This is a genomic window from Arthrobacter sp. 10T425 (genome assembly GCF_056393985.1).
Genome location: NZ_JBFTGZ010000003.1, coordinates 56477 through 110819, shown reverse-complemented (window position 1 = coordinate 110819; position 54343 = coordinate 56477). Strand labels below are relative to the sequence as shown.

Below are 54343 nucleotides of genomic sequence, written 5' to 3'. Positions count from 1 at the left end.
AATCAGGGTGCGGGCGAACAGGGTGCGGGCGAACAGGGTGCGGGCGGTCCGTGCATGGGCGGCCGGGCGCACACCAGTTATCTCGAACTGACCGCCAGCGAGCCCCGACCGCTGAGGATCGGCATAAGTCTCGACAGCCCGTGGCAAGCGAAGTTTCCCTTCATCCCGGACAGTGAGGCGCTCGACGCACTCGCGGACGGCATCTCGCGGCTGGAGGCGGCGGGGCACGAGACGATGGAAGCCGCGATTCGCTACGACAACCGCTACCCGGATGCTTTCACCACAGCCTGGACGGCCGGCATTGGCAGCGCGCGCATCTCGCCGCAGCGCGAGGCGCTCCTGACACCGCTCACCAGGACTTTCCGCCGGCGGGCACAGCAGCGCAGTGCAGCCAAACTTAACGAATCCCTCGGGTTCCTCCGGCAGTTCCAGCAGGACACGATTGTCCAGTACGCCCAATGGGACCTCATAGTGACGCCGGCCCTGGCGCAGACACCCCGTCCGGTGGGCTGGTTCACGGGCGCGACCCACGGCGGAGGCTACTGGCCGGCCGCGGAATGGGCGGGCGACGCCGACGGCGACTACCGCAAACAGTGCGAGTACGCTCCATGGTCATCCATGGTCAACGTTTGCGGGCTGCCGGCCATCAGCATCCCGGTGCACTGGACCGGCGGCGCCCCTGGTTCCGGCCTGCCGATGGGCATCCAGGTGATCGGGCCGATGGGCTCCGAGGGGCTCCTGCTGCAGGTGGCCGCCGAATTGGGCTTCTAGCCGTGGACCCGGCACTCACCCGTGGGCATGCCCACACCTGACGCCGCGCAGGGGACATGTCCGGAACTCACATCGGGCACCGGACATGTCCGTCCTCCACCAGTCGGGACATGCCCATTCCGCACGCCGCGCAATGGACCCGCCCGCCCCTGACGCCGCGCTATGGACATGTCCAGTGCTCATCACGGACATGTCCGCCCGTAGCCGAGGCGGGTGGACATAATGCCATCATGTCCACGCCCGGGCGCCAAGAATGAGCATGTCCCCCGGTGAGGCCCAGGAACTCAACCAACTCGCCCTAGACGGACCGCAGCCCTACCCGCGGAAGTAGCCCGCAACGTCGGCGATGATCTGCACCGAGCCGCTCGAGGTATTCGTGATCTTGACTTTGCCGTCCGGCCCCACCGGGACCACTGCGAGGTTAGCAACCGCCTGACCACGCTGGTAGGAGAGGTTCGAGGCGTTCGGAGTGGTCGAGCCCGAGGCGAACGCAGTGAGGTATCCGATGGACTTTGACTCGGTGACGGTCAGGTTGACTACTACGGCGGCCACGGTGGTGGGTATCCCCTTGACGCCGCGCACGTGGATAGTGACTGAGCCGCCCGCCGCGACGGGGCCGGAGGTGACCCGCGTGTCCAGGAACCGCATGGGGCTCCAGGCTCGCAGGGCGCCTACCTGTGTAGGTTTTCCGGGTAGGAAGTACCCGGTGACGTCTGCGATCATCTGTGCCGATCCGGACGACGTATTTGCCACCGTCACTTTCCCGTCGGTCCCGACGGGAACCACAACAACGTTGGACACGGTCTGTCCCGCGGAGTAATTCAAATTGGAAGTGCTCGGCATCGGGGACCCCGTGGCGTAGGCGGTCAGGTAGCCGAGCGACTTCGTCCCGAATGCCGTGATTCTCAGGACCACCGCCGAGGCATTGGCCGGGATACCCGTCGTGCCGCCGGCTTTGAAGGACACCGTCCGTCCGCCGGCGACGGCCCCGGAGGAGGAACCCGTGTCCAGCAGCCGGGTGGGCTTGACTGCACTGAAAACGCCCGGCGCTGTCGGTGTGCCGTCATGGAAGTACGCAGACACATCGGCGATCAGATGCACGGTCCCGGACGAGGTGTTGGTCAGGGTCAGCCGGCCGTCGGTGCCAAGCGGGACCATGGCGAGGTTGGAAACAGTCTGCCCCGCAACATAGTTCAAGTTCGAGGTGCCCGGTTTGGATGTCCCGGAGGCATAGGCGGTGATGACGCCGGACGACGTCGCCGAGGTCACCGTCAGGTTCACGGCGACCGCGGACGCATTCGCCGGTACGCCGCGGACGCCGGCGACGCGGAAAGTTACCGACTTGCCCGCTGCCAACCGGCCCGGCCAAATCCTGGTGTCCAGGAATCGTGTTGGGTCGATGGCGATGGCCCGGCCCGCACAGTTGGGCACGCTGAGGGCCGGTGTGGCGATGGGCGACGCCTGGGTGTTCGCGATCGCCTGCCAATACGCGGCAAGAAATGCCCGCCCCAGGTATTCGACCCCCGTCCGCGAGAAGTGGGTGGAGTCCCCCGGGTTCAGGGCGCAGGCCATCGATGGCGCGAATCCTGTATAGGCCACGCGGTCTGGGGTTTGGTAGTGGCTCTTGTCCACGTTGGCCCGGCCAGGCACACTCGCTATGCTTTCCGGCGACATGCGTCCCACGACAAAGGGCAGCTTCGGCGCGGACAGCCGACTGCGGAAGAAGGCAATGAGTCGGTCCAGGCTCGCACTGTATATGGCGGTGGTTGTGGCGGAGTTACTCTCGCCCTGGTGCCACAGGATCCCTTTGAGGTCCACCGCGTACCCGGCCGCCTTCGCCGCCGCAATACCGCTCAACGTCTGCTTGACCGCCAGCGCGGGCAGGTCATAGCCCGGCGCGGAAGCCGCCCCGACTGACCAGGTCAATGTCCCCGGCGCTGCCGTGAATGCGGTGTCGCCGTGTGCCGCGGGGATGATGAGGACTCCGACGTCGGCGGGCTGGGTCTTCAAATACTCCCGGGCCATCGTCGTCGCCGGAGAAATGCCGCTGGGGGTGTCGAGCATGTCAAGCGGGACGGAGGCCGAACGGAACGTGCGGGTTTTCGCTCCGTACTGGAAGATACGCGGGTCTGCCGCCGTGTCTGCCAGGCCGAGGACGGGAACGCCCCGCCCCGACATGTTCGATTGACCGACCGCGAGAAAGACGTGAAGAGTGGTGATGGCCTTTGCGGCCTGCGCCGGCACCATGCCCGCGATCATCAGCACGCATACCGACAGGCCGATCAGCAACCGGTGAAACCGCCGGCCGTGGACCGACGTCGCAGACCTTCCCGGCGGTTCCGGGGCCCAGTGCCACCGGGGCAACAGCCGCAGGATAGAGGCCGTTGTTGAGGAGGGCACTGTCATCACTGCCGGCTCTGCCGCGTCCGGGGGACGGCAGAGCTTTCCCCAACCAGCCATGGTTCACACTTTGGCGCAGTCACCTTGAGGTTTTCTTGCCCGCGGCGGTGGCTGGCTGCCCTACGCGAAACCGCCCGCCCCCAGCCACCCCAAGCCCGCGGCCGCCGTCGGACCTCCCCAGCCCCCAAATGGACGCTGGCGGCGGCAGGCGGCTATCGTTCACTCAAACCCGACCAGGCCGCGAAAGAGGATCGATGAAGATCACCGGTGCAGTACTTGAGGAAATCGGCCGCCCCCGCCCCTTCGCGGAGTCCAGGCCGATCAGCATCTCCGAGCTGGAACTGGCGGCTCCCGGGCCCACCGAGATCCTTGTCCGGATGGAGGCCGCCGGAATCTGCCACTCGGACCTGAGCGTCGTCGACGGCAACCGGGTCCGGCCCGTTCCCATGCTACTGGGCCACGAGGCCGCGGGGCGCATCGTGACGGTCGGTTCCGGCGTCACGGACCTGCAGCCCGGCCAGCGGGTGGTCATGTCCTTCCTGCCCCGCTGCGAGAACTGCGCGAACTGCGCCGAGGACGGCCGGCTGCCCTGCACGGCAGGTTCCAAGAGCAACAACGACGGGACCCTGCTGCACGGATCCCGTCTCCTGAGCCGCGACGGCGAGCCCGTCCACCACCACCTTGGCGTCTCAGGCTTCGCCACCCACGCCGTCGTGGACCGCGCTTCCGCCGTGCCGGTCGACGACGACATCCCCGCGGACATTGCGGCAGTGCTGGGCTGCGCTGTGCTGACCGGCGGCGGCGCGGTGCTCAACGCGGCCCGGCCCCGCCCGCAGGACAGCATCATGGTCGTCGGCCTCGGAGGGGTGGGCATGGCGGCGCTCATCACCGCCGTCTCGCAAGGAATCTCGCGGATTGTCGCTGTGGACACGCTGGAGCAGAAACTCGATCACGCCCGCCGCCTCGGCGCCCACGAGACATACACCCCGCAGCAGGTCCTCGACGCCGGGGTCAAAGCCAGGTTCGTGATCGAGTGCGCGGGAAATCCCCGCGCGTTCGAGACCGCGTTCGCCGCCACCTCCCCCGGCGGCACCACCGTCACGGCGGGACTGCCCTCCCCCGAGGCCCGCGCCCAGCTGGCGCCGCTGACCGTCACCGCCGAAGCCCGGACGATCGTGGGCAGCTACCTGGGCTCCGCCGTCCCGTCGCGGGACATCCCGAGATACGCCCAGTTGTGGCGGGACGGGAAACTGCCCGTCGAGGAGCTGATCTCGGACCGCATCGCCCTGGCCGATATCAACCGGGCCATGGACCAGCTGGCGGACGGCCTCGCCATCCGGCAGATCATTATGTTCGACGCCGGCGAGCCCGCCCAGGAGCCCGCCGGCGAGCCCGTCTAGGACACAGCCGCCCAGCCCGGAACGCCCCGCGAAACCGGCGGAAAGAGAGGCAAAACACGGCCGCGGTTGCTTGCCTCGGGCCTGCTCGAATGTGACAATCGCGCGTCACAATGTCACCATTAAGTAAATGAGCACAACTCATTTATCCAATCCCCCCGCTATAACGCCGGGCGATCCCTCGTTACGTCCCCCCACCAAGACACCGGGCGACACCTCGTTTTTTGGCCACCCAAAGATGCTGGCCAGCCTTTTCTCCGTAGAGATGTGGGAGCGCTTCTCCTTCTACGGAATGCAGGGGATCCTCCTTTACTACATGTACTTCACGGCTGCCCAGGGTGGCCTTGAGATTCCACAAGCTTTGGCGGCCGGCCTCGTCGGCGCCTACGGCGGCGGCGTCTACCTCTCCACAATCCTCGGCGCCTGGCTCGCGGACCGGCTCTTCGGGTCCGAGCGGGTGCTGTTCGGCGCGGCCGTCCTGATCATGGCCGGCCACATCGGGCTGGCACTCGTGCCCGGCATTCCCGGCCTGATCGCCGGACTGGTGCTGGTGGGCGTCGGCTCCGGCGGCCTGAAGGCCAATGCCACCGCCCTCGTCGGCAGCCTGTATGGGGAGAAGGACGAACGCCGCGACGCCGGGTTCTCCATCTTCTACATGGGCATCAACGCCGGTGCGCTGATCGGCCCGCTGGTCACCGGCTGGCTGCAGGAAAGCCAGGGCTTCCACTGGGGCTTCGGCGCCGCCGCCGTCGGCATGGCCATTGGCCTTGTCATCTACTCGCTGGGCCGCAAGAAGCTGCCCGAAGAAGCACACCGGGTACCGAACCCGCTCCCGGCCGCCCAGCGCACCCGCTACGGCCTCGTCTTCGCCGGCATCGCCGTGATCATCGCAGTGCTGCTCGTGACCGGCACGGTGAACGCCGAAAACCTGGCCATGTCCATGGCCTACGCCGCAATCGGCGCGTCGGTGCTGTACTTCGCGCTGATCTTCAGCAGCAAGAAGGTCACCCCCACCGAGCGCGGACGGGTCGCAGCGTTTATCCCGCTGTACATCGCCTCCGCGGCGTTCTGGGCCCTGTTCCAGCAGCAGTTCACCTTCATCGCCGTGTACTCGGAGGAGAAGCTGGACCGGAACCTGTTCGGCTGGGAAATGCCTGCCGCCTGGGTCCAGTCCATCAACCCGGTGTTCATCATCATCTTCGCCGGCATCATGGCCGCCCTCTGGACCCGGCTCGGCCGCAAGCAGCCCGGTTCGGCCCTGAAGTTCTCGATCGGCCTGTTCGTGATGGGCCTTGCTTTCCTGGCGTTCATCCCGCTGGCCGGCGGTGGCAAGACCCCTCTGCTGGCTCTGGTTGGAATCCTGCTTCTGTTCACGCTTGCAGAGCTGTTCCTTTCCCCCATCGGCCTGTCTGTGACCACCAAGCTGGCGCCCAAGGCCTTCCACACCCAGATGGTGGCACTGTTCTTCCTCTCGGTGTCCCTGGGCACCACCCTGGCCGGCATCCTGTCCGGCCTGTACAACCCGCAGGACGAGCTGCCCTACTTCATCGGCATAGGCGGAACCGCAATGCTGCTGGCTGTGGGCCTGGCGGTCGCCTCACCGGCGATCAAGAAGCTCATGGGCGGCGTACGCTGACCCGATGAGCACCGCACATCGCGTTCCGGTTGCTTCGCGCGTCTACACCCCCGCCCCCGGCGAGGCGTCCGACGTCGAACTCATGCCGGCAGGCGATGTCACCGACGGCGTGGTGCGGGTTGGCGGAACCATCCGCCGCCCGCACCAGCCGCAATCCCTCGCCGTCGCCGAGTACCTCGACTGGCTGGACGACGCCGGTTTTGCGGGCTCCCCCCGCTTCCTCGGCCGCGACCCGCAGGGCCGGGACGTCCTGACCTTCGTGCCGGGAGACTGCGCCGGGACGCCGCCGGAATCCTGGGTGCAGTCCGAGGACCTGCTGGCCTCCGTGGCCCGCCTGGTGCGGCGTCTGCACACCGCGTCCGCCGGCTTCGTGCCGCGGGCCCACGCGTTTCCGCCCCGGCCGGTCCGGCCAAACCCCGCCGACGCCGCCGGACTCATCTGCCACCTGGACGTGACACCCCAGAATGTGGTGGTCCGGGGCGGCCTGGCCGCGGGACTGGTGGATTTCGACCTCGCCGGACCCGCCACGGCACTTCACGATTCGCTCAACACCGCCATGCACTGGGTGCCGCTCCGCGACCCGTCAGATAGGTGGCCGGGCTGGGAAGACCAGAATCCGTTCCGCCGGCTGCGCATCTTCGCCGATGCCTACGGCTGGAGCGAGGATGAACGACGCCGGCTGCCCGGCGCCGGGATCGACGCCGCGGCGCTCAGCTACGAGCGGATGCGGCACAACGCCGCCGCCCTGGGCGGCGGCTGGGCGCGGATGTGGCAGGAGGGCGTGGGCGGCCAGATCAACCGCCGGCGCGCTTGGCTTGAGGCCAACGCGAAGCCCCTGGTGGCTGCGCTGACAACCTGACCAGGCGCGGCTCCGGCGCCACAGGGCAGACCTAGGCTCCGTACCCGCTGTTGCGCGCGGTGCCGATGACCAGTCCAAAAATGACCAGGACCAGGATGGTGACGGCGATGCCCACGTAACCCATCACCAGGCCGGCGATCGCCATGCCCCGGCCGGCCGGTTCGCGCCGCAGGGCCATGTGCCCCAGAATCACGGCGGCCAGCTGTGGGAGCAGGAAGAATCCGAATCCCACCAGTACCGAGATGCCGCAGCACATGCTGGCGATGCTCAGACTCTTGGGCGACGGCGGCGCGCCGTAGTACGCGGGCTGGCCGTAGGCGTTGGGGCTGCCCGGCTGGGCATACGGCGACGGCTGGCCATACGGGGCGGCCGGCTGGCCGTAGATCGGGGGGTACGGGCTTGAGTACTGGCCGCGGTCAGGTGCCGCCTGTCCGGTATAGGGCTGCTGCCCGACGTGGGGCTGCTGTCCGACGTGGGGCTGCTCGCCCGTGTCGGGCTGCTGGCCAGTGTGAGGCTGCTGGCCTGTGTGAGGCTGCTGGCCCGGGTAGGGCTGCTGCGGGGATTCGGGTTGCGCGAACTGCTGCGTCGCCGACGGTCCCTGGTCCTGGCCGGCGGGTGGTGCCTGCCCCGGCGGAACGTCGGGTTGCTGGTCCGGGAGGCGCAGGGTCGGCTGGTAGCCCTCCGGGGTCTCGTCTTTGCCTTGTTTTGGCTGTTCAGTCATGGCTTGTCCCCTCAAGAAGTCTCTGGATCCAGAGTACCGCCGCACGGTTGGCTTGGGACCGGGCCTATTGGCTGGTTTTCTTTCGTCACAGGAGCGGGTTTGGCGCGAAACCGTGTTGCACCCCGCCCTCGTCTGGCATGCTGGTGCCATGGCTAGCCGCGCGGGCACAGTTGCCCAACCCCAAGACCTTGTTGACCTCACTGCGCTTTTGGATGCGTACTACGACGTTTCGCCGGACCTTTCGGACCCGGGCCAGCGGGTGGCCTTCGGCACCTCCGGGCATCGGGGATCGAGCCTGAAGGCGTCCTTCAACGAACCCCACATCCTCGCCATCACGCAGGCGATCGTGGAATACCGGGCAGGCCAGGGCATCACCGGCCCCCTCTACATGGCCAAGGACACCCATGGCCTGAGCGAGCCCGCACAAAACTCCGCCCTCGAGGTGCTGGCCGCCAACGGCGTGCACGTCCTCATCGACGCCCGCCACGGCTACACGCCCACCCCTGCCCTGAGCCACGCCATCCTGACGCACAACCGCAATGCCGCCCCTGGCGCGCCGCAGGCCGACGGCATCGTGGTGACCCCCAGCCACAACCCCCCGGGCGACGGCGGATTCAAGTACAACCCTCCGCACGGCGGCCCCGCGGACACCGACGCCACCGGCTGGATCGCCAACCGCGCCAACGAGCTGCTGGAAAACGGCCTGCGCGGCGTCAAGCGGATTCCGGTGGCCGAGGCCCTGGCCGCCGGGACCACCGGCAAGTTCGACTTCCTGAGCAGCTACGTCGACGACCTCCCGTCGGTACTGGATCTCAACGCGATCCGCGAGGCGGGCGTCCGGATCGGCGCCGACCCGATGGGCGGAGCGTCGGTGGACTACTGGGGCGAGATCGGTGAGCGCCACCACCTGAACCTCACCGTGGTCAACCCGACCGTCGACCCGCAGTGGGCTTTCATGACGCTGGACTGGGACGAGAAGATCCGGATGGATTGCTCCTCGCCGTCGGCGATGGCGTCCCTGATCAACCGCATGTCCGACGGCGCCAAGTTCGACGTCGCCACAGGCAACGACGCCGATGCCGACCGCCACGGGATCGTCACGCCGGACGGCGGGCTGATGAACCCGAACCACTACCTCGCCGTCGCCATCGATTATCTGTACCGGCACCGGACCGGCTGGAACCCGCAGTCCGTGATCGGCAAGACCCTGGTTTCCTCATCCATCATCGACCGCGTGGCCGAGAGCCTGGGCCGCAAACTTGTTGAAGTGCCCGTGGGCTTCAAGTGGTTCGTCCCCGGGCTGCTGTCCGGAGAGGGCGCCTTCGGCGGCGAGGAATCCGCCGGTGCCTCCTTTAACAAGATGGACGGGAGCGTCTGGACCACCGACAAGGATGGCATCCTGCTGGCTCTGCTGGCCTCGGAGATCACGGCGGTGACGGGCAAATCACCGTCGCAGCTGTACAAGGGCCTCACCGACCAGTTCGGCGACCCCGTCTACGCCCGGATCGACGCGGCCGCCACCCGGGAGCAGAAGGCAGCGCTGGGCAAGCTCTCGCCGTCGGACGTCACCGCGACCGAACTGGCCGGCGAAACGATCACGGCCAAACTGACCGAAGCACCGGGCAACGGCGCCGCGATTGGCGGCCTCAAGGTCGTTACCGAAAACGCCTGGTTCGCGGCCCGGCCCTCCGGCACGGAAGACGTCTACAAGATCTACGCCGAGTCCTTCAAGGGTGCCGAGCACCTCAAGCAGGTCCAGGCCGAGGCGAAGGCGCTGGTGGACGGGGTTATCTCGTAGTTCAGCCGCCGGTGGCCAACTCGGCGCGGTCCCTGCCAAGCGTCTTTGCCTGGTAGAGGGCCGCGTCGGCCGAGATCACTGCGGCGTCGAGGCCGCCCGGTCCGGCGCCGGTGGACGCGATGCCGTAGCTCACGGTGGGCAGCCGGGGAATGACTGCGGAGCCGGATTGATGGAGCCGGACGCTGATGTCGGCAGCGATTTCCCGTGCCCGGTCCGGCGTGACGCCAGGCAGCAGGAGGATGAATTCCTCGCCGCCGTAACGGCCCACGAGGTCGGTGGAGCGGACGGTACCGGAGCAGGCCCTGGCAAAGGCCTGCAGAGCGGAGTCCCCGGCCGAGTGGCCGAACTGATCGTTGATGGCCTTGAAGTGGTCCAGGTCCGCGAGGATGATCGATGCCGTGGTGCCGGTCCGGCGCAGACGGCGCAGTTCGTTTTCGGCGAGGTCCAGGAACGCGGAACGGTTGAGCAGGCCCGTGAGGCCGTCCACGGTGGCCCGTGCCCGGAGATCCTGGGTCTGCTGTTCGTAGCTCAGCTCGGCCATGGTGAAGGAAGCAACCACGAGTGTGATCGTCGAGAAGACGGTCATGGGGACGGAGCCGAACACCGACGTGAAGACGGCACCGTCCGGTCCGTTCGCCAGGAAAGCGACCAGGCGGCCAAGGTAGAACACGGCCAGGATGCCGGCGCCCACGGCGAGTGGACGGTGGACGCGCGAGTAGTCGCGCTCGAGCAGGAACAGCTCCCGGGATGCCAGGCCGATCAGCACGGCCATAAATCCCAGGTACACCGGGCCTCCCGCCCAGACGTTGGTGGCCGGGTGGTCGAGGAAGGAAGCGACGGCGGTGGCGGCAGGACCGGCCGCGAGCTGCCAAGGCCGGAGGGAGGGGGCGCGGAGGGATCGTCCGCCGGCCCAGATGCTGGCGGCACCGGCGACCAGCAGGACGTTGCCGGCAGGGATGGCCCACCCCTGCTGCGCCGTACCGTCCAGCAGGTACGCGGCGTTGCCGACCAGGAACAGCAGGAGCGCCATGCACCACCAGCCGCTGTAGTGCGACCGGGTGCGCCGGAACGTAATGAAGTAGAAAAGCATGAGCAGTGTGAGGTCGACAAGCGCCAAGGCAACCCGCAGTGTCGCGGCGTCAAGCATCATTTAGTGGTCCCCCCGGTCCGCTGTGATTTGCCCGAAATACTCACTTCGTCTTCGAATAACCCTCGAATAGCTGCCGAAGTTGACCCAAGTATGGCACCCGGTCCGCAGGAATCCAGCGCCGGCGTCGCGGATATGACGCCGGGCCCTCCCAAGACGCCGTTCTGGCGCCTCGCCTACGCCTGGCCGGCGGTCCACAACTTCAGGATCCGGCGCGTGGCGTGGCCGCCGTCGGGCGCCATGTCCACGAGCGCTATTCGGTCAAACGCGAACGTGTCGCCCTGCCGGAGCCGTTTGTCGCCGTGGTGCGAGACGTGCGGCCGGTACCCCTCCAGGGTGTAGGCAGGCGTGGAGATCCGGCCGGGCAGCTGATCCACGATCCGGACCAGCTCGTTGTGGAGGACCTGCAGCTCGTCGCTGGGTTCAATCAGGTTGACCGGGATTGACCCTGCGCGCCCGAACCCGGCTTCGCCGCCCACGCTGAGCCGGCAACCCAGGGCAGCGGCCACCGGGTCCGCCATGAGGGCGGCAATGTGGTCGGCGAGCGGATCTCCCGCGGCCGGCGGCGTGCCCGACGCGGGTTCCGCGCGGGTTTCCTGGCCGGGTTCGACGACGTCGGACTTCACGACGCCGGCCTTGACCACGTCGAACTTGACCAGGGTGAGATGCAGCGGCCAGTCATCCCGGGGAAACTCGAGCCCTTCGGCTACCGGTTCCACGAAGGCCACCGCGATCAGGTTCCGCATGGGAAAAGTGTGCCACGCCGCGGCGCCTCCGGGGTCGGGCGGGCGCCGCAAACTCACAGTGCCGGCGGCGACGGCGCGGACTAAAATGGGAAGTGGCCTTGGATGTGGGCCTTGCGCTGAACCGCAGAATCGCATCCCGCGTGCCTCCGGCCTGTCCCCCATGGTGCCGGAGGCACCTCCGCGGGAGGACAGTGCCGGAGGCACCTCCGCGGAAGGACAGCGCCGCAGGCACCTCCGCGGGAGGACAGTGCCGGAGGCACCTCCGCGGGAGGACAGTGCCGCAGGCACCTCCGCGGAAGGATAGCGCCGGAGAACGGCGCCGAGGGCTGTTAGACGGTGCGGACGACGTCCTCGTAGGCGAATTTCGGCTTGGCTTCGCCCCAGGCGTCTGCCCCGGGCTGGCCGATGTTGACCACCAGGAAGCTCTTCTGGCTCCCGTCGGGGAAGAACGCAGCGTCGATCTTGGCGAAGTCGGCACCGGTCATGGGACCTGCCGCGAGGCCCAGGGTGCGGACCGCGAGGATGAAGTAGCCGGCCTGCAGGTGGGCGTTGTTGTTGCCCGTGGCCGCGGCGAGTTCCGGCGCGGCGTCATACATGGCTTTGGGGGCGTTGTAGCCGGGAAGGAACGCGTCCCACTGGTCCTGCCACGCGGTGTCGTAGCTCAGGACCGCGACGAGCGGCGCTGATGCCGTCTTGGCGCGGTTTCCGGCGGCCAGCGCATCAACAAGCGTGGCGCGGGCTTCGTCGGAGCGCACGTACGTAACGCGCAGCGGCTGGGAGTTGAACGCCGTGGGGCCGAACTTCGTCAGTTCGTAAATTGCGCGGGCCTGCTCTTCGGTGACGTCGCCGGTGAAGGCGTTCGCCGTGCGGGCTTCGGCAAAGATGGCGTCGACGGCGGCTGCCTCGATTACTGCTTCATCGTGGGCGAGTGTCATGGGCATCCCTTTCGCTGGGCCGGCGCACTCTTGGGCGGCCGGCGTCTCCTGCTGTCAATAGTTGCAACTTCAACGGACGGCGCCTGCTTCCCGCTGCGCCCTGTGACCTCGGGCACACCGGCCCGGCCCGCAGCACGCCGGCCCGACGGGACGGCCGGTAAATGCTGCGCGGTAAAGTTGCTCGGGAAGATTCCTTCCCGCCCGCCCCACATTCTCTGAAAGGCTCCCGGCATGAGCATGCTCGGCACCAAATGGAAGCTCCACGGCAACGGCAAGTCCGTCCGCCCCGGTGAGGTCGTCAGGCCGGATGAGCGGCTCACCTGGCCCCTGACGGTAGGGATCGGGATGCAGCATGTTGTGGCCATGTTCGGTGCTACCTTCCTAGTCCCGATCATCACGGGCATGCCGCCAGCCACCACCCTGTTCTTCTCCGGCATTGGCACGCTCCTGTTCCTGGTCATCACGCAGGGACGGGTGCCCAGCTACCTCGGTTCCAGCTTCGCGTTCATCGCGCCGATCATGGCTTCCCAGCAGCAGTTCGGCGTCCCCGGGGCACTCGGCGGCGTGGTCCTGGCAGGCGCGACCCTCGCCGTCGTCGGCGCCGTAGTGCAGAAGTTCGGCGCCGGCTGGATCAACCGAGTCATGCCGCCGATCGTGACCGGCGCGATCGTGGCGCTGATCGGCCTGAACCTGGCACCCGCGGCGAAGGCCAACTTCGACCAGGCCCCCGTCACCGCCTTCATCACCCTGGCCGTCATCATCGTGGTCAGCGTGTTGTTCCGCGGCATGCTGGGCCGGCTGAGCATCCTGGTGGGTGTCCTGGTGGGCTACCTTGTTGCGATGATCCGGGGCGAGGTGGACTTCTCCAAGGTGGACAGTGCTGGGTGGGTGGGCCTGCCGCATTTCCAGACCCCCGAATTCCACCTGGGCGTCGTGGGCCTCTTCGTGCCGGTCGTACTGGTGCTGGTGGCAGAGAACATCGGCCACGTGAAATCCGTGTCCGCCATGACGGGGCAGAACCTCGACGGCGTCTCCGGCCGCGCGCTGCTGGCCGACGGCGCCGCCACCGTACTTGCCGGTCTTGGCGGTGGGTCCGGGACGACCACCTACGCCGAGAACATCGGCGTCATGGCCGCCACCAAGGTGTATTCGACGGCGGCGTACTGGGTGGCCGGCGCCTTCGCTGTGATCCTGAGCTTCTCGCCGAAGTTTGGCGAGCTTATCGCCACCGTCCCCGCCGGCGTCCTGGGCGGCGCGGCCACGATGCTGTACGGCATGATCGGCGTGCTGGGCGTGAAAATCTGGGTCCAGAACAAGGTGAACTTCTCCAACTCGATCAACCTGACCACGGCCGCCGTCGCCCTGATTGTCGGGATTGCCGACTACACCTGGACCATCGGCGACTTGAAGTTCACCGGGATTGCGCTCGGCTCGGCCGCGGCCCTGGTGATCTACCACGGCATGAAGGCGATCGCGAAGGTGCGCGGCACGGTGGCCGAACCGGAAACCGAAGATCCCACGCCGGCCGCGGCTTCGACGGCCGCGGTCAAGGCAGCCGTCAAGCGCTCCCCCAAGAAGCGCCGCTAAAGAACGCCGCCCGGAAGCGCGCGGCGAGCGGGCAATCCCGCCCGACGAGAAAGGCCGGACTCCGCCCAGGGGCAGGAGTCCGGCCTTTTCGCTGTCACGGCCGGCAGCGCCGGTGGCGGCGGGGCGCGACGGGCCCGGGACTAGCCGGCGTCGAAGGCGTCCTTGTCATCGTCGCGGTCCTTCGGCGACTTGTTCTCCGGCAGGTCCGTCCCGGAGCCGTCCGGCAGCCCCGCCGCGTCCTGTCCGGACTCAGAGGAGAAGGGCCGCCCGGCGTCGGGCTCTTCCGTGTTGGCGCCGTCCATCTCCGCTTCCGACGACGGCACTGCCGCCTCGGAATTCTCCGAGGCGTCCGGGTCGAAGCCGGGGGTTGCGCTGGCGTTTTCTGAACTCATTTGTTCCTCCGCTCCTCCGAAGCGTCCTGCTCCGGGTTCTCCTGCACTGTCTTGGTCTTCTGCACCGAACTGGCTCAGGTCCGGCGCGCCGGCCGGATACGTCTCGCCGTCGGGGCTGTCCTGGTTCAGCCCGGCGGCGTCGAAGGCCTCCTCCTCGCGGGGCTGGGCAAATTTCTTCCCATCGCCGCCCATCTCCTGCTCGGCGGTCGGCGTGCCGTAGCCGCCCGCTTCCTCGGTGACGGACTTGGGATCCTGCTGGTTTTCAGTCATGTCATTCCTCCTGGTACTGGAAACTGGTGCTGGAAATGGGACTAGCTGGCAGTGGACGGGTCCGGAGCGGGTTCAGAGCGGGTTCAGAGACCCTTGCCTCCGGTGACCGGAAGCACGGCTCCGGAAATATAGGAACCGTGGTCGGAGGCGAGAAGGACATAGGCGGCCGCGAGCTCCGCCGGCTGCCCCGCCCGCTGCAGGGGCGTGTCCTGGCCGAAGGACAGGAGCTTGTCGGGCCATTCGGTGGCCGGAATCAGCGGTGTCCAGATGGGACCCGGGGCCACGGCGTTGACCCTGATCCCCTTGGGTCCGAGCTCCTGGGCCAGGGCTTTGGTGAAAGCCACCTGGGCCGCCTTGGTCATGGCGTAGTCAATGAGTTCCGGGGACGGGTTGAAGGCCTGGATTGACGCAGTGGTGATGATCGACGCACCCGCTTCCAGATGCGGGACCGCGGCACGGGCCGTCCAGAGCAGGGAGTACAGATTGGTTTTGAAAACTCGATCAAACTCTTCGGTGGGCAGTGATTCGAAGCTCTCGCGGTTCTTCTGGTAGGCCGCGTTGAGCACCAGGACGTCGAGGCGCCCGAATTCGGCCAGCGTCGCCTTCACGATGTCCGCCGCGAAGTCCTCGCTGCGGCCGTCGCCGGGGAGCAGCAGGGCCTTGCGGCCGGCCTTTCGGATCCACTCGGCGGTGTCCTGCGCGTCGTCCTCTTCCTCCGGCAGGTAGGAGATGGCGACGTCGGCCCCCTCACGGGCGAAGGCGATCGCCACCGCCCTGCCGATCCCGGAGTCGCCGCCCGTGATCAGGGCAGCCTTGCCGCTCAGGGCACCGCTGCCGCGGTAGCTTTCCTCGCCGTGGTCCGGCTTGGGCTCCATGGGCGCGGTGAGGCCGGGCTGCTTCTGGACCTGTTCCGGGAACGGGCCGGAATGGTAGCCGGCGCGCGGATCGCGCGGCTGTTCGGGCTGCTTGGGCTGATCCTGCCGTTCGCTTGAGTCGCTCATAATCCGCCTAACTACGTGTCGGTTTCCAGGGATGTTCATCGGTCCCGTGTGGCCGGGGCCCGCTGAATCCATCCCGGCGAAGTAATCAGTTTCTACCTAACCACAATATCGTCAGCAAGCTTAGTACCAACTTGTTTTTGGCAACTCTCAAGCCTAGGTTGAGGGTGGGGCCGCGTGCTGCGTCGGGTTCCCTTGGTTTCAGGATTTGCGGAGGAGTACCGATGACTGGCCCAGTAGCGCCGAAGAACGACGGCAGGGACGAGTCCCTTGCCGAGCGGATGGACCGCAACTGGGTCGAACTGCTGCAGGAACTGCGCGTACTCCAGACCGGCGTCCAGATTCTCGCCGGCTTTCTCCTGACGCTGCCGTTCCAGTCGCGCTTCGAGACGCTCGATGACTACCAGACCCGCCTGTATCTCGCCAACGTCGTCCTGGCCGCCCTGACCACGGCCACGATCCTGCTGCCCGTGAGCGTGCACCGCCGGCTGTTCCGGCAAGGGCTGAAGCAGGCCCTCGTGAGCAGCGCGGACATCATCGTCAGGTTTTCGTTGACCGGGGTGGGGCTGCTGAGCGTGGGCACCACCTCACTCATCTTCGATGTCACCGTAGGCCGGACGGCGGGCGTGATCGCCGGCGTCGGGCTGCTCGCCGTGCTGGTGCTGCTGCTGGTACTTGTCCCTGCCTGGATCCGTCGACGGGCCCGCAAAGAGGAGTCGCTATGACAGACGTTTCACATGAGCGCCACACCGCGGGCGCGGGAACCATGGGCAAGTGGGTCAAGGAACATGGACTGCTTCTGGCCAATATCGGGCTGTTCGTCGTGTTTTTCGTCGGCATGGTCCTGAGCGGGGCAAGCACCTACAGCGACGAGCAGCAGGCCCACGGCGAACCTGCCGTGACCGTCCTGCAGTACCTTGGCACCGGGAACTTCCTGGAGGCGACTTTCGAGAACTGGGAGTCGGAATTCCTGCAGATGGGCATGTACGTCATCCTCACCGTCTTCCTGTTCCAGAAGGGGTCCTCCGAGTCCAAGCCGCTGGGCCGGACCGCCCCGCAGGACGAGGACCCCCGGCAGGCAAAGCTCAAGGAGTCCACGCCGTGGCCCGTGCGGCGCGGCGGCTGGGTCCTCAAGCTCTACGAACACTCACTTTCGCTCATGTTCCTCCTGCTGTTCCTGGCGTCGATCGCCCTGCACGCGGTTGGCGGCGCGGAGGACTACAACAGTGACCAGCAGGCGCACGGCCAGCCCACCGTGACGGTGCTGGGCTATCTGGCGACGAGCCGATTCTGGTTCGAGTCCTTCCAGAACTGGCAAAGCGAGTTCCTCGCCGTGGCGGTCCTGGTGGGCGCCTCGGTATACCTGCGCGAGAAGGGCTCCCCCGAGTCCAAACCCGTGGCCGAACCGCACTACGAGACCGGCGCCTAGACGGCAGGCCGGCCGGCACGGGCGTCAGGAAGGCGCGTCAGGCGCCTTCGAGGACCTGGCTGGTGACCCAGGTAAGGTACTTTGCGGCGTTTGCTACTGCGTCCTGGGGGCTGCCGGCGACGTCCAGCAGCTGCGCCGCGGCCACCACGCCGTGGCGGGCAAGATCCTCCGGGGTGACGAGGATCCGGCCGGCCACCACGACCACCGGAATGCCGAGGGCCTGGGCGGCATCGGCGAGGGCGATCGGCGCCTTGCCTGTCAGCGATTGGCTGTCCATGGAGCCTTCCCCGGTGATGACCAAATCAGCCACCGCGAGTTTCGCGTCCAGCCCGGTGAGGCCGGCCACCAGCTCGAAGCCGCCTTCCAGGGCGGCCGTGCTGAAGGCCAGGAACGACGCCGGGAACCCGCCGGCCGCCCCGGCGCCGGGCACGTTGACGTCCCGGCCGGTACTCTGGCGCAGGACCGAAGCCCAGTTGCGCAGGCCGGCGTCGAGCAGTTCCACCGCATCGGCGTCGGCGCCTTTTTGCGGTCCGAACACGTGTGCCGCGCCGTCACTGCCGAACAGCGGGTTTTGGACGTCGACGGCGATCCGGAACTTCACCCCGGCCAGCCGCGGGTCGAGGCCGCTGACGTCCACGGACGCGACGTCGGCAAGCGACCCTCCGCCGAGCGGCACCACGTTGCCGGCGGCGTCCAACGGCTTGAGTCCGAGGGCGCGGAGGGCCCCGCTGCCGCCGTCGCTCATGGCCGAACCGCCCACGCCCAGCACGATTTCCGTGGCACCGGCGTCCAGTGCGGCGGCGATCAGCTGGCCGCAGCCGTAGCTGTGGGCGCGCAGCGCGTTGGCCGGTGTGGGCTCCATGTGCGCCAGCCCTGAGGCCTGCGCCGTTTCAATCACCGCGGTGGCCCCGCCGAAAGCATCCGCCCGGATGGCCCACGCGGCACCGATCGGGGCCAGGATCGGGCCGACGACCGCGTTGAGCCGTTCCTCATAGCCGGCCGCGACGGCCGCCTCGAGGGTCCCTTCGCCGCCGTCGGCCACCGGAAACTGGATGGCGTCGGCCTCGGGGTAGACGCGCAGGGCGCCTTCGGCAATGGCCGCGGCGGCTTCGACGGCGGTGAGGGAGCCCTTGAACTTGTCCGGGGCGATGAGGATGCGCATGGCTCTATCCTGCCAGCCCGGCGGCCCCGGATGTTGCTCGCCTCGGTGCAGGGACAAATCCGCGCCACCGGGAGTAACCTTTCTGCCACACATATTCCAGCCCGGGCCCGCCCGGCAGAGGACGACGTTGGAAAGCAACGGATAGGGGGAACGGTGAGCCACTATGGACACGGCGTTCCGGGCGTGAGCGAGTTACTGCTCGTGCGGCACGGTGAAAGCCAGGGCAACGTTGCCGCCACGCTGGCTCAGCAGGCCGGCGCGCATGTCATTGACGTCCCGGCCCGGGACGCGGACGTCGGATTGTCGGACACGGGACGGGAGCAGGCGCTGGCCCTGGGCAGACTCCTCGCGGACTACCCGGACGGCCGGCGCACGCCAGTCTGGTCCTCGCCCTACCTGCGCGCACGCCAGACCGCGGAACTCGCCGTCCAGACCGGCGGCTGGCAAACATCTATCCTGATCGATGAGCGGTTGCGCGACCGTGAGCTCGGCATCCTGGACATGCTCACTTCGGCCGGGGTGGAAGCCCGCCTCCCGGAGGAGGCCGGCCGGCGGCGGTGGCTCGGCAAGTTCTACTACCGGCCCCCGGGCGGCGAGTCCTGGGCGGACGTCGTGCTGCGGCTTCGCTCGCTGCTCGCCGACCTCGACACCAGGCATCCGGGCGGGGGCGTCCTGTTGGTCTGCCACGATGCCGTGATCCTGCTCATCCGCTACATCCTGGAGGGGCTCTCGGAGGAGCAGCTGCTGGACATCGCGGCCGCGTCCACCATCCTCAACGCCTCCGTCAGCCGCTTCATCCGGCCCGGCGGCCGGGGGGAATGGCAGCTGGAGGGGTTCAATATGGCCGACCACCTCACGAGCGAAGGTGTCCCGGTAACCCAGCACTCGGGAGACGCCGATGTCCACCCCCGCTAACTCCCGGCAAGCGAAACGCCGCCCCCAGGCCGAGGCCGTCACCCCTGCTTTGCTGCGGGCCTGGCCGCTCCCCGACGGCGGCTCCGGAAAGGATGACCGCGGCTCCGTGCTGGTGATCGGCGGCGCGCGCAAGACGCCCGGAGCGGCGTTGCTCGCCGGCGTCGCCGCCCTCCGCGCGGGCGCTGGCCGGCTGACCCTGGCCGTGGCGGAGTCCGTGGCGGTGCCGCTCGCCATCGCCCTGCCCGAAGCCGGCGTCCTTGGCTTGCCGGAAACGACGGCCGGGACCGTGGTCGGTTCCGCCGCCGGGTCCCTGGCCGCCGAGCTGGAAACCGCCGACGCCGTCCTGGTGGGGCCGGGCCTGGACGACAAGGACCAGACCACGGCGCTGCTGCGCGAACTCCTTCAGGCCACCCCGGGCAGCCCGCCGTGCATTGTCCTGGATGCTTTTGCCCTGGCCAGCGTCCCGGAGCTCGAAGCCGAACTGGCGCCGTGGGCCGGCCGGCTGATCCTGACCCCGAACGTCACGGAGGCGGGCATCCTGCTCGGGCGGGAGGTCGAGGACCTGCACCGCCAGCTCCCTGAGGTTGCCGACAAATACGGGGCCGTGGTCACGTGTCAGGGGGCCATCGCAGAACCCCGCAGCACCGGCAGGGCTGCCACGTCCGGGGCCGGCCTCTGGGAGATCACCACAGGGCACAGCGGGCTGGGCACCTCGGGCAGCGGGGATGTCCTCTCCGGCGCCATCACCGGCCTCCGCGCCAGGGGAACGGGCAACGCGCAGGCCGCCTGCTGGGGAACGCATCTGCATGCTGCGGCCGGAGACCGCCTTGCCAGCCGGCTGGGCGGCCTGGGCTATCTCGCCCGGGAGCTCACCGACGAATTGCCGCCACTCATGATGGAACTCTCCGCCTGAGCGGAGCGACCCTTCAGGACCAGGTCCCGCGCTCCTGGAGGACCGATTTGAGCAGGTCCGCGCGGTCCGTGACAATCCCGTCGACGCCAAGGTCAAGCAACCGGTGCATTTCCGCGGGCTCGTTGATTGTCCAGACGTGGACCTGCAGCCCGTGCCGGTGTGCCCGCCGGATGAAGCCCGGCGTCACCACAGGCACGGCGCCGTAGCGGACGGGGACCTGCAGGGCGTGGACTCCGCGCAGTGCCCGGCGCACCACGGCGGACATCAGCGGCGTCGGCAGCACGGGGCCCAGCAGGACGAACACGGCGTTGGACACGATGCCGGCCGAGCTCGCGGCGGGACGGCTCAGCTGCTTCAGCACTGCCCGGCGCCGCCGGTCCGAGAAACTGGCCACCAGCACGCGGTCGTGCAGTCCGTGGCGTTCGATCGCCGAGGCCAGGGTGCCCACGGAGTTCCAGTCCTTGACGTCGATATTGAGCCGGACGTCCGGGAAGGCAGCGATCAACTCATCGAACCGCGGGATCGGTTCGGTCCCGCCGATCCTGGCCCGGGCCACGGTTGAGGCGGGAAGGTCAGCGATTTGGCCTCGGCCCTCCGTGATCCGGTCCAGGGTCTTGTCGTGGAAGAGCACCAACACGCCGTCGGCCGTGGTGTGCACGTCCGTCTCCAGATGCCGGAACCCGAGGTCGACGGCGGCGCGGAACGCGGCCATCGAGTTCTCCAGCCCGTCCAGTGAGAAGCCCCGGTGGGCCAGCGCCAGCGGCGCCCGGGAACCGCCCGGGGCCGGGGTGGCGGCGCCCTCCGGGCCGCCGTCGCGATCCCCGCGAGGGGCAAAGTAGGGGTGCAGGTCAGTCACTCCTGAAGCGTACCTTGGTCTGCCGGGACCGGGATTCGACCGGGGCTTGGGGGCCGGTACTGGCGGGCCGGGTCAGCGGGGGCCGGGTCAGCGGGCCTCAGTGGGCCTCAGTGGGACGGGCTGTCAGGAGCCTGCTGGCGGATTTCGACGCCGTCGCTGCAGTGCAGCAGCGTGCGGCCGCGGCCGCCGTCGAGGTCGACCCAGACCACGCTGTGGTCAGCCGTCACGGCGTCCACAAGCCCGCCGGTCTCAAGGCCCGGGGCGAGCCGGACGCTGACGCGGTCGCCCTGGCGCAGCTGCCTCCAGTGCCGGTCCGGTTCCACCGGGTGCAGGGGTTGTTCGTCCGTGTTGTTGAGTCGGTGCCTGGCCATGATGTCCCCATTCTCGGTCAAACGTTTCGTCGCGAGCTTCCAGCCTAGGAGGCCAAGGTGAACGCCAGTTGACCGCGAGCTGGGAATCCGGTGTCCGCCGGGAACCGGGCGACCGGTGGGGGGACCTGGTCCGGGGCGGGCGTGGGGACCTGGGCGGGGTTTTAGGGCAGCCGGACGCCGAGTTCGGCGAGCTTTGACTCGAGGATCTGGGCGACGCCGTCGTCGTCGAAGTGCGGGGCCTGCCGGCCGGCGGCCCGGATCGCTTCCGGGTGGCCGCTGGCCATCGCGTAGCCGTGCCCGGCCCAGCGAAGCATCTCGATGTCGTTGGGCATGTCCCCGAATGCCACCACGTCCGCGGCGCCGATGCCGAGGGACGACGCATATTCAGCCAGGGCCACGGCCTTGTTCACGCCTGGCAGGGACAGCTCGAGGAGGGCCATGTTCGGCGCCGAGTGCGTCGCGGCGGCCAGATGGGCGACGGCGGGCGTCACCTCGGCCAGGAACTCATCGGCGGTGCCTTCGCGGACAATGGCCAGGAACTTCGCCACGGCGTCCGCCTCCGTGAGGGTGGTGTGAAGCGGGGCCGGGGTGAATTCCGCGAGCAGTTCGCTCGAGCCGTTTTCGATAAAGCCCGGTTCCAGATGGAAGCCGGTCAGGGTTTCGGCGGCAAACAGCGCGGACGGACGCAGCCGCTTGATGATGCGGCGGGCCTCGAACATGGCGTCGAGGTCCAGTGTCCGCGCCGAGAGCAGGCGGTCGGCCTCGAGGTCCCACACGACGGCGCCGTTGGAGCAGATGACCGTTCCGGTATGCCCCAACTGGTCCTGCAGGGGGTGGAGCCAGCGCGGCGGCCGTCCGGTGACGAACACCAGTTCCAGCCCGGCGTCGCGGCAGGCGTGGAACGCGCGGACGGTCCGGTCGCTGATTTTGCCGTCATGGCCGAGGATCGTTCCGTCAATGTCACTTGCTACCAGCCGCATAGTGCCAGTCTACGTGCGCCGGGACGGCAGGCCCTCGCGGCCGCATTCGCCGAGTTCGCCGGACCGCGTCGGGTTCGCCGGACAATCACGGCGAACTGGGGAGGTTCCGGCGAACTCGGCGACAGGGGCGACAGGCGGCGGCGGGCTCAGTGACGTTCGAAGATGCCGGTCAGCGTGCCCCGGCCCAGGGTGTGCTGCGCCAGCTTCGCCTCCAGGCTGCCCGGAGCGGTGTGCTCGTTGAGTCCGGACGGTGCGATGTCGAGCGCGTGGACGGTGATGACGTACCGGTGCGGCCCGTGTCCGGGGGGCGGTGCGGCGCCCAGGTAGCCATGGAATCCGGCGTCGTTCTTCAACTGGATGGCGCCCGCGGGAAGGAGCCTGCCGCCCTCGGCGCCCGCTCCTGCCGGCAACGACGTGACGTCGGCGGGGATGTCCAGCACGGCCCAGTGCCAGAAGCCGCCGCGCCCCGGGGCGTCGGGGTCGAACATCGTCACCGCGTAGCCCTTGGTGCCGGCCGGGGCGCCGCTCCAGCTCAGCTGCGGGGATTCGTCCTGGCCGCCGGCGCGCATTTTGCCGCTGCGTTGGGCGGCCGGGAGCGTCTGGCCCTCCGCGTAGGATTCACTGCGGACGGGGAACACCGGAACATCGTGCCGTGTCATGGCTGCCTTTCACTCACTGCAGGGGCTGGGCCCCCATTTCCATCCGTGCCAGTTCCGCGCGCGTGGGCGGGTTCGCGCCGGCGCGGGACACGGTGACCGCCGCTGCCCGGGAGGCATGGGCGAGGACATCGCGGAGGCTTTCGGCGGAGAGTTCGCGCAGGCCCTTGCGGTTTTGTGCCCCGTCCAGGCCCAGATCCACCACGCCGGACAGGAGCGCGGCCATGAAGGAATCCCCGGCGCCGACTGTGTCCGCGACGTTGATCTCAGGGGCCGGGAACTGCGCCTCACCGGCGGCGTTGATGCCCCAGGGCCCCTTGCTGCCGCGGGTCACCACCACCATTGCCGGCCCTTCGGAACCGCCCAACGCCTGCCAGCGGCGGGCCGAGTCCAGCGGGTCCACGCCCGGGTAGAGCCATTCGAGGTCCTCGTCGGAGGCCTTCACAACGTCGGCGAGGCGCACAAACTTTTCGGCCTGCCCGCGGGCGTAGTCCACGTCCGGGATGATGCTGGGACGGCAATTGGGGTCGAAGCTGATGGTGGCGGACGGGTGGGCGCGCTCGACGGCGGCAAACACGTCGGCGGCGCCCGGCGCCAGCATGGTGGCGATCGAACCGGTGTGCAGCAGCGTGGTTCCCTGGAGCAGGAACGGCAGTCGCGCCGCGACGCCGGGAAGCTCCCAGGCGAGGTCGAACGTGTACGTGGCGGCGCCGGCGTCGTCGATCAGGGCGGAGGCCACACTGGTGGGCAGCTCGTCGGGTCCCAGCGGGAGCAGCACGGAGCTCGACTTCAGGTGCGCGGCCAGGGCCTCGCCATACGCATCGCGGCCGTAGCGGCCGATGAACTGGACCGGATGGTCCAGCCGCGCCAGCCCCACCGCCACGTTGAGGGGGCTGCCGCCGACATGGGCCTGGACGCCGGAGGACCGCTGGACAACATCAACCAGCCCCTCGCCAATAACTGTGAGCATGACCATACTCTGCCAGAGAATGCGCTCCGGTGCCGTGTGTTGCGCCCCCACCCGCTTCCGCCCTGCCGGCGCCACTGCCGGCGTCACTGCCGGCGCTCAGGCTGCGGTGGTGTCCAGCGCGATCCCCGCGGACGCGGCATGGGCAAACCTGGCGTCGATGTGGACCACGTCCCGGCCTGCCCGTTGCAGGAGGCTGGCGGCGACCCCGGCACGGTACCCGGAGCCGCAGTGCACCCAAAGTTTCCCGGCGGGAATGTCCCCGAGGCGCAGCAACAGCTCGTGCAGCGGCACGTTGACCGCGCCCACCACGCGGGCGGCGGCGAATTCGTCGGCCCGGCGCACGTCCAGAACGGTGTCCTCAGGCGCCCGGCCGGCGAGCATGCCGTCCCAGCCCACGCGCGGGTAGGAGGCGAGGCCGGCCTGCGGGGCGAGGGCGTGCGGCTCGGAACCGAGCGCGGCGTCGGGGGATTCGATGCCGATCCGGGAGAGGTCGCGGATGGCGTTCTCAACGTCTTCCCGCGAGCCCACCAGGGTCAGCGGTTCGCGCCACGGCAGCACCCAGCCGAGATAGGTGGTGAAACTGGAGCCGGAGCCATACTCAAAACTGACGCTGCCCTTGAGGTGGCTGTTGGCGAACGCCACGCGCCGGCGCAGGTCCACCACCCACTCGCCGCCGTCCAGGCGCCGGGTGAGTTCGGCGGCATCGAGCGATGCCGGAACGGCCAGCTCGGCAGGGCCCGGGCCCCGGACATTGGCCGGGCTCATGTGCGCGTAGTAGGAGGGGTGGTCCGTGAGGTTGGCGATGAGCTGGCGGACGAAGTGGTCCTCATCGGGGTCCGTCAGGGCGTGGTTGGCGGCAAGCTGCTCGCCGATGGTGGAGGACCGGGCACCGCTGGCGGGTCCGGAGGAGCAGAACGAGCCGAATCCGTGGGTCGGGAACAGCGCCGCGTCAGGGCCGGCCTCGGCGGCGAGGCGACGGACCGAGGCGTACTGGTCGTGGGTCAAGCCAACGGTGTCCGCCTCGGCGACAAGGTCCGTGCGGCCCACCGAGCCATACAGGAGGCTGCCGCCCGAGAAGACGGCCTGCTTCCCGCCGTCGTCCACGATGAACGACAGGTGGGTATGCGTGTGCCCCGGCGTGGCGACCGCCTTGACCGTAAGCGAGCCCACGCGGACCGTTTGGCCGTCCGTGATGGGAGTGCGCTCGAACCCGACGGCGTCCGCGGCGTTGACGAGATAGCTGGCGCCGTGGGCGCGGGCCAGGATCAGCCCGCCGGTGATGTAGTCATTGTGCATGTGCGTTTCGGCCACGTGCGTGATGGCTACCCCGGCGTCACGGGCGGCCGCCTCGATGCGGTCCGTGTCGCGCTGCGGGTCGATCGCCAGCGCCACCGAGCCGTCGTGGACCAGGTAGCTGCGGTCCCCGAGCTGCGGGGTCTCGATGACGATGACTTCCATGGTCCCTCCGGTGCGGTCAGCCCTTGAAGGTCAGCCCCGGTTGACGGGGTGTCCCTCGTCCTGCCACTTCATGATCCCGCCGGTTACGTTGACGGCGTCGTATCCCTGGTCCTCCAGGTAGGTGGCGGCCTGGGCACTGCGGCCCCCGGCGGCGCACATGACGTAGACGGTGCCGCTGGCCGGGACCTCGGCGAGGGACTGGACGAACCGTGAGAGCGGGATGCTCCGGGCGCCGGGAACGCGGACGGCGACGTATTCGTCTTCCTCGCGGACATCGACGATTTCGGTGGCATCGCCCAGGGCGGCCAGGTCCTTGACGGAAATGCTCTTCATGCCTGTTCCTTTCGCGGGCGCCAGACGGCCCGGCGCGCGTATTCCAGCTCAATCATGATACCCCTTGGGGTATCATTGACCCTCCGGACGGCCCCTCCCGCCACACCCCTAAATATAGCCCGTCGGCCTGGCCTGCCAACCTAGCCTGCGGGGCGGTCCTGCTGGTAGACGTCCGGGATGCCGTCGTGGTCCGAGTCGACCTGTTCCGCCTCCTCCGCACGCCGGTACTGGTGGTTGCGTGTCCGGAGCACCGTGGTGGCGAGGAGCGCGGCGAGCAGTGAGGCCGCGAGGATCCCTACCTTCGCGTGGTCTTCATGCGCAGTGCCCTGGCCGAAGCTCAACTCGGCAAGCAGCAGCGAGACCGTGAAACCGATGCCGGCGAGGATGGCGAGGCCGAAGACGTCAATCCACTTGAAGGACCCGTCCAGGCGGGCCCGCGTGACTTTGGTGATGAGCCATGTGGTGCCGAGGATGCCCACCGGCTTTCCGGCAACCAGCGCCACGATGATGCCCACCGCCACGGGGTCCGTCAGGGCGGCACCGAGGCCCTGCCAGCCGCCTATGGCCACCCCGGCGGAAAAGAACGCGAAGACCGGGACGGCGATCCCGGCCGAGATGGGGCGGAACCGGTGTTCGAAAATCTCCGCCAGGCCCGGGCCGGCTTCAGGGCCGCCGCTGGCCTTCGAACGTTTGACGGGAATGGCAAATCCGAGCAGGACCCCGGCCACGGTGGCGTGGATGCCTGATGCGTGCACGAGGGCCCACGTCGCGAAGCCGAGCGGCAGCAGGATCACCCAGGCTGCGGCTGCGTGCGTGCCGAAGAACCGCCGGTATTTGTGCGCCAGGAACGTGTAGAGGCCCAGCGGGAGCAGGGCCAGCAGGAACGGCTCGGGGTGGAGATCGCTGGTGTAGAAGATCGCGATGATGGCGATGGCCAGGAGGTCGTCGACGACGGCGAGGGTCAGCAGGAAGATCCGCAGCGCACTGGGCAGGTGGGAACCGATGAGCGCCAGCACCGCGACAGCGAAGGCGATGTCGGTGGCGGTGGGAATGGCCCAGCCGTGCAGCGTTTCGGGACCGGAGAGGTTGATGGCCGCGTAGATGAGTGCCGGAACGGCCACACCGCCAACGGCGGCGGCCACCGGAACCACGGATTTGCTCGGTTCGCGCAGGTCGCCGGCGACGAACTCGCGCTTGAGTTCGAGCCCCACCAGGAAGAAGAAGATGGCCAGCAGTCCGTCGGCGGCCCAGGCGCCCAGGCTCAGGTCCAGATGCCAGGGCGCGTAGCCGATGGTGAAGTCGCGCAGTGCGAAGTAACTCTCCGAGGCCGGTGAGTTGGCCCAGATAAGGGCCACCATCGCCGCGGCGACCAGCAGGGCGCCGCCCACGGTTTCCTTGCGGAGGATCTTGCCGATCCGCAGGGCCTCGGCATAGCTGCCCCGGCCGAAAATGGTGAGGCGGGGCGGCGAAGGAGGAGGCGGTGTTGGTGAAGAGGGTGTCGGCGAAGGGGGCAGGGCGCTCATGGGGTCCTCAAAATGGGGTCGACGGAACTATGCCGACCAGACTTCCCGGCGCACCTGCGCTCCAGTCTATTCGCTTTCGCCGGCCAGGGGATGCCATCGGGGACACCGGGGCCCCCATCCCGGCCGCCGGGCGGACTTCAGACCAGCAGCTGCTGCACGAGTTCACGGCATTTCCGGTATGCGGGTGCCTTTGGGTCGATGAGCGCGAAGTGGTCGCCCGGGACCTTGAGCAGCTGGACCGGCGCGCCGGCGGCCTTGGCTGCGCCGGCGTAGGTCTCGGACTGGCTCACCGGCACGGTATCGTCCTCCGTGCCGTGAACGGCATATACGGGCACGCCCAGCGGTACCGCACTCATGGGGTCGGCAAATTTATGCCGTTTGGGATATTTCTCCGATGAGCCGCCCAGGAAGTTGCTGACGGCGCCGTTGCTGAGGTTGAGCCGCTCGGCGGCCGCGAGGTTAAGTACCCCCGACTGGCTGACGACGCCGGTGAGCTGCACCGCGCCGTCGTCGTCGCCCCGACGCGTCAGCTGGCGGTCCGCGTCCGGGGCACCAAGCCCCGCGAGCCGGCGGCGTCCCGCCGCCCAGACGGCGAGGTGGCCGCCTGCCGAGTGGCCCAGGGCCACCACGCGGTCCAGTCCCAGCCCGTGCTCGTCGGCCAGTTCACCGAGCTTGTCGATGCCGGCCAGGACGTCGGCGAACGTGTTGGGCCAGCCTCCGCCGTTGCCGGCCCGCCGGTACTCCAGGTTCCAGGCCGCCATGCCGTGCGCGGCGAGGTCCTTGGCAAGGGGCTCCCCCAGTTCTGCGCCGTACTGCGAACGCCAGTACCCGCCATGGATCACCACCACCACGCCCTTGGGCGCGGCAACATCCGGGAGGAAGAGCTCACCCCACTGGCTGGGGTCCTCGCCATATTGGTACTTGTGCCTCTTCACAGCGTCCTCCTTGGGGCCCGGTGAACAGGCGGCGGAGACTGCCCCCAGAGTCACCGCCGCTGCGGCCGCGATCATAGTCCGCCGCCGCATTTCAGCCATATGCTGAGCCTACCTTGGGCACCAAGCGGCCCAGCGCAGGCCGGACCCCTCGCATGCCGGACCCCTCCCATGCCTGCTGCGCCGCCCTTGCCTGCGGGCGTGCCCGGCGTTGCCAGCCTGCGGGCCGGTGTCGTTGGTGCGCCGTAAGCTGGATCCATGGCGAGCAACTGGGACCGTTTGGACGTGAGCCTGCGCGATTCCGTGCAGGAGAACGTGGAGTTGTACGAGCGGGTCCGGCCTGCCCTGAAGCTGGTCACCCGGGAGGTCCTGCTCACGCTGCGGACCATGCTCAAGGACACCGAAGTCACGCCGTTGTTCGTCACCGGACGCACCAAGACCGTTGAATCCTTCCGCGAGAAGATTTCCCGCATTGAGGAACCGCTGGAGCCGGGCGGGCCACCCGTGCTGAAGTTCCCGGACCCGTTCCGGACCCTGAATGACATGGTGGGAATCCGTGTGATCACGAAGCTGCCGGCGGAAAACGCGGTGGTGGCGAATCTGATCAAGCGCCAGCGCCAGCTCTTTGACTGCCGGGGGGACCGGGAAAAGGACATCGGCTCGATCGAGTCCGGCACATACGGCTACTCGAGCCGGCACCTGATCCTGCGGACCATCCAGAACGAGGCCGTCAAGGACTACCAGCTGGCCTTCAACCCGGACGTCCCGCCGAACGGCAGCTACTTCTTCGAGTGCCAGATCCGCACCGTCTTCGCCCACGCCTGGAGCGAGATCGAGCACGACATCCGGTTCAAGGCCGAGGACCCGCGGGCCTGGACCCCGCACTTCGACCGCCAGTTCACCGCGACGGCCGCCATGCTGGAGACCGTGGAGAGCGCGTTCTCGGACCTGCACGAACGCTACGAGGAGGTCCGCGGCTACTGGGACATGGACGGTGAGGGTGCCGCGCAGCTGACGCCCAACCGGATTCGCGACGTCTGGCGGACCCTGCTGCCGCACGTGGACCGGAAGGTCGACGACGACTGGGGCTGGGCCGCGGAGCTCATGGCCGCCCACGGCCTCAACCAGACCATGCAGCTCGCCGGGCTGCTTAGCGCCAACCGGATCACCGAGGTCCGCAAGGCCCTGGACCACCGCTACTCCCCCGGCCCGGACCGGCTCCTCGATGACCTGCTGCTGTGGCAGTACGGCACCGAGCACATCGAGCTCACCGCCGAGCCGGCCGACGCCGTCCCGCACCCCCGGCGCGACAGCCTCCTGCGGCGGCTCAAGCAGATCGAACGGTACCGGCTCACCCAGGGCTAGCGCGCCTGCCTCAGCGGATGCCCTCTGCCACCACCGATTCTCCCCACCTTTGAACCAGCGACGCCGGTCCTCACCGGCGGTTCGGCCCGACACGCCGGGTGCGGCGACCAAAGGTGGGGAATTTCAGCGCCAGCGGGGCGGATGTTCGATGGACGCGGACGGCGGGTGCGGCTACGTGTGGGCGTAGGTGAGGCAGTCGGCGTTGTCGACGCCCGGACCCACATGAACTTCGGGCGCCTTGCACATCAGATGGTCGTTGTGGGTGCACTCGGAACGCTGGCAGGCGCCGACGTCGGCCAGCACCTTGGGGAGCCCGCCGTGCACCCCGATGTCTATGAAGGTCGCGCAGGAGGCATGATCTGCGGCGCCGCCGACGGTAATGGCGGCCGCGTTGCAGTGGGAGTGGTCATTGAAGGAGCAATTGCTCACGCTGCAGTCGGCTACGTGCGTCGTCATTGGATTTCCTCCATGCTCCGGCCACCCGGACGGGCGGCGCCGTAAATCCACGCTAGGCCGCACCAAGGCAAACAAAAAGACCCAAACGTGTGACCTAATACCGGCCCGACCGGTCGCGCCGCCCCGTCAGTTCCCCGCGCCGAGCTTGCCGGCCAGGCGTTCGCGCATCAGGGCGCTGGCCCGGTTCAGGCCCACGACGTCGACGCTCTTGCCGTGCTGCCGGTACTTCTCCGTGATGGCATCCAAAGCGGCGATCGTGGAGGTGTCCCACAGGTGGGAGTCGCGCATGTCGATGACGACGCGCTCGGGGTCCAGTGCGTACTCGAACTGCGTGTAGAGGTCATTCGCGGAGGCGAAGAACAGCTCGCCGTCCACGCGATACGTGGCCCGGCCGCCGTCGTGTTCCGTCACGGTGCGCTCGACGGTGACGAAGTGGGCCACCCGCCTGGCGAACAGGACCATCGCGACGAGTACGCCGACGCCGACGCCGATTGCCAGGTTGTGCGTGGCAACGGTGACCACCACCGTCGCCGCCATGACGGCGGTTTCGCTCTTGGGCAGGGCCTTGAGGGTGGCGGGCCGGATGCTGTGCCAGTCAAAGGTGGCAACTGATACGAAAATCATGACGGCCACGAGCGCGGCCATCGGGATGAGGGACACAATGTCTCCGAGTGCCACCACGAGGATGAGCAGGAAGACGCCGGCCAGAAGGGTGGAGATCCGGGTCCGGGCGCCGGAAGCTTTGACGTTGATCATGGTCTGGCCGATCATTGCGCAACCGCCCATGCCGCCGAAAATGCCGGTGACAATGTTCGCGACGCCCTGCCCCCAGGCCTCGCGGGTCTTGGCCGAACGCGTGTCCGTGATGTCATCCACGAGCTTCGCGGTCATGAGGGATTCGAGCAGGCCCACGAAGGCCATGGCCAGCGCGAACGGGAAGATGACCTGCAACGTTTCGAACGTGTTCGGCACGTTGGGCAGTGACAAAGAGGGCAGCGAGTCCGGCAGTTCACCCTTGTCCCCCACAGTGGGAACGACGACGGCGGCCGTCACCGTGATGAGCGTCAGGGCCACAATGGCCACGAGGGGTGCGGGGACGGCTTTGGTGAGCCTGGGCAGGCCGAAGACGATCAGCAGGCCCAGCGCGGTGAGCGGGTAGACCAGCCAGGGCACTCCGATCAGCTCGGGCACCTGCGATAGAAAGATCAGGATGGCCAGGGCGTTCACAAACCCCACCATGACCGGGCGGGGGATGAACCGCATCAGTTTCGCCACGCCGGAGAGGCCCAGCACGATCTGGAAAATGCCGGCCAGAATCACCGCCGCCACAAGGTAATCCAGTCCGTGGGACTTCACTAGTGGGGCGATCACCAGGGCGACGGCGCCGGTGGCCGCAGAAATCATCGCCGGACGGCCGCCGACGAAGGCGATGGTCACTGCCATCGTGAAGGACGCGAAGAGCCCGATCCTCGGGTCCACGCCGGCGATGATCGAGAAGGCGATCGCCTCAGGAATCAGAGCCAGTGCCACCACGAGGCCGCCCAAAACCTCGGTCTTGAGCCGTCGCGGGGACGTCAAGGCGCCTCGGACCGATTGCAGTTGCGCGGGCGTGGCGGCCGGGGCCTGCGCGTCGATACTGGTGGCCATCGCTGGCTCCGTTCGTGGTCAAGGAGGCCGAACGGCCTCCAGATGTCAAAGAATGTGAAGAATTCAGGGAAGGTGGGCGCTGCGTCGCGCCGGGGTGGGGAGTTCGCCTTTTCGGGCTCACCCACGCAATGAACCCTACCCGTCGGACTCCTGCCCGCACGGCGGCATAAAAATCTGACATATTTGTCCGACAGGTGGTCACGAAGTGGCCACCCCGTGGACGCCGGTGGCACCATTCTTGGATGCTTGAGGCAACTAAAACTTCGAATACCGCCCGGGACGCGGGCACTGTCGCCGACGTCCCGGCCAATCCCGCCCTCGCCGCCGAGGCAAAGGTTGCCCGCATCGCGGTGACGGTCTTCCCGGTCCTTGTGGTGGTGGCCGGGCTCGCCGGTTTCCTGCTCCCCGGCGCGTTCAAACCCCTCGCCCCCAGCGTGCCCTTCCTGCTGGGCATCATCATGTTCTGCATGGGCCTGACGCTGACGCCGCCCGATTTCGCGTCGGTGGCCAAGCGGCCCTGGGCCGTGGCCCTGGGAATTGTGGCGCACTACGTCATCATGCCGGGGGCCGGCTGGCTGATCGCCGTCGGCCTTCACCTCGAGCCGGAGCTTGCGGTGGGCCTGATCCTGGTGGGCTGCGCGCCGTCGGGGACCGCCTCCAACGTGATGGCGTTCCTCGCCAAGGGCGACGTCGCCCTGTCCGTGGCCGTCGCCTCCGTGTCCACCCTGATCGCGCCGATCGTGACGCCGCTGCTGGTGCTGTTCCTGGCCGGCTCGTACCTGAACATCGACGCCGGGGGCATGGTCCAGGACATCGTCAAGACCGTCCTCCTGCCGGTCATCGCCGGACTGCTGGCCCGCCTCTTCCTCAAGAAGCTCGTGGCCAAGGTCCTGCCCGCGCTGCCGTGGGCCTCGGCCGTCGTGATTTCCCTGATCGTCGCGATTGTCGTGGCCGGCAGCGCCAGCAAGATCGTCGCCGCGGGCGGCATCGTGTTCCTCGCCGTGGTGCTGCACAACGGCTTCGGCCTGGGTCTGGGCTACCTGGCCGGCAAGCTGGGGCGCCTGGATGACAAGGCGCGCAGGGCCCTCGCCTTCGAGGTCGGGATGCAGAATTCCGGCCTGGCCGCCACCCTCGCCACCGCGCACTTCGGCGCGCTGGCGGCGCTGCCGTCTGCCGTCTTCTCCCTGTGGCACAACGTCTCCGGCGCGATCGTGGCCGCGTGGCTGGCCCGCCGTCCCCTCCGGGAGGCCGCAACCCAGGAAACCGCAGCGCAGAACGCGGCAACCCAGAACACGGCACCGGAGGCCGCGCTGAAAGCCTAAGGGTCCTAACCCCGCAACTGTGCCAGCAGCAGAGTGACGGCGCGCCCGGCCAGGATCTCGGGGGTGTCCGTGCCGGCGGGGACCACCTCGTGTCCGTCCTGGACAGCAAGGCTGCCGGGCCCGGCGTCGTCCGTGATGAACACGTGGGGCGTGCCGCGGCCGGCGGGCTCTGCCATGGCGCCGGAATCGTCGTCCGTCTTCGGCGCGCTGGTGTGGATCACGCCGTCGGCTCCGCCGGAGAGCATGAACTGCCGCCAGTTCCCGCCCAGCAGGATGACCGACTGGTAGCCGTGCTCCGGCAGGATCCTGGCCAGCACCGTGGCGATGGCCCTGTCCCGGGGCTGCTCGAGGTTCGGGACGGCCACGGCCACCAGCTCCGTCCGGCCCCGGCGCATTCCCCGGGCGGCACTGTTGGCCACATAGCCAAGTTCGCGGACCGCGGCGTGCACCCGGTCCTGGGTGGCTTCGCTGATCCGGGTGGTACCGCCGGAGCGGCCGGAGAGCACATAGGAGACGGTGGTCAGGGAGACCCCGGCCGTCTGCGCGACATCGCGGATGGTGGGCTTGGATCCAGGCCGCACTGATGACTCCCGGCTGTTTCTCCGCCGGGTCCGCGGCGGCTCGTGAAAACGTTGTTTTAGGGCAGACCCCCTGTGTGAACTCTAGCCCGAAGCGCCGGTTCCCGGCCCACACCGACCAAGCAGCGCGGCGGGGTTCGCGGCGGGGTTTGCGGCGGGCAGGTCCTTGGTGAATGCCAGCGGCCCGATGGTTTCCGGGTCGGCGGAGAGATCGAACTGTGCCTCGTAACCGGTGCTCAGGTAGAGGTGTTTCGCCTCCGGCTGGCGCGGGCCGGTTGTCAGGTAGACCTTCCGGTAGCCGCGACGGCCGGCCAGCGCCTCCAGCTCGGCAAGGACAAACCGGGCCAGTCCGCGGCGGCGGTGCGCTGAATGCGTCCAGATCCGCTTGAACTCGGCGGTCTGCGGGCCGTGCCGGCGGAACGCGCCGCCGGCCACGGATTCGCCGTTCTCGCGCACAATCAGCAGGGCCCCGCCCGGCGCGGCGAATTCCTCGGCCGGGTAACGGTTGAGTTCCTCCGCGGCGGCCCCGCGGCCAAAGAGGCTGCCGTAGCGGGTGTCGTATTCGAGCGCGAGCTCGTCCAGGAGCGGACGGACCCTGGGATCGCTCATGGGGAGATTGAGGACCGTCAGCGCGGCGGTGTCCACGGGCGGGGTGTCCACGGGCGGGGTGTGTGGTGGGGACGGGGTCATGACGGGTCCTTTCCGCCGGCGGCGGCCTGCGGCACCGCCCGGCCGGCGTCCGTTTGATCGTTGTTGGCCAGGCCGCTGTCGGCCGGGCCGTTGTTGGGGTTCGCCAGCAGTTTCAGGACTCGCCGGGCCAGGGCATCGTTTTCGCGGAACGGCGCGGCGTTGGTGCCGGGCCGGGCGAAGGCGCCGGCGCCCCAGCCGGAAGTACCGGGCCCGACGCCGAACAGCCGTTCGCGCCGCTCCCCCACCGGACTGATGAGCTCGTTGTGGGCGGACACCAGGAGCCGTCCGGTCGCGTGCGTGCCGTCGGCAGTGAGGAGCTGCTGTTCAGTGCCGAGCCCGGAGGCGTGCAGCTGGCGCAGCAGCGGGTTCGCGGAGCGGGCCACCGACGGCGCCGGGAGCCGGGCCTCGATCAGGGCCGGCGCTGACACGCTGATCCCGGATTGGGCCGAGCGGGCGACGAACCGGCCCGAGTACTCCGCGGCCTCGATCTCCAGTCCCGGGCCAATGAACTGCAGCAGACCGGCCCGGTGGATCGCCAGCATCTCCCGCAGCCTGCGCGGCGGCGGCCCGGAGTCGACGAAGCTGAAGAAGCCGTGCCACCAGCCCTGGACCTCCCGCTGCGACCGTGCGTTCAGCCGCTCGGACGGCACCAGCCGGCCCAGGTCCATGTAGGACTTCAGCAAGGAAGTGAACAGGGCCAGGGTTTCCGAATGGTCCGGCCCGGTGCGCAGCTCAAGGTCGCGGCCAATGTACGCTGCCACCGCCGACTGGAAGTCTGCGTGGCCGGCGAAAACGCGGCCGGCGAAGGGATGGTCCAGCCGTTCGAGGTCCAGGTGGAGCCCTGCGTCCGGGACGGACCCGGCGACGAGCCGCCGGCGCTCCTGGCTGTACCAGTCCGCAGCGGCGAACCGTTCGGCGAATTCCCGCCAGCCGGTCCGGACCCGTTCCGGGTAGCCGGTGAACAGCTCGCGGTAGTACGCGTAGCCGGCGTCCTTGGCGATCAGGGGCCACAGCTGGGCGCGGAAGTCCACCTCGCCAGGCGCATCCAGAAGCGCCGTGACGGCGTCGGCCGTGAAGAACGCCGGCTCGCCTGCTGCGTCGCCGCGCAGGGCGGACGTGATCTTGGAGTGGTAGGGCACGCCGCGGCGGGAGCCGGCCCACAGCCGCGGCTCGGCACCGGAGGGCACGTAGCGCAGGCGGCCGCCTGGCAGCTCCTCGAACCTGCCGCCGCGGCCCTCCATGAGCAGGACCAGCAGGTCCACGAAGGCCAGGCCCATGCCGGAGACAATCACGTCCTGGCCGGCGGCGAGGGGTGAGTAGTCGACGTCGGTGGTGTAGCTGGGCGCCGCGTGGAACGCGCCGTGCCGGGCGGCAAAACCGGCCCACGCCGCAGACTCCTCATTGGGCAGCGAATCCGTGTGCCCCAGGGAGGCGATGACGACGTCGGCGGGCAGCACCGCGCCGCCGGCCAGCCGGACGCGGTAGCGTTCCGGACCCTGGTCGGCTTCATGCTGCACCGGCTCGACGGCGGACGCCGTGTCCCGGTGCACGGTGACGGTGGTGTCCGGTCCGAGGGCGGCGACGGAGCGGCGGAAGAACCATTCCAGGTAGACACTCTGCAGCTGCCGGGTGGGGAAGCTGGCACCGGTGAGGGCGGCCAGCTGGCGCCGGAGTTCCGCCGGCAGCTCCGGAACATCCGCGATGGACCCGTCCAGGACCCCGGCGGCCCACTTTGCCAGGCCGGGGCCGTCGACCGCGGGTCCCTCGCATTGGACGGAGGCATCCGTGAACATCGTGACGTCCGCCGCCGCGGAGTTGAGCATCAGCCCGGGATGCTGCTCGTAGCGCCAGATCCTGCCGGCACCCGGGGTGTGCGGCTCCACGACGTGGATCTGCAGGGCGCCGTCGAGCAGCTCCGGCCGGTTGGCGGCGAGGCGTTCCAGCAGCCCGGCCGCGCGCGGGCCGCCGCCGATGAGGACCACGGATGGGGCATTCACTGGCATGACGGTCTCCTGGCTCGGGTGCGGAGCCCTCATGCTAGGCACCCGAAATGGAGCCGGTCGAGGCGCCGGTCACGGCCGTTCACCCCGCGTAACGCGGCGTAAATCGAGGCAAGAATTCGTCGTGTGACGCCGTGCGAACCTGCGTGAACGTATGCAACCTGCCGCCTTGCCGCGCGTTTTCGCACGGCCCTAGATTGGCAGCCAACTACCCCCACAGCAACTGGAAGAAGCGAGGTGGCGCATGAGTTCAACAGCAACCCCGGTGGCACAGTCCGCCCCGGAGCCGGCGTCCGCCGGCATCGAATCCGCACCCGAGACCGCGGAGGTCCGGCCCGCAGGACCCGTACCCGCCGGCGAGCGCGCACCGGCCGGAACTGTCGGCTCCGGTTCGGTGGGCCGCAAGGCCGCAACCGACTACGCCGACTACCGGCTGGTCCCGGCCCGCCATCCGTGGCGCTGGGTGGGCACCGCCGTCGTCGCGGTGGGCGTGGCCGGCATTGCCTGGTCGCTGGCCACCAACCCGCGCTGGGAGTGGGGCGTGGTGGCGCAGTGGTTCACGGCGCAGTCGATCGTGAACGGCCTGCTGGAGACCCTGAAACTGACGGCGATCTCCGGGGCGCTCGGCTTCATCCTGGGGTTCATCCTGGCGCTGATGCGGCTGTCCGCGTCGCCCCTGCTGGTCTCCGTCTCCTGGACGTTCTCCTGGATTTTCCGCTCCACGCCGCTGCTGGTGCAGATGCTGCTCTGGTACAACCTGGGCTACCTCTACGAGAAAATCAGCCTGGGGCTCCCCTTCACGGACGTGCGCTTCTTTGAGGCGCAGACCACCACCCTGATCAGCCAGTTCGCCGCGGCAGTCCTCGGCCTGACCCTGAACCAGGCCGCCTACTCCGCCGAGATCATCCGCGGCGGCATCCTGTCCGTGGACCAGGGCCAGCTCGAGGCCGCAACCGCCCTGGGCATCCCGGCCTGGCGGCGTTCCACCAGGATCGTCCTCCCCCAGGCCATGCGGGCCATCCTGCCCACCGCCTTCAACGAGGTGATCGGCCTGGTCAAGGGCACCTCGATCGTCTACGTCCTGGCCTATTCCGAGCTGTTCTACACCGTCCAGGTCATTTACAACCGCACCCAGCAGGTCCTGCCGCTGCTGCTCGTGGCCACGCTCTGGTACGTCGTCATCACCTCGGTCCTGAGCGTCTTCCAGTACTACATCGAGCGGCACTACTCCAAGGGCGCGGTCCGCACGCTGCCCCTGACCCCGCTGCAGAAGGCCCGCAAATTCCTCGCCGTCCATACGCCCGCCGCCCGGGAATCGAACCAGGGAAGGGGCACCCGATGAGCACCGCACTCCGTACGACCACCCAGACCCCGTCCGCGGCCGCTGCCACGGACGCCGTAACCACCCGCGGCCTCGTCGAGATCACGAAGGTCCGCAAGTCCTTCGGCGCCGCGGAAGTCCTCAAGGGCATCACGCTGACGGTCGAGCCCGGGGGTGTCGCCGTGATCGTCGGACCGTCCGGATCCGGCAAATCCACCCTCCTGCGCACCATCAACCACCTCGAAAAGGTCGACGCCGGGTTCATCGCGATCGACGGCACGCTGGTGGGCTACGAGGTCCGCGGGCGCCGGCTCCACGAGTTGCGCGAAAAGGAAATCCTGAAGCAGCGCACCGAGATCGGCATGGTGTTCCAGAACTTCAACCTCTTCCCGCACCTGACCGCGCTGGAAAACGTCACCGAGGCACCGATCGTCGCGCCGCGGGCCGGAAAACCCCGGCTCTCCAAGGCCGAGGCCCGCGACCGCGGGCTGGAACTGCTGGACCGCGTGGGCCTGAAGGACCGTGCCGGCGCCTACCCGCGCCAGCTGTCCGGCGGCCAGCAGCAGCGCGTCGCGATCGCCCGGGCGCTTGCCCTGGACCCGAAGATCCTGCTCTTCGACGAGCCCACGTCGGCCCTGGACCCGGAACTGGTCAACGAGGTCCTTGACGTCATCCGCGGGCTGGCCAGGTCCGGCACCACGCTGATCATCGTCACGCATGAGATGGGCTTCGCCCGCGACGTCGCCGACACGGTGGTGTTCATGGACCAGGGCCAGATCGTCGAGCAAGCCACACCCCAGGAAATTTTCACCAACCCGCGCGAAGTTCGCACCCGGAGCTTCTTCTCCAAAGTCATCGAACCCGCTTTCAACATCTAAGGAACCCCATGGCAATGAGCTCCGCCCTCCGCACCGCCCGCGCGAGTACTGGTCCCCGGCGGACGCGTGCGGCGCTTCCCGCCGTCGTCCTCATCGGCACCCTGTCCGGCACCGTGGCCCTGAGTGGCTGCGCGGATCCCGGCGCATCTGCCGCGTCCGGCGGGCATCCGGCGACGACGGCTGCCCGCAACGGCGTCGTCTACAACACCTCGCCGGACCAGCAGCGGATCCGGGCCGAGAAGGACGCATCCCTGGCCGCGAAGGTCCCCGCGCTGATCGGCAAGGACGGCAAGCTGACCGTCGCGACGACGGCGGGCGCGATTCCGCTGTCCTTCCACGCCACGGACGACAAGACCCCGATCGGCGTGGAGGTGGACCTGGCCCAGCTGGTCGCGGACAAGCTGGGCCTGGACCTGGACGTCCAGGTGACCTCCTGGGAGAACTGGCCGTTGAAGACCCAGTCCGGCGACTTCGAGGCCGTGTTCTCCAATGTGGGCATCAATGCCGCCCGCGTGAAGCTCTTCGACTTCTCCAGCTACCGCGCCGCGTACATGGGCTTCGAGGCGAAGAAGAGCTCCGGTTACAACATCAAGGGCTCCGATGACATCTCCGGGCTGAAGATCTCGGTGGGCTCGGGCACCAACCAGGAGAAGATCCTGATCGCCTGGAACAAGGAGCTCGAGGCCAAGGGAAAGGCGCCCGCGGTGCTGCAGTACTACTCCTCCGACGCCGACACCATCCTGGCGCTGTCCTCCGGCCGCACCGACCTGAACCTCGCGCCCTACCCGTCCGTCACGTACCGGCAAAACACCCGCGACGACCTCAAGGTGGTGGGCAAGGTCAACGCCGGGTGGCCGTCCGAGACCCTGGTCGCGGCCACCACGCTCAAGGGCAACGGCCTGGCCCCGGCCATCACGGACGCCCTGAACTCCGCGATCAAGGACGGCTCCTACGCCAAGGTCCTGGACCGCTGGGGACTCTCCGAGGAAGCCCTTCCCGAGTCCACAACCGTCACTGAGGGCAACTTCGGGACAGCCCAGACAGGGAAAACACAGTGAGGTTCCAGGTCCTCGACATCATCCCGCACCTGAAGAACCCGGTCACCGGGGAGATCGTCTCCACCGCGGACCGGCTCAACCAGGTGGTGGAGACCGCGCGCCGGGCGGAGGGCTTCGGCTACGACAGCTTCTCCGTCGGGGAACGCCACGCGGGTGAGTTCATCTCCTCCTCCCCCACCACCGTGCTCGCCGCCATCGCCGCCGTCACCACCAGGATCCGGCTGCAAAGCGGCGTGACGGTGCTGTCCGTGCTGGACCCGGTGCGGGTCGCCGAGGACTACGCCACGATCGACCAGCTCAGCCGCGGCCGGCTGGAACTGGTGATCGGCAAGGGCAATGAGGTGCTGCAGTACCCGCTGTTCGGCCTGGACCTGGCGGACCAGTGGGAGCTCCTCGCGGAGAAATATGCCCTGCTCCGCCAGCTGTGGACCGAGGAAAACGTCACGTGGTCCGGGAGGTTCCGCGCCGCGCTGACGGAGCCCACCACCACGACGCCGCGGCCCTTCGCAGGGGCGCCGCGGGTCTGGCACGGCTCCGCCACCAGTCTGGCCTCGGCGGCGCTGGCGGCGCAGTGGGGCGATCCGCTGTTCACGGCCAACGCGATCCAGCCGCGGGAAAACTACAAGGTGCTCATTGACCACTACCGCGAGGAATACGCACGCCACGGCCACGATCCCCGGCACCAGTACCTGGGCTCCGGATCGGGCGCGGGCGGGGTGTTCATCGCGGACACCACGCAGGAGGCCAAGCGGCAATTCGGCCCGGTCTACGAGGCCCTCACGACCGGCCGGAACGTTCCCGGCAACAACTCCCCCTACCGGGACATCGACCACGCCGTCGCCGACGGTCCGGCCCTGGTGGGCAGCCCGGAGCAGGTGATCGACAAGATCCTCAGTTACCACGCGCTCTACGGCCACGACCTGCAGTCCATCTCGCTGCCCACCACACTGCCCTTCGCCCAGCAGCTGGAAATCCTCGAGCGCTTCGCCCTGGAAATCATTCCGGCCGTCCGCGCCGCCGCGCCCACCACGCTCTGGGCCGACGGCGACCCGTACGCCGGCCGGCCTGCATTCGCCGGCACTACTGAGACCGACGCCGCCGCCCGCGTCACGGCCGACCACACCCACCACAGGAGCTCTCATGTCCACGCCCACTGACACCGACGGCAGTCCTGACATTCGTCCCGACCGCCGTCCCGACCGCCACCGCGACCCGGAATTCGAAGCCGCCTGGGCGGACTGGCATGCCGCGCACGAACGCCACCGCGCCAGCCCCCACGGCTTCCTCGCCGTCACCCACCTGCACTGGCTCGATGCCGCGCCCGCCCGGCTGGACGGCGCGCCGGGCACGTGGAGCGTCGAGGACGGCGCAGTCCGCCTGGCTTTGGGGGCCGGCGAACGCGTCCTTCGCGACGGGCAGGAACTGAACGCCGACGGGACCGGAGCCACAGTTTTTCTCGGCCCGATTCCCGAGCGCGACGGCATGAATCTGCGGGTGGAGGATGCCGGCGCCGGCCATACCGTGATCGAGCTCGCCAAGCGCGGCGGCCGCTATGTCGTGCGGCCGCGGCATCCCCTGAACCCGCTGCTCACCGGCTACCGCGGGACGCCCGCCTACGCCCCCACCCCTGAATATGCCATTTCAGGAATATTCGTCCCGTTCGCCGAACCGCGGCCCACCACCGTGGGCGCGGCGGTCGAAGGAATCCACCACGTCTACGAGGCCCCGGGGGAAATCCACTTCCGGCTCCGCGGCAAGGACCTGAGCCTCACCGCATTCAACGGCCACACTCCGGGCACGCTGTCTGTCCTCTTCACGGACGCGACCTCGGGCAAGAGCACCTACGCGGCCAACCGCTCGCTCACCGTGGCGGCTCCGGGCGCCCACGGCACGGTCTGGCTCGACTTCAACCGGGCGGTGAACCTGCCGTGCGCCTACACAGACCTCGCCACGTGCCCGCTGCCGCCGGCCGAGAACCGCCTGCCGGTGCCCATCGAGGCCGGCGAACAGATCCCCTACGAACGACAGGACGCATCATGAGCACCCATCCCGCCAAGAACGGGCCCCGCGAACTCGGCCTGCTCCTGCTGGAGCTCGACGGCGCCGGCAGCCACCCGGCCGCGTGGCGGGTGTCCCGCACAGCACCCGCGTCCGTGCTGGGCCCGGAACACCTCCGCGGCGCCGTGCTCGCCGCCGAGTCCGCCGGATTCCACGCAGCGACGTTTTCCGATCCCGGCATGCCGGCCCCCGGGCACCCGGACGCCGCGGCCCGGCTCAACGCCCTGCAGCGCGCCGCGTTCGCCGGCCCCGTGACCCGCTCCCTCGCCCTGATCCCGGAAGTGGACACCGCCTACACCGAGCCGTTCCACATCTCCACCCAGCTGGCCAGCCTCGACTACGTCTCCGGCGGACGGGCCGGCTGGCTGGTAGCCGCTTCATCAAGCGCGGCCGATGCCGCCGCCGTCGGACGCGACACCGTGCGCGGGGACCGACTCTCCCGCGAGGCCGCCGATGCGATCGAGGTCAGCCGCAGGCTCTGGGACTCCTGGGAGGACGACGCCGTGATCCGCGACGTCCCCACCGGGCGCTACCTCGACGTCGACAAGCTGCATTACATCGACGTCGAAAACGGCAGCTATTCCGTCAAGGGTCCGTCGATCATTCCGCGGCCGCCCCAGGGCCAGCTGCCTGTCCTGGCCCCGGCCGGGCTCCTCGCCCCGGAGGCCGTTGCGGCCGGGGCAGCGGACGCGCTGCTGGTCTCGGCCCCGACGCCCGGGCTCCTGGCCGCCGAGCTCGCGGCGACGCGCGCAGGCCTCGCCGCCGGCGGGAAGGGGCCTGCGCTGATCGCCGAGCTCGACGTCGTGCTGGACTCCCGCGGCCAGGCCGCCGCCCAGCGGCTGGCCGGGCTGAACGGCCACACCCCGTGGCAGAGCCCGCGCGCACAGTTCATCGGCTCGGCGGCCGGGCTTACCGATCTGCTCACCGAGGTGCTGGCCTGGGCCGAAGGGGTCCGCCTGCACCCCGCCGTGCTGGACACGGATCTTGAGGAACTGACGCGGCTGGTGCTGCCCGAACTGCGCCGGCGCGGGGTCCTCGCCCCCACCAGCCCGGACGCCACATTCCGCGATCAGCTGGGGCTGGCACGGCCAGCCAGCCGCTACGCCGCCGCATCCAGCGCCCCCGGCGCGGAAAACTAAGGAGCCCACCATGAGCCACGGCACCCACCCCGCCGCTGAATTCACCGCGTCCGGGTTCATCCCCTCAGGTCAGCTCCAGCTGGGCGTGTTCTTCCAGGGCGTCAACTCCGGAACCGTCTGGAAGGCGGCCGAGTCCGGCTCCCAGACCGACTTCGAATCGTTCCGGCGCATCGCCCAAACCGCCGAGCGCGGCCTGTTCGCGGCGTTCTTCCTCGGCGAAGGCCTGCGGCTGCGCGAGCATCTTGGCCGCCCGCACGCGCTCGACGTCGCCGGCCGTCCCGACGCGCAGACCGCCCTCGCCGCCTTGGCCGCGGTGACCACCAACATCGGGCTGGTCGCAACCCAGAACACCACGTACAACGACCCCGCAGACCTGGCGCACCGGCTCTCCACGCTGGACCTGCTGTCCGGCGGCCGCGCCGCCTGGAACATCGTCACCACGGACAACGCCTGGACCGGCGCCAACTTCCGCCGCGGCGGCTACCTGGACCACGCCGACCGGTACACCCACGCCGAGGCCTTCGTGGAAACCGCCAAGCGGATCTGGGACGCGTGGGACGACGGCGCCGTCGCGGGCTCAGCCTCCGCCGAGCGGTGGTCGGCGGAGGGCGCGGTCCGGCGGGTGCGCCACACCGGCCGGCACTACACCGTCGACGTCACCCCGCGGCTGCCGCGCAGCGCCCAGTACCGGCCGGTGCTGTTTCAGGCCGGGGATTCGCCCGCGGGCAGGGACTTCGCCGCCCGGCAGGCGGACGTCATCTTTTCCGCGCACCCGCAGCTGGATGACGCCCTGGAGTTCCGCCGCGACATCGTGGAGCGCACCCTCCGGGCCGGCCGCGGCGCCCAGGACGTGAAGATCATGCCTGCCAGCGAGTTCATCCTCGCCGCCACGCCGCGGGAGGCCCTCGAAAAGAAGGCCTGGGTCCGCAGTCTGCAGATCGGCCCGCAGCAGGCCATCGCGTACCTCGAACAGTTCTGGGGCCGGGAGCTGCAGGGCTACGATCCCGACGGCCCGCTGCCGGACATCGACCCCGTGGTCGAAGAAACCTCCGAAACGCGCGGCAGCGGATTCCACGGCGCCAAGGCACGCCAGTTGACCGACCAGTGGCGGGCCGAGGCCACGGAGAAGGGCCTGTCCATCCGCCAATTCGTCTCGGCCAAGACCAGCCGGGGCGACTCCACCTTCACCGGCTCGTACACCGAGGTCGCGGACCGGCTCAGCGAGTATGCCCGGACCGGTGCCGTCGACGGCTTCAACATCTCGCCGTGGCTGATCCCGTCCGGCCTCGACGACATCGTCAACCACCTCGTCCCGGAACTGCAGGAGCGCGGCGTGTACCCCACGGAATACGCGGGCAGCACGCTGCGGGAGAACCTCGGCCTGGCCACCCCGGTGCGCCCAGGTGCCAGCGTCGAGGCCGGCATCGATTCAGGTTCGGTCACGGCACAGGCCTAGACGATCACCGCTGCTTCACCACGCAGGCACAACGAATCCCCGCCGCAGACGTTCCCGGCGGGGATTCGTTGGCTTTCGGCACCGTTCATTCAACCAACGCGGGGTCACATCGCGCCCATAATCCTCTCCGGGATGGGCGCGATGTGACCCCGCGTTGGATTTAGGGCGGGCTACTTCTTCGGCAAGCCCGCCGGATTCAGCTCCGACTTCGCGACGGCTTCCGCGGACAACCCCCAGCGGTCCAGGATCTTGGCGTAGCTTCCGTCCTGGATCAGATGGTTCAGTCCGGCCTGGGCCGCTGCGGCAAACCCGTTGTCCTTCTTGGTGGTGACGGCGATGCTGGCCTTCAGCGGCCAGCCGCCGTCGACCAGGCCGACGAGCTTTGTCTTGGCGTCGGAGGCCGCCTTGTAGGCCGCCGTGGCGTTGGGGCCGAACGTGAGGTCCGCCCGTCCGGACTGGATGGCGAGCTGGGAGGCGGAGTCGTCGTCGTAATACTGGAACTCCACGGGCTTGAGGCCGTTTTTCTTGTTCTCCTCATCCCAGCGCAGCAGGATTGCCTCCTGGTTGGTGCCGGAACCGACGATCACGCGCTTGCCGGCGACGTCCGGGGCCGATTCGACCTTGGTGACGCTGCTGTCCGCCTTGGCGTAGAAGCCGAGCTTGTCCTCACGGTAGCTGGCGAAGTCGAACTTGAGCTTGCGCTCCTCCGTGACGGTGACATTGGAGAGCACAGCCTCGTACTTGCCGGAATCGACGCCGAGCGGCCAGTCGGCCCAGGCCGTCGGGACAATGTCTGCCTCCAGGCCCAGGGACTCGGCCAGAGCGACGGCGATATCCACCTCGTTGCCCACCGGGGTCTTGTTGTCGGTGGCGTAAACGGCCAGCGGCGCCGCAAACGGGCTCACCGCCACGGTCAGCTTCCCGTCCTTCTTAATGGCTTCCGGGACGAGCGCGGCGGCCGCGGCATCCACCGTGGCCTTGACGCGGTCCTGCTGCGGCGAGAGGTTGAACTGCTTCACCCCGGTGGACGACGACGCCGCTGCCGACGGGCCGCCGGCAGCGGCGGCGCCGGGATCGGAGCAGGCCGCCAGACCCAGGACAGTGGTGGCCGCCAACGCGACCGCGGCGCCTGATTTAAAAGAAAGACTGGACATGTTCTCCCCTTGAGAGTGGACTGAAATGGTGCTGGTGCCAGCAACTATCCGGGGCCCGGGAGAGCCGGTCAAAGCGCCGTGAAACCGGGTGAAACCAAGGGATACAGGCGGTAATACCCGTTCATCCGGCGTCCGCGGACGCTGCCTGCGGACGCCCTGTGTTACCGAAGATTGCCCTGCGTGACGCGACGGGACGGAATTGTTCACGGCAGGCCGCAACTGGCCTAGCCTGCATAGAAGACCTGCAAGGTGACAGCACGACACAGGAGGGGTGAACTTGTCAGTGAGCACGCACCAGCAAACGCACCGGACCACGCACCGGCTCGGCATCAACGCCCCGGCGGACCTTGTCTTCAGCATGCTGCGCGACGCCTCACACTGGCCCTACCTCGAGGGCCTGACGGTGTACTCGGAGCGCGTCAGCGGCGACGACGCCGGCCACGAGCTGCGCACGTCCGTGGTGTCCAACGGCTCACTCAGTTCAAGCCACTGCTGGCGCGTCTTTGACACCGCCAGCCACCGCGCCCAGTTCCACCAGCTGGACCTCGAGCCCCCGTTCCGGGAGCTCGGCGGCGACTGGGCGATCCTGCCGGCGGACGGGCTCTCCGTGGTCACGCTGAACCATGAGTTCGAGGTCGACGACGAGCACCTCACCGAGCGGATCCGTGCGATCATCGAGGACTACAGCCGGCGTGAACTGGAGGCGTTGCGGATCAGCTGCGAACGGTTGTCCGTCCTCCTGCAGCACCACGCCCCGCAGACGCACCCCACCCCACATCTCACGGCGCAGTCCACCCCGCACCCCACAGCACAGGAGGCCTAAATGTCAGAGGCCAGGTTCACGACGGAACGGGACAGCTTCGGCCGGCTTCTCGCGGACCGCGAAGTCTGGCGGCAGGCCTCCACGATCCCGGCGGCCGGCGAACTGACCGCCCGTTGGCTGGAGGGCAACAGCCAATACCAGCCGGGAGTCTTCGCGCCCGGGTTCGACGAGGAGACCGCGGCCATCGCCGGAGAGCTCGCCCGGCTGAACCGCAACGGGCTCTTCACCAAGGAATCGCAGCCGGGCGTTCAGGCCGGGGGCCTCGCGCAGCGCGCCTACGTGACGGCCTTCTGCGGCCCGGAGGCGGCGACGGCACTCCTGGCCCTGTCCGCACGGACCGGCCTGGTGACGGTCGTCCACGACCCCGGCGAGGCGAGCAGCGTCTCCATCCCGGTGACCGTACAGGACGACGACGTCGCGACCTTGCTCGGCAGCAGCGAGGGGCCCGTTGGGGAGGACCAGCTCAGGGACTGGGCAGCCGAGACCAACGAGACCTTGGCCCTGGTCCTGGCGGATGCCTGGTACGTGGAAATCTTCGACCCCGTCTGGGGCCGGAACGATGTCCTGTTGGCCGCCGTACTCGAGGCGCTGCAGGCCGCTTAGCCGGCGGGAACGCGCGCCGCGCTGCCGGCGGCGACCCGGTTCCCGGTAAATTCACATATCGGTCGCATCCCACCCGATGCTCGCGGCCTCGTCCAGGGTGCGCGCCTCGAAATGCTCCAGCATGTCCTTCATTGCCTCGAGGCCCTGCTTGAACAGGGCAGAATCCCGCCACTGTTCAATCTGTTCCAGGGACTCCCACGGGCCGGTGCTGATGAATCTGTTCTTGACGTCGCGATCGTGCATCAGCACGGCTTTGGCGTTGGGAAAGTCTTCCTTCGTCTTCCTGGCCAGATCCCGCCAGGCCTGCACAAAATCGTTCTCGCGGCCGGGATGCACCAGCCAGATTCCGAGCGTATAAACAGACACGTCGATCGCCTCCATTGTCCGTACGGGTTGATACGCCGATTATGTTCCTGTCCTCCGGCCGGCGGTAGTGCCGGACCGCCCGGAGCCCGGTTGTGGCCGCAAATGAACCGTTGTAAGGGTGAAGTGGAAGGCCTAGCATGTGGGCAGACCCCCACTCTGGGGCCAGCCTCGGACCTTCCATCGTTGGGAGCGGGCACACGTTCGGATGCCGATGTCCCGGGCGAACACAGGATAGGAAAAACGATGAGCAAATATCTGTTCGAAGCGAACTACGTCGGCGACGGAATCAAGGGACTCATGCGTGAGGGCGGCACCAAACGGCGTGATGCCGTTGTCGAAGCCCTCAAATCGGTGGACGGCTCGCTGGAAAGCTTCTACTACGCTTTCGGGGAGACCGACGTTGTCGGAGTCTTCGATATCCCCGACCAGGCCGACGCCGTCGCCCTGTCACTGATGATCAATTCCACCGGCGCCGTGAACCTGCACATGAAACCGCTCATGTCAGCAGAGGATCTCGACGCGGCAGCCAAGAAGACGCCGTCGTACCGGGCCCCCGGGCAATAGCCCACACGGTGCCCGGCGTGCCGGTGCGGGGCCAGTCCCCCGGGCTGGCCCCGCACCGGCAGCGCCGGATGTTTTAGCGCAGCCGCGCTAACTGCCTGGCGGTCGTGCTACTTGGCACCGTTGTATTCCTCGTCGGTCACGAGGTCACCCCACTCGGACTCCGCGCCCTCTGCTGGCGCTTCCCACATCGCGAGGTGGGTCATGAAATGGTCCGGCGCGGCCCCGTGCCAGTGCCATTCGCCCGGCGGCGTGTAGATCGTGTCGCCGGGGCGGATTTCGGTCACTTCGCCGCCGCGGGCCTGGACCAGGCCGACACCTTCGGTGACGTGCAGGGTCTGTCCGACGGCGTGCGAGTGCCAGGCCGTGCGGGCGCACGGGGCAAAGTGCACCGCGTTGACGCGCATGCGGGACGGTTCGGGCTGCGGGGCCGCGACGACGTCAAACCAGACGTCGCCGGTGAACATCTGCGCCGGTCCCTTGACGCTTGGCTTCCTGGCTTGGATTTCCACTGTCATTTCCTCACAGGGTGTTTTTGTCGGGTGGCGGGCGCGACCGGAGGCCGCGTCCGCCCACTCCCGGGGTTCTTCGTGCGCTGCTGCGTCCTAGTTCAGGGTCGCGGTGTCGATCACGAAGCGGTAGCGGACGTCGGAGGCCAGGACGCGCTCGTAGGCGTCGTTGATCTTCGCGGCCGGGATGACCTCGATTTCGGCGCCCAGGCCGTGCTCGGCGCAGAAGTTGAGCATTTCCTGGGTTTCCCGGATGCCGCCGATCATCGAGCCGGCGAAGGAACGGCGGCCCATGATCAGGGCGAACGCGTTCACCGGGAGCGGTTCCGCGGGGGCGCCGACGTTGACCAGTGCGCCGTCGAGGGTCAGCAGCTGCAGGTAGGAGCTGATGTCGATCGCGGCACTGACCGTGTTGATGATCAGGTCAAAAGTGCCGGCAAGGTCCGTGAAAGTGTTCTCGTCGCTCGTGGCGTAGTAATGGTCCGCGCCCAGCTTCAGCCCGTCTTCCTGCTTCTTCAGCGACTGCGACAGGACCGTGACCTCGGCGCCCATGGCGTGGGCGATCTTGACCGCCATGTGGCCGAGTCCGCCGAGTCCGACGATCGCGACCTTCTTGCCGGGACCCGCGCCCCAGTGGTTCAGCGGCGAGTAGGTGGTGATGCCGGCGCACAGCAGCGGCGCGGCGACGTCGAGCTCGATGCCCTCGGGAATGGTGACCACGAAATCTTCGGTCACAACGACGTGGGTGGAGTAGCCGCCCTGGGTGATGGTGCCGTCACGGTCGACGGCGCCATAGGTGCCGGTGTTCCCGGCGAGGCAGTATTGCTCCTCGCCGGCCTGGCAGTTGACGCACTCGCCGCAGGAGTTGACCATGCAGCCGACGCCGACCCGGTCACCGACGGCGTGCTTGGTCACGGCCGTGCCCACCTCGGTGACAATGCCGGCAATTTCATGGCCGGGAACCAGCGGATAGGTCTGCGGGCCCCAGTCGCCGCGGACAGTGTGGATATCGGAATGGCAGATCCCGGCGTACTTGATCTCGATCAGGACATCGTGCGGTCCAACGTCGCGGCGCTCGATGGTGGTGAGGGCGAGCGGCTCGGTCGCGGACGGTGATGCGTAAGCGTTGACGGTAGGCAATGAATCTCCTGCTTGTTGATCGTTGGGGGTTGTTCAACGGAACACCATCCATCAAACCCGGTAACGCAGCCGTGAGGGAGTCCCTGCTGATAGGGGTACTGGCAGGGCCTCCCTCAGAGAGCCCAAAGGCCTAACGTTGATGGCATGGATAATCGAGAGGCGACCCGCGAGTTCCTTGCCTCGCGCCGGGCCAAGATCACCCCCGAAGAGTCGGGATTGCCGATCTACGGCGCGAAACGCCGGGTCCCCGGACTCCGCCGCGGGGAAGTCGCCATGCTGGCCGGCGTCAGCGTCGAGTACTACACGAGGCTGGAGCGGGGAAACCTGTCCGGCGTTTCGGAGGGGGTGCTGGACGCTGTGGCCAGGGCCCTGCAACTCGACGACGCCGAACGGGCCCACCTCTTCGATCTGGCCCGGGCAGCGGCCCCGGGCAGCCGGACCCGCCGTCGTCCCCGTCCCGCGGAGTCCGTCCGGCGCAGCGTTCAGCTGACGCTGAACGCCATCGCCAACGCGCCCGCCTTTGTGCGGAACGGACGCATGGACATCCTTGCGGCCAACCCGCTGGGCCATGCCCTGTATTCGGACATGTACGCGGGTCCGGCCCGCCCGGCCAACCATGCCCGGTTCATCTTCCTGGACGCACGATCGCGCAGCTTCTACCCGGACTGGGGCCGTGCGGCGAGCGACACCGTCGCGATCCTGCGCACCGAGGCCGGCCGGGACCCCTACGACCGCGGGCTGACCGACCTGGTCGGGGAACTATCGACGCGGAGCGAGGAATTCCGCACCTTGTGGGCGGCGCATAACGTGCGCCAGCACTACACCGGGCTCAAGCACTTGCACCACCCGGTGGTCGGGGATCTCCACCTGATGTACGAGGCAATGGACGTCTCCGCCGACGCCGGGCTGTCCCTGCTGGTCTACAACGCCGAGCCCGGCTCCGCGTCGGAAGATGCGCTGCGGCTGCTGGCCAGCTGGGCCGCGACCAACCAGCAAGTCAAGGAGGCCGGGGCGGCTTTTACGGTGGACAAGGCCTAACCGGGGCAGGCCGGCACTGTCACGCCAGGGCGGATATGCCGTCCGTGTATCCACCGGACTGGCCGCTGGAGGTGAAGTTGTTCAGCCAGGCCATGGCCTCGTCCCGGGACGTGAAGAATTCGTGGGGGTAGCGGGTGTGCCGGCTCATGGCCGCCGCGATCACACGATCCACTGTGCTCGATCCAAGCACGGCAATCGCCAGAACCCCTGTTGTCTGCGCGAACTCGTACCTGGCGGCCGCGCTGATCTCCACGTCCGTCATTTCGGAGAGCATCGGCATCGGTATTCCGCCGCTGATCTGCGCTACGGCCAGCATCGCGTCCCTGGCATCGTCGACATCAACAAACGTGCCCGGCTGCCAGACGGATGTGATGATGCCCGCACTGATGCTCAGCACGTTCTTTCCGTCAGCAGCTGCTATATGTCCTGGCATCATCGAGACCATTGTAGGGCCGGTCCTGACAAGCCACGGGTTTGGGGCCCGGTGCGCGTGGCGGACCGCAAACCATGGCTGCACTCCGCGTCGCTGACCGGCAAGGCGTACCCCGGGTGCCACGTGGCCCGCAGCCCGTGCCGGTATTCAGCAAAGGCATTGCCTTCGCCATGCCCCGCAGGCATACTCGTGCCTGCGGGAGGACGTCCCCGCGTCCCCCACCGACGACCCGCGATGCACACGCGAACGGATGAGCGCCATGGCTGATATGACGAACCTCGAGCAACAGCAGGTGGACCGGGCGAACGCTTCCGGCCTCAAACCCGTCGTCTTCGTCCACGGACTGTGGCTCCTGTCCAGCAGTTGGGACCGGTGGCGGGCCCTGTATGAGGAGAACGGCTACACCACGCTCGCCCCCACGTGGCCCGATGATCCCGAAAGCGTCGATGAGGCCAGACGCGACCCGGAGGTCTTTGCCAAGAAGATGGTCAGGCAAGTCACGGACCACTACCTCGACGCGATTGGCCAGCTCACCATCAAGCCCGCTGTCGTGGGGCATTCCTTCGGCGGACTCATCGCCCAGAGGATCGCCGGAACCGGAGCCGCCGCAGTCACGGTGGCGATCGATCCCGCACCGTTCCGGGGAGTCCTGCCGCTGCCGGCCTCCGCCTTAAAGTCAGCAGCGCCTGTGATCGCGAATCCCGCCAACGCAAAGCGTGCAGTGTCTTTGACTTTTGACGAATTCCGTTTCGGCTGGGCCAATGCCCTGGACGAGGACGAAGCCCGTCAATTGTTTGACACCTTTCATGTCGCGGCCTCTGGCGTGCCTCTGTTCCAGGCTGCAACCGCAAACCTCAACCCGTTCACCGAGGCCAAGGTCGACACGAAGAATCCGGATCGGGGGCCGTTGCTGATCATCTCCGGGGAGAAAGACCACACCGTGCCGTGGGCCATCGCCAATGCGTCCTACAAGCGTCAAAAAAGAAATTCGGCGCACACGGCAATCAAGGAGCTGCCGGACCGCGGCCACTCTCTCACGATCGATCACGGCTGGCCTGAGGTCGCCCAAACCGCCCTGGACTTCATCAAAGAGTTCGGCTGAGTACTGCCGGCCAGAGTCAACGTGTCCGGCCGAGGGCATGCCCCCTGCCGGCGCTCAGCAGTGGACATGTCCCCCCTCAGGAATGGACACGTCCCCCGGCGCGGCCCAGGGATGGACATAGTGGGCATATGTCCATCCCTGGGCGCCGGAGGAGGGCATGTCCCGCGGAGGGGTGCCGGAAGCTGCCCGGCCGTCACAGCATCCCGCGGTCAGGACTCCAGGACCAGCAGCTGGGCCTTGTCCGCGTCCCAGCCCACCCACAACTCCTCGTCCGGCCGGATCCCGGCGACACTGTCGGAGCTCAGCTCACGGAGCTGGAGGTCGTGGCCGCCGGCAGTGAGGCGGTGGCGGACCGTGGCGCCAAGATTCGTGGAGGACACCAGGGTCGCGGCGCATCCGTTGCCCGCCGCGGCCCGTGTCCTGAATTTGAGGTGCTCCGGGCGGATGGAGACGGCGTAGTTCTCACCGCTTGCCCCGCGGTCCCGGACCTTTGCCATCCCCAGCCCGCCGAGGTCCACCACGGCTTCCTCGCCGTTGCGCTCCACGATGGTGCACGGGATGAGGTTGGTGTCGCCCAGGAAGCTGGCCACCCAGTCGGTCATGGGGTGGTTGTACACCTCCTCCGGCGGGCCGGACTGCACGATCTTCCCGTCCCGCATCACCACGATCCGGTCCGACATGGCCATGGCCTCGTCCTGGTCGTGCGTCACGAACAGCACGGAGATGCCCAGGCCCTTCTGCAGGGTCTTGATCTCCTCCTGCATCTGCTCGCGAAGGCGCTTGTCCAGGGCTGCCATCGGCTCATCCAGCAGCAGGGCCGCCGGGTTGAAGACCAGCGCCCGGGCCAGCGCCACCCGCTGCTGCTGTCCGCCCGAGAGCTGGCGCGGCTTGCGCCCGCCCATCTTGCCCAGTCCCACACGGTCGAGGGCTTCCTCGGCGCGCTGGCGGCGTTCCGCGCGCGGCACCTTCCTCATGCGCAGCGCAAACTCCACGTTTTCCAGCGCGCTCATGTGCGGGAACAGGGCGTAGTTCTGAAACACGACACCGAGATTGCGGTCCCGGGGCGGCAGCATGTCCACGGGTTTGCCGTCAATGAGGATGGCTCCGGCGGTGTGTTCTTCAAACCCCGCCACCATCATCATGGTGGTCGTCTTGCCGGAGCCGCTTGGGCCCAGGAGGGTCACGAACTCCCCCGGCTGGACTGTCAGGTCCAGTTCGTCCACGGCAACGACGTCGCCGTAGTGCTTGCTGACCTGGCGGAGCTCAATGGCGCCCTGGGCGGCCCTGCCCGTGCCGGGAATGGGCCCCGCGGAAATCACTGATGCGGTCATCGACTTTCCTTACGTTTGTGCGGACACGGCCAGCGGCAGCATCCGGGTTGAAGAGCGGCGCTTGAGGACAAACAAGACCTGGAGCAGCAGCCCGATGGTGGCGACGCTGACCAGCAGGGCGGAGGACACCGCGATCTTCGGGGTCAGGTTGAACTGGATATCCGTGAACATCTTCACCGGCAACGTGGTGGCCCCCGGGGACTGCATGAACAGGGACATCACCGTCTCATCGATGGAGACCGAGAACGCGAAGAGCGCCCCGGAGATCAGGCCGGGCAGGATGATGGGCAGATACACGTGCCGCAGGACGGAGAGCGGTCCGGCCCCGAGGCTCTGCGCCGACCGGACCAGGGCCGGGTTGAGCCCGGCGAGGCTGGCGCGGGTGGTCAGGTACACATAGGGGGTCGCGATCACGGCGTGCGCAAGGCCGATGGGGACGATGCTGCCCACCATGCCGATCGAGATGAAGAACTGGTAGAACGCCAGCGCCAGCACCACGGTCGGCACGATCATCGGCGCGAGGATCAGACCCACCACGGCGGGCTGGCCGGGAAACTTGCGCCCGTGCAGGCCGATCGCCGCAGTGGCGCCCAGCAGCACGCCGATCACGACGGCGATCGCCGCCGACTGCAGGCTGGCCGTCAGGGCGGAGGTCCAGGCCCGGTCGGCGAAGAATCCGGCCACGGCGGCGAAGGAGATTCCCTCCGGCGGGAAGGTGATGTAGCGGCTGTCGTTCAGCGCGACCGGCACCACAATCGCCGTCGGAATGACGAGGAACAGGAAGGCCGGGATGGAAAGAAGCGCCAGCAGCCGGTGCTGTGGATTAGTTGTCTTCATGTTGGCCTCCTGCCTTGAGGACGCGCTGGTAGACGGCCACGAGGATGCTGACCATGACCGTCAGGATGACGGCCAGCGCAGCGGCCCCGGAGAAGTCCGTGAGCTGTCGGGCGTAGTAGTCGATCTGGTTGGCGATCATCATGTCGCCGGGCCCGCCCATCACCACCGGGGTGATGAAGAAGCCTGTGCTGATGATGAAGACCAGCAGCCCGGCCGCGGAAATGCCGGGCATGCTCAGCGGCAGCGTGATCCTGCGGAAGACGGATCCTTCCCGCGCGCCAAGGGAGCGGGCCGCGAGCCCCAGCCGGTCATCGATCGATGTC

At 68.4% G+C, this 54343-nt stretch carries 54 protein-coding genes (2 of these 54 cut by a window edge); 24 read left to right on the top strand and 30 right to left on the bottom strand.

Translation table 11 applies throughout. The features are described 5' to 3' along the window. Window positions 1-771, top strand: the 3' portion of a protein-coding gene (locus tag AC1DDH_RS04775; protein WP_476954951.1) for an amidase. The gene continues 720 nt to the left of window position 1, outside the view; the window shows 771 of its 1491 coding nt (coding positions 721-1491); its start codon lies beyond the left edge, outside the window; its stop codon occupies window positions 769-771. A 315-nt stretch (window positions 772-1086) separates the two neighbouring features. On the opposite strand, the gene AC1DDH_RS04770 is transcribed toward AC1DDH_RS04775, so the two are convergent. Then, window positions 1087-3018 (bottom strand): sialate O-acetylesterase, encoded by a 1932-nt coding sequence (locus AC1DDH_RS04770; protein ID WP_476856105.1) that lies wholly within the window; start codon window positions 3016-3018, stop codon window positions 1087-1089. 407 nt (window positions 3019-3425) lie between these two features. On the opposite strand from AC1DDH_RS04770, the gene AC1DDH_RS04765 reads away from it, so the two are divergent. From AC1DDH_RS04765 to AC1DDH_RS04755, 3 genes are all read left to right on the top strand, one after another. Continuing rightward, window positions 3426-4571: an alcohol dehydrogenase catalytic domain-containing protein gene (locus AC1DDH_RS04765; RefSeq protein ID WP_476954950.1), complete on the top strand. Its 1146-nt coding sequence runs from the start codon at window positions 3426-3428 to the stop codon at window positions 4569-4571. A gap of 127 nt (window positions 4572-4698) precedes the next feature. Then, a complete protein-coding gene (locus AC1DDH_RS04760; protein WP_218670209.1) occupies window positions 4699-6204 on the top strand; it encodes a peptide MFS transporter in 1506 nt (501 codons plus the stop codon). Between the two features lie 4 nt (window positions 6205-6208). Beyond that, window positions 6209-7063 carry a phosphotransferase gene (locus AC1DDH_RS04755; protein ID WP_476886761.1) on the top strand — a complete coding sequence of 285 codons (855 nt, stop codon included), beginning with the start codon at window positions 6209-6211 and terminating at the stop codon, window positions 7061-7063. A 31-nt stretch (window positions 7064-7094) separates the two neighbouring features. On the opposite strand, the gene AC1DDH_RS04750 is transcribed toward AC1DDH_RS04755, so the two are convergent. Beyond that, a complete protein-coding gene (locus tag AC1DDH_RS04750; protein WP_476954949.1) occupies window positions 7095-7784 on the bottom strand; it encodes a DUF4190 domain-containing protein in 690 nt (229 codons plus the stop codon). A gap of 148 nt (window positions 7785-7932) precedes the next feature. On the opposite strand from AC1DDH_RS04750, the gene pgm reads away from it, so the two are divergent. After that, window positions 7933-9582 (top strand): phosphoglucomutase (alpha-D-glucose-1,6-bisphosphate-dependent), encoded by a 1650-nt coding sequence (gene pgm, locus AC1DDH_RS04745; protein ID WP_243178293.1) that lies wholly within the window; start codon window positions 7933-7935, stop codon window positions 9580-9582. Between the two features lies 1 nt (window position 9583). On the opposite strand, the gene AC1DDH_RS04740 is transcribed toward pgm, so the two are convergent. From AC1DDH_RS04740 to AC1DDH_RS04730, 3 genes are all read right to left on the bottom strand, one after another. Continuing rightward, window positions 9584-10732: a GGDEF domain-containing protein gene (locus AC1DDH_RS04740; protein ID WP_476849926.1), complete on the bottom strand. Its 1149-nt coding sequence runs from the start codon at window positions 10730-10732 to the stop codon at window positions 9584-9586. A gap of 173 nt (window positions 10733-10905) precedes the next feature. After that, the gene (locus AC1DDH_RS04735; protein ID WP_476954948.1) at window positions 10906-11475 is read right to left on the bottom strand and encodes a hypothetical protein; all 570 of its coding nucleotides are present in this window, start codon (window positions 11473-11475) and stop codon (window positions 10906-10908) included. 329 nt (window positions 11476-11804) lie between these two features. Further along, window positions 11805-12410, bottom strand: coding sequence for a malonic semialdehyde reductase (locus AC1DDH_RS04730; RefSeq protein ID WP_476954947.1), 606 nt, complete (start codon window positions 12408-12410; stop codon window positions 11805-11807). A gap of 231 nt (window positions 12411-12641) precedes the next feature. Between AC1DDH_RS04730 and AC1DDH_RS04725 the strand changes: the two genes are divergently transcribed. Next, entirely contained in the window at window positions 12642-13997 is a 1356-nt protein-coding gene (locus AC1DDH_RS04725; RefSeq protein ID WP_476954946.1) for a uracil-xanthine permease family protein, read from the top strand. A 140-nt stretch (window positions 13998-14137) separates the two neighbouring features. On the opposite strand, the gene AC1DDH_RS04720 is transcribed toward AC1DDH_RS04725, so the two are convergent. Together AC1DDH_RS04720 and AC1DDH_RS04715 are read right to left on the bottom strand one after the other, a co-directional pair. After that, window positions 14138-14659, bottom strand: a complete 522-nt coding sequence (locus AC1DDH_RS04720; RefSeq protein ID WP_476849929.1) for a hypothetical protein — start codon at window positions 14657-14659, stop codon at window positions 14138-14140. Window positions 14660-14742: 83 nt separating this feature from the next. After that, window positions 14743-15660, bottom strand: a complete 918-nt coding sequence (locus AC1DDH_RS04715; protein ID WP_476886768.1) for an SDR family oxidoreductase — start codon at window positions 15658-15660, stop codon at window positions 14743-14745. Window positions 15661-15881: 221 nt separating this feature from the next. On the opposite strand from AC1DDH_RS04715, the gene AC1DDH_RS04710 reads away from it, so the two are divergent. Both AC1DDH_RS04710 and AC1DDH_RS04705 read left to right on the top strand, forming a co-directional pair. Beyond that, on the top strand, window positions 15882-16382 hold the full coding sequence (locus AC1DDH_RS04710) for a DUF6328 family protein (protein WP_223914724.1): 501 nt from the start codon (window positions 15882-15884) through the stop codon (window positions 16380-16382). Beyond that, window positions 16379-17086, top strand: coding sequence for a DUF6766 family protein (locus AC1DDH_RS04705; protein ID WP_374208264.1), 708 nt, complete (start codon window positions 16379-16381; stop codon window positions 17084-17086). Before AC1DDH_RS04710 ends, AC1DDH_RS04705 begins: the two co-directional genes overlap by 4 nt. Window positions 17087-17123: 37 nt before the next feature. Here the strand turns inward: AC1DDH_RS04705 and AC1DDH_RS04700 are convergent, their stop codons facing one another. After that, a complete protein-coding gene (locus AC1DDH_RS04700; RefSeq protein WP_230008670.1) occupies window positions 17124-18248 on the bottom strand; it encodes a glycerate kinase in 1125 nt (374 codons plus the stop codon). A gap of 183 nt (window positions 18249-18431) precedes the next feature. Here AC1DDH_RS04700 and AC1DDH_RS04695 point away from each other — a divergent pair, with 183 nt between their 5' ends. Together AC1DDH_RS04695 and AC1DDH_RS04690 are read left to right on the top strand one after the other, a co-directional pair. Then, window positions 18432-19163: a histidine phosphatase family protein gene (locus AC1DDH_RS04695; RefSeq protein ID WP_476849933.1), complete on the top strand. Its 732-nt coding sequence runs from the start codon at window positions 18432-18434 to the stop codon at window positions 19161-19163. Continuing rightward, window positions 19147-20076, top strand: coding sequence for an NAD(P)H-hydrate dehydratase (locus AC1DDH_RS04690; protein WP_476849934.1), 930 nt, complete (start codon window positions 19147-19149; stop codon window positions 20074-20076). Before AC1DDH_RS04695 ends, AC1DDH_RS04690 begins: the two co-directional genes overlap by 17 nt. A gap of 13 nt (window positions 20077-20089) precedes the next feature. Here the strand turns inward: AC1DDH_RS04690 and AC1DDH_RS04685 are convergent, their stop codons facing one another. From AC1DDH_RS04685 to AC1DDH_RS04645, 9 genes are all read right to left on the bottom strand, one after another. After that, window positions 20090-20932, bottom strand: coding sequence for a glycerophosphodiester phosphodiesterase family protein (locus AC1DDH_RS04685; RefSeq protein WP_476859532.1), 843 nt, complete (start codon window positions 20930-20932; stop codon window positions 20090-20092). Window positions 20933-21039: 107 nt separating this feature from the next. Further along, window positions 21040-21303, bottom strand: a complete 264-nt coding sequence (locus AC1DDH_RS04680; protein WP_476954945.1) for a hypothetical protein — start codon at window positions 21301-21303, stop codon at window positions 21040-21042. Window positions 21304-21464: 161 nt separating this feature from the next. Further along, a complete protein-coding gene (locus AC1DDH_RS04675; protein WP_476849937.1) occupies window positions 21465-22283 on the bottom strand; it encodes an HAD family hydrolase in 819 nt (272 codons plus the stop codon). A 146-nt stretch (window positions 22284-22429) separates the two neighbouring features. Next, entirely contained in the window at window positions 22430-22942 is a 513-nt protein-coding gene (locus AC1DDH_RS04670; RefSeq protein ID WP_476954944.1) for a YbhB/YbcL family Raf kinase inhibitor-like protein, read from the bottom strand. Window positions 22943-22955: 13 nt separating this feature from the next. Next, window positions 22956-23909 carry a carbohydrate kinase family protein gene (locus AC1DDH_RS04665; RefSeq protein WP_230010142.1) on the bottom strand — a complete coding sequence of 318 codons (954 nt, stop codon included), beginning with the start codon at window positions 23907-23909 and terminating at the stop codon, window positions 22956-22958. Between the two features lie 96 nt (window positions 23910-24005). Then, window positions 24006-25367: an MBL fold metallo-hydrolase gene (locus AC1DDH_RS04660; protein WP_476859534.1), complete on the bottom strand. Its 1362-nt coding sequence runs from the start codon at window positions 25365-25367 to the stop codon at window positions 24006-24008. 30 nt (window positions 25368-25397) lie between these two features. Continuing rightward, entirely contained in the window at window positions 25398-25700 is a 303-nt protein-coding gene (locus tag AC1DDH_RS04655) for a rhodanese-like domain-containing protein (protein WP_028275958.1), read from the bottom strand. Window positions 25701-25840: 140 nt separating this feature from the next. Then, complete coding sequence (gene nhaA / locus AC1DDH_RS04650; RefSeq protein ID WP_476954943.1) at window positions 25841-27223, bottom strand: Na+/H+ antiporter NhaA; 1383 nt, start codon at window positions 27221-27223, stop codon at window positions 25841-25843. A gap of 137 nt (window positions 27224-27360) precedes the next feature. After that, complete coding sequence (locus tag AC1DDH_RS04645; RefSeq protein WP_223914733.1) at window positions 27361-28158, bottom strand: alpha/beta hydrolase; 798 nt, start codon at window positions 28156-28158, stop codon at window positions 27361-27363. A 255-nt stretch (window positions 28159-28413) separates the two neighbouring features. Here AC1DDH_RS04645 and AC1DDH_RS04640 point away from each other — a divergent pair, with 255 nt between their 5' ends. After that, complete coding sequence (locus AC1DDH_RS04640; RefSeq protein WP_223914734.1) at window positions 28414-29520, top strand: GTP pyrophosphokinase; 1107 nt, start codon at window positions 28414-28416, stop codon at window positions 29518-29520. Window positions 29521-29691: 171 nt separating this feature from the next. Here the strand turns inward: AC1DDH_RS04640 and AC1DDH_RS04635 are convergent, their stop codons facing one another. Next, window positions 29692-29976: a DUF1540 domain-containing protein gene (locus AC1DDH_RS04635; protein WP_028275954.1), complete on the bottom strand. Its 285-nt coding sequence runs from the start codon at window positions 29974-29976 to the stop codon at window positions 29692-29694. Between the two features lie 126 nt (window positions 29977-30102). Continuing rightward, entirely contained in the window at window positions 30103-31623 is a 1521-nt protein-coding gene (locus AC1DDH_RS04630; protein WP_476954942.1) for a SulP family inorganic anion transporter, read from the bottom strand. 242 nt (window positions 31624-31865) lie between these two features. Here AC1DDH_RS04630 and AC1DDH_RS04625 point away from each other — a divergent pair, with 242 nt between their 5' ends. After that, entirely contained in the window at window positions 31866-32945 is a 1080-nt protein-coding gene (locus tag AC1DDH_RS04625) for a bile acid:sodium symporter family protein (protein ID WP_476954941.1), read from the top strand. 5 nt (window positions 32946-32950) lie between these two features. Here AC1DDH_RS04625 and AC1DDH_RS04620 read toward each other — a convergent pair whose 3' ends face one another. The 3 genes from AC1DDH_RS04620 to AC1DDH_RS04610 form a co-directional block, all read right to left on the bottom strand. Beyond that, on the bottom strand, window positions 32951-33526 hold the full coding sequence (locus AC1DDH_RS04620) for a LacI family DNA-binding transcriptional regulator (protein WP_476954940.1): 576 nt from the start codon (window positions 33524-33526) through the stop codon (window positions 32951-32953). Window positions 33527-33607: 81 nt separating this feature from the next. Then, the gene (locus tag AC1DDH_RS04615; protein WP_476954939.1) at window positions 33608-34213 is read right to left on the bottom strand and encodes a GNAT family N-acetyltransferase; all 606 of its coding nucleotides are present in this window, start codon (window positions 34211-34213) and stop codon (window positions 33608-33610) included. Then, window positions 34210-36216 (bottom strand): FAD/NAD(P)-binding protein, encoded by a 2007-nt coding sequence (locus AC1DDH_RS04610; protein ID WP_476954938.1) that lies wholly within the window; start codon window positions 36214-36216, stop codon window positions 34210-34212. Before AC1DDH_RS04610 ends, AC1DDH_RS04615 begins: the two co-directional genes overlap by 4 nt. Before the next feature lie 241 nt (window positions 36217-36457). Between AC1DDH_RS04610 and AC1DDH_RS04605 the strand changes: the two genes are divergently transcribed. From AC1DDH_RS04605 to AC1DDH_RS04575, 7 genes are read left to right on the top strand one after another with little or no spacing between them, the layout of a single operon-like run. Then, window positions 36458-37555 (top strand): amino acid ABC transporter permease, encoded by a 1098-nt coding sequence (locus AC1DDH_RS04605; protein ID WP_476954937.1) that lies wholly within the window; start codon window positions 36458-36460, stop codon window positions 37553-37555. Further along, entirely contained in the window at window positions 37552-38412 is an 861-nt protein-coding gene (locus tag AC1DDH_RS04600; RefSeq protein ID WP_476954936.1) for an amino acid ABC transporter ATP-binding protein, read from the top strand. Before AC1DDH_RS04605 ends, AC1DDH_RS04600 begins: the two co-directional genes overlap by 4 nt. A gap of 14 nt (window positions 38413-38426) precedes the next feature. Further along, window positions 38427-39470 (top strand): ABC transporter substrate-binding protein, encoded by a 1044-nt coding sequence (locus AC1DDH_RS04595; RefSeq protein ID WP_476954935.1) that lies wholly within the window; start codon window positions 38427-38429, stop codon window positions 39468-39470. Then, complete coding sequence (locus tag AC1DDH_RS04590) at window positions 39467-40627, top strand: LLM class flavin-dependent oxidoreductase (protein WP_476954934.1); 1161 nt, start codon at window positions 39467-39469, stop codon at window positions 40625-40627. The genes AC1DDH_RS04595 and AC1DDH_RS04590 overlap by 4 nt, the downstream gene beginning before the upstream one ends. Next, window positions 40611-41510, top strand: a complete 900-nt coding sequence (locus AC1DDH_RS04585) for a DUF1684 domain-containing protein (protein WP_476954933.1) — start codon at window positions 40611-40613, stop codon at window positions 41508-41510. Before AC1DDH_RS04590 ends, AC1DDH_RS04585 begins: the two co-directional genes overlap by 17 nt. Then, window positions 41507-42667, top strand: coding sequence for an LLM class flavin-dependent oxidoreductase (locus AC1DDH_RS04580; RefSeq protein ID WP_476954932.1), 1161 nt, complete (start codon window positions 41507-41509; stop codon window positions 42665-42667). The genes AC1DDH_RS04585 and AC1DDH_RS04580 overlap by 4 nt, the downstream gene beginning before the upstream one ends. Before the next feature lie 10 nt (window positions 42668-42677). Next, complete coding sequence (locus AC1DDH_RS04575; protein ID WP_476954931.1) at window positions 42678-44123, top strand: NtaA/DmoA family FMN-dependent monooxygenase; 1446 nt, start codon at window positions 42678-42680, stop codon at window positions 44121-44123. Window positions 44124-44293: 170 nt separating this feature from the next. On the opposite strand, the gene AC1DDH_RS04570 is transcribed toward AC1DDH_RS04575, so the two are convergent. Further along, window positions 44294-45277 (bottom strand): ABC transporter substrate-binding protein, encoded by a 984-nt coding sequence (locus AC1DDH_RS04570; RefSeq protein ID WP_476856081.1) that lies wholly within the window; start codon window positions 45275-45277, stop codon window positions 44294-44296. Between the two features lie 283 nt (window positions 45278-45560). On the opposite strand from AC1DDH_RS04570, the gene AC1DDH_RS04565 reads away from it, so the two are divergent. Both AC1DDH_RS04565 and AC1DDH_RS04560 read left to right on the top strand, forming a co-directional pair. After that, a complete protein-coding gene (locus tag AC1DDH_RS04565) occupies window positions 45561-46100 on the top strand; it encodes an SRPBCC family protein (RefSeq protein WP_476849954.1) in 540 nt (179 codons plus the stop codon). Continuing rightward, window positions 46101-46703 (top strand): DUF6919 domain-containing protein, encoded by a 603-nt coding sequence (locus AC1DDH_RS04560; RefSeq protein ID WP_223914749.1) that lies wholly within the window; start codon window positions 46101-46103, stop codon window positions 46701-46703. It begins immediately after the preceding gene. Between the two features lie 51 nt (window positions 46704-46754). Here the strand turns inward: AC1DDH_RS04560 and AC1DDH_RS04555 are convergent, their stop codons facing one another. Next, window positions 46755-47084 (bottom strand): antibiotic biosynthesis monooxygenase family protein, encoded by a 330-nt coding sequence (locus tag AC1DDH_RS04555; protein WP_028275943.1) that lies wholly within the window; start codon window positions 47082-47084, stop codon window positions 46755-46757. A gap of 228 nt (window positions 47085-47312) precedes the next feature. Between AC1DDH_RS04555 and AC1DDH_RS04550 the strand changes: the two genes are divergently transcribed. Beyond that, window positions 47313-47633 (top strand): GYD domain-containing protein, encoded by a 321-nt coding sequence (locus AC1DDH_RS04550; protein WP_028275942.1) that lies wholly within the window; start codon window positions 47313-47315, stop codon window positions 47631-47633. A gap of 107 nt (window positions 47634-47740) precedes the next feature. On the opposite strand, the gene AC1DDH_RS04545 is transcribed toward AC1DDH_RS04550, so the two are convergent. Beyond that, the gene (locus AC1DDH_RS04545) at window positions 47741-48148 is read right to left on the bottom strand and encodes a (R)-mandelonitrile lyase (protein ID WP_476856078.1); all 408 of its coding nucleotides are present in this window, start codon (window positions 48146-48148) and stop codon (window positions 47741-47743) included. Window positions 48149-48235: 87 nt separating this feature from the next. Then, window positions 48236-49279, bottom strand: coding sequence for an NAD(P)-dependent alcohol dehydrogenase (locus tag AC1DDH_RS04540; RefSeq protein WP_476849958.1), 1044 nt, complete (start codon window positions 49277-49279; stop codon window positions 48236-48238). Between the two features lie 144 nt (window positions 49280-49423). Between AC1DDH_RS04540 and AC1DDH_RS04535 the strand changes: the two genes are divergently transcribed. Further along, window positions 49424-50317 carry a helix-turn-helix transcriptional regulator gene (locus tag AC1DDH_RS04535; protein WP_476849959.1) on the top strand — a complete coding sequence of 298 codons (894 nt, stop codon included), beginning with the start codon at window positions 49424-49426 and terminating at the stop codon, window positions 50315-50317. Window positions 50318-50336: 19 nt separating this feature from the next. On the opposite strand, the gene AC1DDH_RS04530 is transcribed toward AC1DDH_RS04535, so the two are convergent. After that, window positions 50337-50753 (bottom strand): DUF7793 family protein, encoded by a 417-nt coding sequence (locus AC1DDH_RS04530; protein ID WP_476849960.1) that lies wholly within the window; start codon window positions 50751-50753, stop codon window positions 50337-50339. Window positions 50754-51009: 256 nt separating this feature from the next. Here AC1DDH_RS04530 and AC1DDH_RS04525 point away from each other — a divergent pair, with 256 nt between their 5' ends. After that, window positions 51010-51852, top strand: coding sequence for an alpha/beta hydrolase (locus AC1DDH_RS04525; RefSeq protein WP_476849961.1), 843 nt, complete (start codon window positions 51010-51012; stop codon window positions 51850-51852). 209 nt (window positions 51853-52061) lie between these two features. Here the strand turns inward: AC1DDH_RS04525 and AC1DDH_RS04520 are convergent, their stop codons facing one another. The 3 genes in view from AC1DDH_RS04520 to AC1DDH_RS04510 are tightly spaced (at most 9 nt apart) and all read right to left on the bottom strand, a layout consistent with a single transcriptional unit that may run on beyond the window. Then, window positions 52062-53183: an ABC transporter ATP-binding protein gene (locus AC1DDH_RS04520; protein ID WP_476873345.1), complete on the bottom strand. Its 1122-nt coding sequence runs from the start codon at window positions 53181-53183 to the stop codon at window positions 52062-52064. Between the two features lie 9 nt (window positions 53184-53192). Then, window positions 53193-54020 carry an ABC transporter permease gene (locus AC1DDH_RS04515; RefSeq protein ID WP_026539571.1) on the bottom strand — a complete coding sequence of 276 codons (828 nt, stop codon included), beginning with the start codon at window positions 54018-54020 and terminating at the stop codon, window positions 53193-53195. Continuing rightward, a protein-coding gene (locus AC1DDH_RS04510; protein WP_476856077.1) for an ABC transporter permease crosses the window boundary here: on the bottom strand, window positions 54007-54343 show its 3' end. Its footprint extends 551 nt past the window's final position; 337 of the gene's 888 nt are visible here — the last part of the coding sequence; the start codon falls outside the window, past its right edge; it ends in the stop codon at window positions 54007-54009. The genes AC1DDH_RS04515 and AC1DDH_RS04510 overlap by 14 nt, the downstream gene beginning before the upstream one ends.

Excerpts from the sequence above, each read along its gene's own strand:
- AC1DDH_RS04530 (WP_476849960.1), bottom strand. The coding sequence starts at position 50,753 with ATGATGCCAGGACATATAGCAGCTGCTGACGGAAAGAACGTGCTGAGC.
- AC1DDH_RS04710 (WP_223914724.1), top strand. The coding sequence starts at position 15,882 with ATGACTGGCCCAGTAGCGCCGAAGAACGACGGCAGGGACGAGTCCCTT.
- AC1DDH_RS04605 (WP_476954937.1), top strand. The coding sequence starts at position 36,458 with ATGAGTTCAACAGCAACCCCGGTGGCACAGTCCGCCCCGGAGCCGGCG.
- AC1DDH_RS04750 (WP_476954949.1), bottom strand. The coding sequence starts at position 7,784 with ATGACTGAACAGCCAAAACAAGGCAAAGACGAGACCCCGGAGGGCTAC.
- AC1DDH_RS04515 (WP_026539571.1), bottom strand. The coding sequence starts at position 54,020 with ATGAAGACAACTAATCCACAGCACCGGCTGCTGGCGCTTCTTTCCATC.
- AC1DDH_RS04730 (WP_476954947.1), bottom strand. The coding sequence starts at position 12,410 with ATGACACTCGCCCACGATGAAGCAGTAATCGAGGCAGCCGCCGTCGAC.
- AC1DDH_RS04600 (WP_476954936.1), top strand. The coding sequence starts at position 37,552 with ATGAGCACCGCACTCCGTACGACCACCCAGACCCCGTCCGCGGCCGCT.
- AC1DDH_RS04655 (WP_028275958.1), bottom strand. The coding sequence starts at position 25,700 with ATGAAGAGCATTTCCGTCAAGGACCTGGCCGCCCTGGGCGATGCCACC.
- AC1DDH_RS04555 (WP_028275943.1), bottom strand. The coding sequence starts at position 47,084 with ATGGAGGCGATCGACGTGTCTGTTTATACGCTCGGAATCTGGCTGGTG.
- AC1DDH_RS04595 (WP_476954935.1), top strand. The coding sequence starts at position 38,427 with ATGAGCTCCGCCCTCCGCACCGCCCGCGCGAGTACTGGTCCCCGGCGG.
- AC1DDH_RS04520 (WP_476873345.1), bottom strand. The coding sequence starts at position 53,183 with ATGACCGCATCAGTGATTTCCGCGGGGCCCATTCCCGGCACGGGCAGG.
- AC1DDH_RS04725 (WP_476954946.1), top strand. The coding sequence starts at position 12,642 with ATGAGCATGCTCGGCACCAAATGGAAGCTCCACGGCAACGGCAAGTCC.
- AC1DDH_RS04630 (WP_476954942.1), bottom strand. The coding sequence starts at position 31,623 with ATGGCCACCAGTATCGACGCGCAGGCCCCGGCCGCCACGCCCGCGCAA.
- AC1DDH_RS04770 (WP_476856105.1), bottom strand. The coding sequence starts at position 3,018 with ATGGTGCCGGCGCAGGCCGCAAAGGCCATCACCACTCTTCACGTCTTT.
- AC1DDH_RS04670 (WP_476954944.1), bottom strand. The coding sequence starts at position 22,942 with ATGACACGGCACGATGTTCCGGTGTTCCCCGTCCGCAGTGAATCCTAC.
- AC1DDH_RS04580 (WP_476954932.1), top strand. The coding sequence starts at position 41,507 with ATGAGCACCCATCCCGCCAAGAACGGGCCCCGCGAACTCGGCCTGCTC.
- AC1DDH_RS04735 (WP_476954948.1), bottom strand. The coding sequence starts at position 11,475 with ATGCGGAACCTGATCGCGGTGGCCTTCGTGGAACCGGTAGCCGAAGGG.
- AC1DDH_RS04720 (WP_476849929.1), bottom strand. The coding sequence starts at position 14,659 with ATGACTGAAAACCAGCAGGATCCCAAGTCCGTCACCGAGGAAGCGGGC.
- AC1DDH_RS04625 (WP_476954941.1), top strand. The coding sequence starts at position 31,866 with ATGCTTGAGGCAACTAAAACTTCGAATACCGCCCGGGACGCGGGCACT.
- AC1DDH_RS04700 (WP_230008670.1), bottom strand. The coding sequence starts at position 18,248 with ATGCGCATCCTCATCGCCCCGGACAAGTTCAAGGGCTCCCTCACCGCC.
- AC1DDH_RS04760 (WP_218670209.1), top strand. The coding sequence starts at position 4,699 with ATGAGCACAACTCATTTATCCAATCCCCCCGCTATAACGCCGGGCGAT.
- AC1DDH_RS04715 (WP_476886768.1), bottom strand. The coding sequence starts at position 15,660 with ATGAGCGACTCAAGCGAACGGCAGGATCAGCCCAAGCAGCCCGAACAG.
- AC1DDH_RS04665 (WP_230010142.1), bottom strand. The coding sequence starts at position 23,909 with ATGCTCACAGTTATTGGCGAGGGGCTGGTTGATGTTGTCCAGCGGTCC.
- AC1DDH_RS04740 (WP_476849926.1), bottom strand. The coding sequence starts at position 10,732 with ATGATGCTTGACGCCGCGACACTGCGGGTTGCCTTGGCGCTTGTCGAC.
- AC1DDH_RS04575 (WP_476954931.1), top strand. The coding sequence starts at position 42,678 with ATGAGCCACGGCACCCACCCCGCCGCTGAATTCACCGCGTCCGGGTTC.
- nhaA (WP_476954943.1), bottom strand. The coding sequence starts at position 27,223 with ATGAGCGCCCTGCCCCCTTCGCCGACACCCTCTTCACCAACACCGCCT.
- AC1DDH_RS04585 (WP_476954933.1), top strand. The coding sequence starts at position 40,611 with ATGTCCACGCCCACTGACACCGACGGCAGTCCTGACATTCGTCCCGAC.
- pgm (WP_243178293.1), top strand. The coding sequence starts at position 7,933 with ATGGCTAGCCGCGCGGGCACAGTTGCCCAACCCCAAGACCTTGTTGAC.
- AC1DDH_RS04545 (WP_476856078.1), bottom strand. The coding sequence starts at position 48,148 with ATGACAGTGGAAATCCAAGCCAGGAAGCCAAGCGTCAAGGGACCGGCG.
- AC1DDH_RS04675 (WP_476849937.1), bottom strand. The coding sequence starts at position 22,283 with ATGCGGCTGGTAGCAAGTGACATTGACGGAACGATCCTCGGCCATGAC.
- AC1DDH_RS04660 (WP_476859534.1), bottom strand. The coding sequence starts at position 25,367 with ATGGAAGTCATCGTCATCGAGACCCCGCAGCTCGGGGACCGCAGCTAC.
- AC1DDH_RS04690 (WP_476849934.1), top strand. The coding sequence starts at position 19,147 with ATGTCCACCCCCGCTAACTCCCGGCAAGCGAAACGCCGCCCCCAGGCC.
- AC1DDH_RS04550 (WP_028275942.1), top strand. The coding sequence starts at position 47,313 with ATGAGCAAATATCTGTTCGAAGCGAACTACGTCGGCGACGGAATCAAG.
- AC1DDH_RS04535 (WP_476849959.1), top strand. The coding sequence starts at position 49,424 with ATGGATAATCGAGAGGCGACCCGCGAGTTCCTTGCCTCGCGCCGGGCC.
- AC1DDH_RS04705 (WP_374208264.1), top strand. The coding sequence starts at position 16,379 with ATGACAGACGTTTCACATGAGCGCCACACCGCGGGCGCGGGAACCATG.
- AC1DDH_RS04680 (WP_476954945.1), bottom strand. The coding sequence starts at position 21,303 with ATGGCCAGGCACCGACTCAACAACACGGACGAACAACCCCTGCACCCG.
- AC1DDH_RS04615 (WP_476954939.1), bottom strand. The coding sequence starts at position 34,213 with ATGACCCCGTCCCCACCACACACCCCGCCCGTGGACACCCCGCCCGTG.
- AC1DDH_RS04635 (WP_028275954.1), bottom strand. The coding sequence starts at position 29,976 with ATGACGACGCACGTAGCCGACTGCAGCGTGAGCAATTGCTCCTTCAAT.
- AC1DDH_RS04570 (WP_476856081.1), bottom strand. The coding sequence starts at position 45,277 with ATGTCCAGTCTTTCTTTTAAATCAGGCGCCGCGGTCGCGTTGGCGGCC.
- AC1DDH_RS04765 (WP_476954950.1), top strand. The coding sequence starts at position 3,426 with ATGAAGATCACCGGTGCAGTACTTGAGGAAATCGGCCGCCCCCGCCCC.
- AC1DDH_RS04610 (WP_476954938.1), bottom strand. The coding sequence starts at position 36,216 with ATGCCAGTGAATGCCCCATCCGTGGTCCTCATCGGCGGCGGCCCGCGC.
- AC1DDH_RS04755 (WP_476886761.1), top strand. The coding sequence starts at position 6,209 with ATGAGCACCGCACATCGCGTTCCGGTTGCTTCGCGCGTCTACACCCCC.
- AC1DDH_RS04525 (WP_476849961.1), top strand. The coding sequence starts at position 51,010 with ATGGCTGATATGACGAACCTCGAGCAACAGCAGGTGGACCGGGCGAAC.
- AC1DDH_RS04560 (WP_223914749.1), top strand. The coding sequence starts at position 46,101 with ATGTCAGAGGCCAGGTTCACGACGGAACGGGACAGCTTCGGCCGGCTT.
- AC1DDH_RS04640 (WP_223914734.1), top strand. The coding sequence starts at position 28,414 with ATGGCGAGCAACTGGGACCGTTTGGACGTGAGCCTGCGCGATTCCGTG.